Annotated in this window: 50 protein-coding genes and 1 riboswitch (2 of these 51 only partly in view); of the genes, 34 read left to right on the forward strand and 16 right to left on the reverse strand. The window is 55.8% G+C overall.

What is annotated here, in order from left to right:
- The 4 genes in view from ABSH60_RS11240 to ABSH60_RS11255 are tightly spaced (at most 15 nt apart) and all read left to right on the forward strand, a layout consistent with a single transcriptional unit that may run on beyond the window.
- Positions 1-320, forward strand: the end of a protein-coding gene (locus ABSH60_RS11240; RefSeq protein WP_056776006.1) for an ABC transporter permease. It extends 466 nt beyond the left edge of the window; 320 of the gene's 786 nt are visible here — the last part of the coding sequence; the start codon falls outside the window, past its left edge; its stop codon occupies positions 318-320.
- Position 321: 1 nt separating this feature from the next.
- Complete coding sequence (locus ABSH60_RS11245; protein WP_056776008.1) at positions 322-1,314, forward strand: ABC transporter ATP-binding protein; 993 nt, start codon at positions 322-324, stop codon at positions 1,312-1,314.
- Complete coding sequence (locus ABSH60_RS11250) at positions 1,311-1,967, forward strand: HAD family phosphatase (protein WP_136375665.1); 657 nt, start codon at positions 1,311-1,313, stop codon at positions 1,965-1,967. Before ABSH60_RS11245 ends, ABSH60_RS11250 begins: the two co-directional genes overlap by 4 nt.
- Before the next feature lie 15 nt (positions 1,968-1,982).
- On the forward strand, positions 1,983-3,635 hold the full coding sequence (locus ABSH60_RS11255; RefSeq protein WP_056776013.1) for a Na/Pi cotransporter family protein: 1,653 nt from the start codon (positions 1,983-1,985) through the stop codon (positions 3,633-3,635).
- A 75-nt stretch (positions 3,636-3,710) separates the two neighbouring features.
- Here ABSH60_RS11255 and panS read toward each other — a convergent pair whose 3' ends face one another.
- Complete coding sequence (gene panS / locus ABSH60_RS11260) at positions 3,711-4,628, reverse strand: ketopantoate/pantoate/pantothenate transporter PanS (RefSeq protein ID WP_390973973.1); 918 nt, start codon at positions 4,626-4,628, stop codon at positions 3,711-3,713.
- A 90-nt stretch (positions 4,629-4,718) separates the two neighbouring features.
- Positions 4,719-6,110, reverse strand: a complete 1,392-nt coding sequence (lysC, locus tag ABSH60_RS11265) for a lysine-sensitive aspartokinase 3 (protein WP_056776018.1) — start codon at positions 6,108-6,110, stop codon at positions 4,719-4,721.
- Positions 6,111-6,216: 106 nt separating this feature from the next.
- A riboswitch (Lysine riboswitch) is annotated at positions 6,217-6,408 on the reverse strand.
- A 260-nt stretch (positions 6,409-6,668) separates the two neighbouring features.
- On the opposite strand from lysC, the gene pgi reads away from it, so the two are divergent.
- The 4 genes from pgi (at position 6,669) to ubiA (ending at position 10,409) form a co-directional block, all read left to right on the forward strand.
- Positions 6,669-8,318 carry a glucose-6-phosphate isomerase gene (pgi, locus tag ABSH60_RS11270; RefSeq protein ID WP_390973975.1) on the forward strand — a complete coding sequence of 550 codons (1,650 nt, stop codon included), beginning with the start codon at positions 6,669-6,671 and terminating at the stop codon, positions 8,316-8,318.
- A 145-nt stretch (positions 8,319-8,463) separates the two neighbouring features.
- Positions 8,464-8,871: a phosphate-starvation-inducible protein PsiE gene (gene psiE, locus ABSH60_RS11275; protein ID WP_056776022.1), complete on the forward strand. Its 408-nt coding sequence runs from the start codon at positions 8,464-8,466 to the stop codon at positions 8,869-8,871.
- A gap of 90 nt (positions 8,872-8,961) precedes the next feature.
- Positions 8,962-9,501: a chorismate lyase gene (gene ubiC, locus ABSH60_RS11280; RefSeq protein ID WP_056776024.1), complete on the forward strand. Its 540-nt coding sequence runs from the start codon at positions 8,962-8,964 to the stop codon at positions 9,499-9,501.
- A gap of 41 nt (positions 9,502-9,542) precedes the next feature.
- A complete protein-coding gene (gene ubiA, locus ABSH60_RS11285) occupies positions 9,543-10,409 on the forward strand; it encodes a 4-hydroxybenzoate octaprenyltransferase (protein ID WP_221298181.1) in 867 nt (288 codons plus the stop codon).
- A 95-nt stretch (positions 10,410-10,504) separates the two neighbouring features.
- On the opposite strand, the gene plsB is transcribed toward ubiA, so the two are convergent.
- A complete protein-coding gene (gene plsB, locus ABSH60_RS11290; RefSeq protein WP_056776028.1) occupies positions 10,505-12,985 on the reverse strand; it encodes a glycerol-3-phosphate 1-O-acyltransferase PlsB in 2,481 nt (826 codons plus the stop codon).
- A 140-nt stretch (positions 12,986-13,125) separates the two neighbouring features.
- Here plsB and ABSH60_RS11295 point away from each other — a divergent pair, with 140 nt between their 5' ends.
- From ABSH60_RS11295 to ABSH60_RS11310, 4 genes are all read left to right on the forward strand, one after another.
- Positions 13,126-13,494 carry a diacylglycerol kinase gene (locus ABSH60_RS11295; protein ID WP_056776031.1) on the forward strand — a complete coding sequence of 123 codons (369 nt, stop codon included), beginning with the start codon at positions 13,126-13,128 and terminating at the stop codon, positions 13,492-13,494.
- Between the two features lie 119 nt (positions 13,495-13,613).
- A complete protein-coding gene (lexA, locus tag ABSH60_RS11300) occupies positions 13,614-14,222 on the forward strand; it encodes a transcriptional repressor LexA (RefSeq protein ID WP_056776034.1) in 609 nt (202 codons plus the stop codon).
- 265 nt (positions 14,223-14,487) lie between these two features.
- Positions 14,488-15,852, forward strand: a complete 1,365-nt coding sequence (gene dinF, locus ABSH60_RS11305) for an MATE family efflux transporter DinF (RefSeq protein WP_390973979.1) — start codon at positions 14,488-14,490, stop codon at positions 15,850-15,852.
- Positions 15,853-16,043: 191 nt separating this feature from the next.
- A complete protein-coding gene (locus ABSH60_RS11310; protein ID WP_056776037.1) occupies positions 16,044-16,253 on the forward strand; it encodes a CsbD family protein in 210 nt (69 codons plus the stop codon).
- 190 nt (positions 16,254-16,443) lie between these two features.
- On the opposite strand, the gene zur is transcribed toward ABSH60_RS11310, so the two are convergent.
- Together zur and ABSH60_RS11320 are read right to left on the reverse strand one after the other, a co-directional pair.
- Positions 16,444-16,953, reverse strand: a complete 510-nt coding sequence (gene zur / locus ABSH60_RS11315; RefSeq protein ID WP_056776039.1) for a zinc uptake transcriptional repressor Zur — start codon at positions 16,951-16,953, stop codon at positions 16,444-16,446.
- A gap of 99 nt (positions 16,954-17,052) precedes the next feature.
- Positions 17,053-18,240: an ROK family protein gene (locus ABSH60_RS11320; RefSeq protein WP_390973982.1), complete on the reverse strand. Its 1,188-nt coding sequence runs from the start codon at positions 18,238-18,240 to the stop codon at positions 17,053-17,055.
- 109 nt (positions 18,241-18,349) lie between these two features.
- Between ABSH60_RS11320 and ABSH60_RS11325 the strand changes: the two genes are divergently transcribed.
- From ABSH60_RS11325 to pspG, 5 genes are all read left to right on the forward strand, one after another.
- Positions 18,350-21,604 (forward strand): DUF5107 domain-containing protein, encoded by a 3,255-nt coding sequence (locus ABSH60_RS11325; protein ID WP_390973984.1) that lies wholly within the window; start codon positions 18,350-18,352, stop codon positions 21,602-21,604.
- An 18-nt stretch (positions 21,605-21,622) separates the two neighbouring features.
- Positions 21,623-22,522: an aldose 1-epimerase gene (locus tag ABSH60_RS11330; RefSeq protein ID WP_390973986.1), complete on the forward strand. Its 900-nt coding sequence runs from the start codon at positions 21,623-21,625 to the stop codon at positions 22,520-22,522.
- Between the two features lie 9 nt (positions 22,523-22,531).
- Positions 22,532-23,971, forward strand: coding sequence for a sugar porter family MFS transporter (locus ABSH60_RS11335; RefSeq protein ID WP_390973988.1), 1,440 nt, complete (start codon positions 22,532-22,534; stop codon positions 23,969-23,971).
- Positions 23,972-24,101: 130 nt separating this feature from the next.
- A complete protein-coding gene (gene dusA / locus ABSH60_RS11340) occupies positions 24,102-25,112 on the forward strand; it encodes a tRNA dihydrouridine(20/20a) synthase DusA (RefSeq protein WP_056776049.1) in 1,011 nt (336 codons plus the stop codon).
- A 191-nt stretch (positions 25,113-25,303) separates the two neighbouring features.
- Positions 25,304-25,540 (forward strand): envelope stress response protein PspG, encoded by a 237-nt coding sequence (gene pspG / locus ABSH60_RS11345; protein WP_056776051.1) that lies wholly within the window; start codon positions 25,304-25,306, stop codon positions 25,538-25,540.
- 379 nt (positions 25,541-25,919) lie between these two features.
- Here pspG and ABSH60_RS11350 read toward each other — a convergent pair whose 3' ends face one another.
- Positions 25,920-26,903, reverse strand: coding sequence for a quinone oxidoreductase (locus ABSH60_RS11350; RefSeq protein WP_056776054.1), 984 nt, complete (start codon positions 26,901-26,903; stop codon positions 25,920-25,922).
- 193 nt (positions 26,904-27,096) lie between these two features.
- On the opposite strand from ABSH60_RS11350, the gene dnaB reads away from it, so the two are divergent.
- Positions 27,097-28,503: a replicative DNA helicase gene (dnaB, locus tag ABSH60_RS11355; RefSeq protein ID WP_056776056.1), complete on the forward strand. Its 1,407-nt coding sequence runs from the start codon at positions 27,097-27,099 to the stop codon at positions 28,501-28,503.
- 106 nt (positions 28,504-28,609) lie between these two features.
- Positions 28,610-29,689 carry an alanine racemase gene (alr, locus tag ABSH60_RS11360; RefSeq protein ID WP_056776058.1) on the forward strand — a complete coding sequence of 360 codons (1,080 nt, stop codon included), beginning with the start codon at positions 28,610-28,612 and terminating at the stop codon, positions 29,687-29,689.
- Positions 29,690-29,692: 3 nt separating this feature from the next.
- Here the strand turns inward: alr and ABSH60_RS11365 are convergent, their stop codons facing one another.
- On the reverse strand, positions 29,693-30,472 hold the full coding sequence (locus ABSH60_RS11365) for a transporter substrate-binding domain-containing protein (protein WP_390973991.1): 780 nt from the start codon (positions 30,470-30,472) through the stop codon (positions 29,693-29,695).
- A gap of 144 nt (positions 30,473-30,616) precedes the next feature.
- Between ABSH60_RS11365 and ABSH60_RS11370 the strand changes: the two genes are divergently transcribed.
- The 3 genes from ABSH60_RS11370 (at position 30,617) to ABSH60_RS11380 (ending at position 33,421) form a co-directional block, all read left to right on the forward strand.
- Positions 30,617-31,081 carry an Lrp/AsnC ligand binding domain-containing protein gene (locus ABSH60_RS11370; protein WP_390973993.1) on the forward strand — a complete coding sequence of 155 codons (465 nt, stop codon included), beginning with the start codon at positions 30,617-30,619 and terminating at the stop codon, positions 31,079-31,081.
- A gap of 245 nt (positions 31,082-31,326) precedes the next feature.
- Positions 31,327-31,959, forward strand: a complete 633-nt coding sequence (locus ABSH60_RS11375) for a YitT family protein (RefSeq protein ID WP_056776065.1) — start codon at positions 31,327-31,329, stop codon at positions 31,957-31,959.
- Between the two features lie 268 nt (positions 31,960-32,227).
- Positions 32,228-33,421, forward strand: a complete 1,194-nt coding sequence (locus tag ABSH60_RS11380) for an amino acid aminotransferase (RefSeq protein ID WP_056776067.1) — start codon at positions 32,228-32,230, stop codon at positions 33,419-33,421.
- Positions 33,422-33,466: 45 nt separating this feature from the next.
- Here the strand turns inward: ABSH60_RS11380 and ABSH60_RS11385 are convergent, their stop codons facing one another.
- Positions 33,467-34,252 (reverse strand): DeoR family transcriptional regulator, encoded by a 786-nt coding sequence (locus ABSH60_RS11385; protein ID WP_390973996.1) that lies wholly within the window; start codon positions 34,250-34,252, stop codon positions 33,467-33,469.
- A 35-nt stretch (positions 34,253-34,287) separates the two neighbouring features.
- Positions 34,288-35,184 carry a PfkB family carbohydrate kinase gene (locus ABSH60_RS11390; RefSeq protein ID WP_390973998.1) on the reverse strand — a complete coding sequence of 299 codons (897 nt, stop codon included), beginning with the start codon at positions 35,182-35,184 and terminating at the stop codon, positions 34,288-34,290.
- Between the two features lie 171 nt (positions 35,185-35,355).
- On the opposite strand from ABSH60_RS11390, the gene yihU reads away from it, so the two are divergent.
- The 7 genes from yihU to ABSH60_RS11425 all read left to right on the forward strand — a co-directional run bounded on the left by yihU (position 35,356) and on the right by ABSH60_RS11425 (position 43,843).
- Complete coding sequence (gene yihU / locus ABSH60_RS11395) at positions 35,356-36,252, forward strand: sulfolactaldehyde 3-reductase (protein WP_390974000.1); 897 nt, start codon at positions 35,356-35,358, stop codon at positions 36,250-36,252.
- A gap of 22 nt (positions 36,253-36,274) precedes the next feature.
- Positions 36,275-37,150: a sulfofructosephosphate aldolase gene (gene yihT / locus ABSH60_RS11400; protein ID WP_390974002.1), complete on the forward strand. Its 876-nt coding sequence runs from the start codon at positions 36,275-36,277 to the stop codon at positions 37,148-37,150.
- A 15-nt stretch (positions 37,151-37,165) separates the two neighbouring features.
- Positions 37,166-38,407, forward strand: a complete 1,242-nt coding sequence (yihS, locus tag ABSH60_RS11405) for a sulfoquinovose isomerase (RefSeq protein ID WP_390975743.1) — start codon at positions 37,166-37,168, stop codon at positions 38,405-38,407.
- Positions 38,408-38,470: 63 nt separating this feature from the next.
- Positions 38,471-40,507: an alpha-glucosidase gene (locus ABSH60_RS11410; protein ID WP_390974004.1), complete on the forward strand. Its 2,037-nt coding sequence runs from the start codon at positions 38,471-38,473 to the stop codon at positions 40,505-40,507.
- Between the two features lie 57 nt (positions 40,508-40,564).
- On the forward strand, positions 40,565-41,950 hold the full coding sequence (locus ABSH60_RS11415) for a glycoside-pentoside-hexuronide (GPH):cation symporter (RefSeq protein ID WP_390974006.1): 1,386 nt from the start codon (positions 40,565-40,567) through the stop codon (positions 41,948-41,950).
- 46 nt (positions 41,951-41,996) lie between these two features.
- Entirely contained in the window at positions 41,997-43,412 is a 1,416-nt protein-coding gene (locus ABSH60_RS11420; protein WP_056776083.1) for an MFS transporter, read from the forward strand.
- A gap of 77 nt (positions 43,413-43,489) precedes the next feature.
- Positions 43,490-43,843, forward strand: coding sequence for an MmcQ/YjbR family DNA-binding protein (locus tag ABSH60_RS11425; RefSeq protein WP_390974008.1), 354 nt, complete (start codon positions 43,490-43,492; stop codon positions 43,841-43,843).
- Positions 43,844-43,845: 2 nt separating this feature from the next.
- On the opposite strand, the gene ABSH60_RS11430 is transcribed toward ABSH60_RS11425, so the two are convergent.
- Positions 43,846-44,757 carry a pyridoxamine 5'-phosphate oxidase family protein gene (locus tag ABSH60_RS11430; protein WP_390974010.1) on the reverse strand — a complete coding sequence of 304 codons (912 nt, stop codon included), beginning with the start codon at positions 44,755-44,757 and terminating at the stop codon, positions 43,846-43,848.
- Positions 44,758-44,762: 5 nt separating this feature from the next.
- Positions 44,763-45,383 carry a glutathione S-transferase N-terminal domain-containing protein gene (locus ABSH60_RS11435; RefSeq protein WP_390974012.1) on the reverse strand — a complete coding sequence of 207 codons (621 nt, stop codon included), beginning with the start codon at positions 45,381-45,383 and terminating at the stop codon, positions 44,763-44,765.
- A 99-nt stretch (positions 45,384-45,482) separates the two neighbouring features.
- Here ABSH60_RS11435 and ABSH60_RS11440 point away from each other — a divergent pair, with 99 nt between their 5' ends.
- Positions 45,483-46,400, forward strand: a complete 918-nt coding sequence (locus tag ABSH60_RS11440; RefSeq protein WP_056776092.1) for a LysR family transcriptional regulator — start codon at positions 45,483-45,485, stop codon at positions 46,398-46,400.
- Positions 46,401-46,514: 114 nt separating this feature from the next.
- Positions 46,515-47,696, forward strand: a complete 1,182-nt coding sequence (locus tag ABSH60_RS11445; protein ID WP_390975745.1) for an alpha/beta hydrolase-fold protein — start codon at positions 46,515-46,517, stop codon at positions 47,694-47,696.
- Positions 47,697-47,744: 48 nt separating this feature from the next.
- Here ABSH60_RS11445 and uvrA read toward each other — a convergent pair whose 3' ends face one another.
- Positions 47,745-50,600: an excinuclease ABC subunit UvrA gene (gene uvrA / locus ABSH60_RS11450; protein ID WP_183848333.1), complete on the reverse strand. Its 2,856-nt coding sequence runs from the start codon at positions 50,598-50,600 to the stop codon at positions 47,745-47,747.
- A 326-nt stretch (positions 50,601-50,926) separates the two neighbouring features.
- Here uvrA and ABSH60_RS11455 point away from each other — a divergent pair, with 326 nt between their 5' ends.
- Complete coding sequence (locus ABSH60_RS11455) at positions 50,927-51,478, forward strand: single-stranded DNA-binding protein (protein ID WP_056776099.1); 552 nt, start codon at positions 50,927-50,929, stop codon at positions 51,476-51,478.
- An 86-nt stretch (positions 51,479-51,564) separates the two neighbouring features.
- Here ABSH60_RS11455 and ABSH60_RS11460 read toward each other — a convergent pair whose 3' ends face one another.
- Positions 51,565-52,977 carry an amidohydrolase gene (locus tag ABSH60_RS11460; RefSeq protein ID WP_390974015.1) on the reverse strand — a complete coding sequence of 471 codons (1,413 nt, stop codon included), beginning with the start codon at positions 52,975-52,977 and terminating at the stop codon, positions 51,565-51,567.
- A 112-nt stretch (positions 52,978-53,089) separates the two neighbouring features.
- The gene (locus tag ABSH60_RS11465) at positions 53,090-53,944 is read right to left on the reverse strand and encodes a LysR family transcriptional regulator (protein WP_056776103.1); all 855 of its coding nucleotides are present in this window, start codon (positions 53,942-53,944) and stop codon (positions 53,090-53,092) included.
- Positions 53,945-54,201: 257 nt separating this feature from the next.
- Here ABSH60_RS11465 and hpxO point away from each other — a divergent pair, with 257 nt between their 5' ends.
- Positions 54,202-55,359, forward strand: coding sequence for an FAD-dependent urate hydroxylase HpxO (gene hpxO, locus ABSH60_RS11470; RefSeq protein ID WP_217204498.1), 1,158 nt, complete (start codon positions 54,202-54,204; stop codon positions 55,357-55,359).
- Between the two features lie 126 nt (positions 55,360-55,485).
- The gene (locus ABSH60_RS11475; RefSeq protein WP_390974018.1) at positions 55,486-57,060 is read left to right on the forward strand and encodes a hypothetical protein; all 1,575 of its coding nucleotides are present in this window, start codon (positions 55,486-55,488) and stop codon (positions 57,058-57,060) included.
- A gap of 51 nt (positions 57,061-57,111) precedes the next feature.
- Here ABSH60_RS11475 and ABSH60_RS11480 read toward each other — a convergent pair whose 3' ends face one another.
- Positions 57,112-57,600, reverse strand: a complete 489-nt coding sequence (locus ABSH60_RS11480; protein ID WP_390974020.1) for a hypothetical protein — start codon at positions 57,598-57,600, stop codon at positions 57,112-57,114.
- 56 nt (positions 57,601-57,656) lie between these two features.
- Positions 57,657-57,671, reverse strand: the 3' portion of a protein-coding gene (locus ABSH60_RS11485) for a LysR substrate-binding domain-containing protein (protein ID WP_390974022.1). 888 nt of this gene lie beyond the right edge of the window; only the last 15 of its 903 coding nucleotides appear in the window; the start codon falls outside the window, past its right edge; its stop codon occupies positions 57,657-57,659.

Below are 57,671 nucleotides of genomic sequence, written 5' to 3' on the forward strand. Positions count from 1 at the left end.
TGCAGGCCATCAATCTGCGTGACCTGATGGACGCCGCGCATTTGCTGGGAGCCAGCACCTGGAAAGCGGCGCTGCTGGTGGTTTTACCGAACTTACGCAAAGGCGGGATGATCGCAGTCCTGCTCTCATTCTCCTTCCTGATTGGTGAATTCGTGTTCGCCAACCTGCTGGCAGGCAGCCGTTATGAAACGGTGCAGGTCTATCTTTACAACATGCGTAATGGCAGCGGCCATTTCACCAGCGCGCTGGTCATCTCCTATTTTATGGTCGTCCTGATGTTTACCTGGGTGGCGAACATGCTGAACAAAGGAAAGAGCTGATATGTCATATTTGCAGGTCACTCAACTCAACAAATCGTATGGCCCGACGCAGATTTTTCACAACATTGATTTCTCTGCCGAAGAGGGGGAATTTGTGACCCTCCTCGGGCCGAGCGGTTGCGGGAAATCAACGCTGCTGCGCTGTCTGGCCGGCCTGACCTCCGTCGACAGCGGAAAAATTCTGATCCAGGGGCAGGATATTGTGCCATTGCCGCCACAACAGCGCGGCATCGGCATGGTCTTCCAGAGCTATGCGTTGTTTCCCAATATGAGTGTCGAGGCTAACGTGTCTTTTGGCCTGAAAATGCAGAAACTGCCCGCTGCTGAAGTGCATCGTCGCGTCGGCGAGGTGCTGGAACTGGTGGAAATGAGCGATTATGCCAAACGTTATCCGCATCAGCTTTCCGGCGGGCAGTGTCAGCGTGTGGCGCTGGCGCGATCGCTGGTGACGCAGCCGCGTCTGTTGCTGCTCGATGAGCCGCTGTCGGCGCTCGATGCCCGTATCCGTAAGCATTTGCGTGAACAAATCCGCCGTATACAGCGTGAAATGAACCTTACCGCGATCTTTGTCACCCATGATCAGGAAGAAGCGCTGACCATGTCAGACCGGATTGTGCTCATGAACAAAGGACAAATCGTCCAAAATGCCGATGCCGAAACCTTGTATACTGAACCTGTCGATGCGTTCGCCGCAGGTTTTATCGGCAGCTACAATCTGCTGAGCCCTGAACAGGCGATGGCGCTGACCGGCATGACCTACACTGGCCGCGTCGCCATTCGTCCTGAATCGGTCACAATGTGCGAACTGATTGAAGGGATACCGGCAAAAATCCTCAGCCACAGCCTGCTCGGTAACGTTGTGCGCTATCGCGTTTTAGCGCACGGCGTGGAGCTTTCTGTGGATGTTTTAAACCGTTCTGTGGCCTCACTTCGCGCCGACGGCAGCGATATTGGTCTACAGTTAGATCTTGTTACGTTACGGGAAGTTGCATGAAACTGGCGCTGTTTGATCTCGATGAAACCCTGATTAGCGGCGACTGTTCCAGCCTGTGGTCAGCGTATATGGTGGCACAGGGCTGGGTGGCCGATAAACAGGCTTTCCTGCAACAAGATGCCGCCCTGATGCAACAATATGCGGTGGGGAAGATGGATATGCAGGAGTACATGCGATGTACCCTGATGCCGCTGACCGGTCGCAGTGAACATGACGTGGCGGCGATGGTTGGCCGGTACGTAGAAGAAATTATCGCACCGCGCATTTATGCGCAGGCGCGTGAGTGTCTGGCCACTCACCGCGCACAGGGCGACCGGACGGTGATTATCTCCGCGTCCGGTGAGCATCTGGTGCGACCGATCGCCCGTTTCCTCGGTGTTGAGGAAACGCTGGCGATCGGTGTAGACATTCAGCATGGCCGCTTTACCGGGGCCACGCGGGGAACGATGACCTATCGCGAGGGCAAGGTTTCGCGATTGTTGGAACTCATCAATCAGGACGCATCCCTGCTGCAACAAGCCAGTTTTTATTCGGATTCTCATAACGATCTGCCGTTACTGACCAAAGTGGGTCAGCCGCATGCAGTGAATCCGGACGCCATCCTGCTCCAGCACGCCCGGCAGGCAGGATGGCCGGTCTATGCCTGGCGTTAATGGAGCTGTTTTTTCGTGTTAACCCTTCTTCATCTGTTATCTGCTGTCTCGCTGCTGGTGTGGGGGACGCACATCGTCCGTACCGGCATCATGCGTGTTTTCGGCGCCAATTTGCGCCGTGTGCTGAGCAGTAGCGTAGAAAAAAAACCGCTGGCCTTCGTGGCCGGTATTGGTGTGACCGCGCTGGTGCAAAGCAGTAATGCCACCGCGCTGCTGGTGACGTCCTTTGTTTCTCAGGGGCTGGTTGCGCTGGCACCTGCGCTGGTGATCATTCTCGGTGCGGATGTCGGTACCGCCGTGATGGCGCGTATCCTGACGTTCGATCTCTCCTGGCTTTCTCCGCTGTTTATCTTCGTCGGCGTGGCGTTTTTCCTCAGCCGTAAACAAACCCGTGCCGGCCAGATGGGGCGCGTCGGTATTGGCCTCGGGCTGATTTTACTGGCGCTTGAACTGATTGTTTCCGCGGCGACGCCGATCATGCAGGCGTCGGGCGTCAAAGTGCTGTTCTCCTCGCTGACCGGTGATGTGCTGCTCGATGCCCTGACCGGCGCGGTTTTTGCCATCATCAGTTACTCGAGTCTGGCAGCTGTTCTTCTGACCGCCACGCTGACGGCGACCGGGGTCATTTCCCTGAAAGTGTCATTGTGCCTGGTGATCGGTGCCAACCTTGGCAGCGGTTTACTGGCGATGATCAACGCCAGCAAAATGAATGCGGCGGGCCGCCGCGTGGCGCTCGGCAGCACCCTGTTTAAACTGATTGGTCTGGTGATTGTGCTGCCGTTTGTCGGGCCGCTCTCGACGCAACTGGCGCGGCTGGGCATCCCGGACGAAGAGCTGGTGATCTATTTCCACATGTTCTACAACCTGATCCGCTGTCTGGCGATGGTGCCACTGACCGCGCCGATGGCCAGAGTGTGCGAGATGATGATTGCTGATGTGCCGGAAGACGATCCGCGCCTGCGTCCGCGCCATCTGGACGTCAGTGCGATTGATACCCCCACGCTGGCGCTGGCCAATGCCGCCCGCGAAACCCTGCGCATGGGCGACGTGGTGGAACACATGCTGATCCTCAACCGGGAAGTTATGCACGGCAAACTGGCACAGGATCGCGAAGTGCGCCGTCTCGATGACGATGTGGACGTGCTGTACACCGCCATCAAACTTTATCTGGCGCAAATCAACAAAGAAGGGCTGGGCGAAGAGGATTCACGCCGCTGGGCTGAAATCATCGAAATGGCGCTCAACCTGGAGCAGGCGGGCGATATTATCGAGCGCATGACCGGCGATATTACGGCGAAATCTCATGCCACGCGCCGCGCATTTTCCCCTGAAGGGCTGGTGGAACTGGACGCGCTGCACGAAAAACTGCTGGATAACCTGCGTCTTAGCCTCGGGGTGTTCCTGTCGAATGACCTGACCAGCGCCCGTCGTCTGCGCCGTTCTAAACATCGTTTCCGTATTCTTGACCGCCGTTATGCGCACGCGCACGTTGACCGCCTGCATCAGCATAACGTGCAGAGTATCGAAACCAGTTCGCTGCACCTTGGCCTGCTGGGCGACATGAAGCGTCTGAATTCGTTGTTCTGTGCGGTCGCGTATAACGTGCTGGATCAGGACGAGCAGGAAGATGAACAGCGTGAACCGAATGATGATATGAAGCGGGTTTAATATCCGCTTTCATGAGTAAAAAAACGGGCGCTGAGGAAGGCGCCCGTTTTTTGTTGCTCTGTTAAGCGTCTGAAATCAGTCTTTTTTGACCGGTTTACCCGACCAGTAACCGGCCAGCAACGAGCCGGAAAGATTGTGCCAGACCGAGAACAGGGCGCCTGGCAACGCGGCCAGCGGGGAGAAGTACATTTTCCCGAGCGTCGCGGCCAAACCCGAGTTCTGCATACCGACTTCCATCGCCAGCGTGCGGCAGGTGGTTTCGTCAAAGCCAAACAGTTTCCCGCCCCAGTACCCGCTCAGCAGACCGATACCGTTGTGCAGAATCACCGCCACAATCACCACTAAACCTACGGAACCGATAAAGCCCTGACTTCCGGCCACTACGGCGCTGATGATGGCGATGATACACACCATGGAAAACAGCGGCAGCAGCGGTTCGATGCGTTTCACGATTTTCGTGAACAGATGATGAATGATAAGGCCAGCCAAAATCGGGATAACCACGATCTGCAAAATGCTCAGCAACATGCCTTCCACATCCACTTTGATGTGCGTATCCACATATAAGCGCGTCAGCAGCGGCGTGGCGAAAACGCCGACCAGCGTGGAAACCGCAGAAATGGTCACGGAAAGCGCGACGTCACCTTTCGCCAGATAAATCATTACGTTGGATGCCGTGCCGCTGGCAACGCTGCCTACCAGAATCATGCCGGCAGATAAATCCGCAGGCATGTGTAACAGTTTTGCCAGTACCCAGGCCGCCAGCGGCATGATCAGATAATGCAGGAAGGTGGCGGCGGCTACCGGGCCGGGGCGGGAAAGGACGCGTTTGAAATCCCCGAATTCAAGGGTGACGCCCATCGCGAACATAATCAGCATCAGCAGGGTAGACACATGGGGGCCGATGGGCGTGAAGGTGGTCGGCGAAAAATAGGCCGCGACGGATAACAGCACGGCCCACAGCGGAAACAGGCGGGTGATTATGGCTAACATTGAGGATGATCCTTGTCTTTGTTGTTTTGCAAAAGTACTGACAAAAAAAAGACCGGGCACAAGGCCCGGTCTTCTCAGATACCGCGCCCGTTATTGTTCGAATAGGTTGCGGTGCAGAGTTTTAACGACCTGATCGGCATCGCTGCCCGGCACCAGGAAGCACAGGTTATAGCTGCTCGCGCCGTAACAAATCATGCGGATATTGAACGGATCCAATACACCGAACACTTCTTTGCCCACGCCGCAGGCCTGCGACAGTTTGTTGCCGATAATGGCGATCAGCGCCAGATTCTCTTCCACTTCAACACGACACAGTGACGACAGTTCCGTCAGCAACGACGTGGTCAGCAGGCTGGCATCGGAAGACGTCGAGCCGGTGGTGTCGAGGGTCAGCGCCACGCTGACCTCAGAGGTGGTGATCAAATCAACGGAAATATTGTGGCGCGCCAGAATACCAAACACGTCGGCGAGGAAACCGCGTGAATGCAACATGCTCAGGCTGTGCAGTGTCACCAGCGTCTGCCGGCGACGCAGGGCAATCGCTCGGAACAGCGGCGGGTTATCGGAGGTATCACACACCAGAGTGCCGCCACCCGAAGGATCTTTGCTGGAGCCGACAAACACCGGAATGCCGCGACGTACCGCAGGCAGCAAGGTGGCCGGGTGCAGAACTTTGGCGCCGAAGGTCGCCATTTCGGCCGCTTCTTCAAACGCAATACGATCTATACGTTTTGCCGCCGGGACCAGACGCGGGTCAGTGGTGTAAATACCCGGTACGTCAGTCCAGATATCGACGCGCACAGCCCCCAGCGCTTCGCCCAGCAATGCGGCGGTGTAATCGCTGCCGCCACGGCCCAGCGTGGTGGTGCGGCCTTTGCCTTCCGAGCCGATAAAGCCCTGGGTGATCACCAGCGCATTCTGTAAACGTGGCTGCAATTGCTGAAGGGTCAGGTCGGTGAGCGCCTGCGTGTCCGGCTCTGCGCGGCCGAAATGGTCGCTGGTGCGCATGACTTTACGCACATCAAACCATTCCACGGGCACATTGCGCTGGCGTACGATTTCAACAAACAGCAGGGTGGACATCAGTTCGCCGTGGCTGACCAGTTCGTCGGTCAGCGCGGTGGACGTCGCGAGGCTCGCCGCCTCTGACAGCATCGCAATATTTTCCAGCATGCGGCCAATTTCTTCGCGAATAACCGTGGGGTTATCGAGACGATCAATAATGGCATTCTGGATACGGCGGATTTCATCAAGCAGGAACACGCGGCGTTCGGTTTCTTTACCGACGGCCAGCTCGACTAATAAATTGGTGACGCCCGCAGAGGCGGAGAGAACGACCAGACGAACTTCAGGGCGCGCAAGAACGATGTCTGCGCTGCGGTTCATCGCGTCGAAATCCGCCACGCTGGTACCGCCGAATTTGGCGACGATGACGCTGCCAAAAGGCTGTGGGTTGGCGTTGCGGGATGCTGCGTAATTCATGTAAAACCTCATGTCCGGGCCATCAACATCGTGACAGCCAGCTAATCCATAAGAATTGGCACAAGGGGAGAGCGGGAAACGGGGGCAGACGTAGAGATACTACGATACACCCAGAAGCGCCCCACCATGCCAATACCCTTTTTCGGGTATGTCGGTGACAACCCAGAGGATTCAGCCCCTGTGGTCGATCGTCTGCCTGCCGTCAGCATCTGACCTCGGCGCCGCTCCCCCTGATGCACCTTCGCAGGATTTCGGCTCCTCCGGTACACTGCCTGGGCGACGCGCCTCTTCTGGCTCACGCATACCCCGGCGACGTGAATGATTTCGGGGATAAGCTATGCGTAAGTTAGGTGCTTAGGAATAACGGGTTATGGCGCGTCTGTCAACGGTCTGACGGCTTAGCGCGCCACATTTTGAGCGATTGTCATCTAATATTGTTCTCAGTCATTGTGAATCCACAGATCTGGCCTATCGCAAGAAAAGGCATCTCATCTCGGGAAGTTCAGGATACAATCGGGACAGTTACCTCATATTTATTCTCAGCCTAAGAGCATTGCTATGAAAAATATCAATCCAACTCAGACCGCTGCCTGGCAAGCCCTGCAGCAGCATTTCGACACGATGAAAGATGTGCAGATTAGCCATCTGTTTGCTGAAGATGGTGATCGTTTCTCGAAGTTCTCTGCCACTTTTGAAGACCAGATGTTGGTCGATTTCTCTAAAAACCGCATCACTTCAGAAACTCTGGATAAGCTGCAAGCCCTGGCCAAAGAGACTGATCTTCAGGGTGCAATCAAATCGATGTTCTCTGGCGAGAAGATCAACCGCACCGAAGACCGCGCTGTTCTGCACGTTGCCCTGCGTAACCGCAGCAACACGCCGATTGTGGTCGATGGCAAAGATGTCATGCCGGAAGTGAACGCCGTGCTGGCGAAGATCAAAGGCTTCACCGAGCGCGTAATCGGTGGCGACTGGAAAGGCTATACCGGTAAAGCGATCACTGACATCGTGAACATCGGTATCGGTGGTTCTGACCTCGGCCCGTTCATGGTGACCGAAGCGCTGCGCCCTTACAAAAACCATCTGAATATGCATTTCGTCTCCAACGTTGACGGCACGCACATCGCCGAAACGCTGAAAGACCTGTCGCCGGAAACCACGCTGTTCCTGGTGGCGTCAAAAACCTTCACCACGCAAGAAACCATGACCAACGCCCACAGCGCGCGTGATTGGTTCCTGAAAACGGCGGGCGATGATAAACACGTGGCGAAACACTTCGCGGCGCTGTCTACCAACGGCAAAGCTGTGGGTGAGTTTGGTATCGACACCGACAACATGTTCGAATTCTGGGACTGGGTCGGCGGCCGTTACTCTCTGTGGTCTGCAATCGGCCTGTCTATCGCGTTGTCCGTAGGTTTCGAAAACTTCGAACAACTGCTGAGCGGTGCTCACGCGATGGATAACCACTTCGCCAATACCCCTGCAGAGAAAAACCTGCCGGTTCTGCTGGCGCTGATCGGTATCTGGTACAACGATTTCTACGGCACTGAAACCGAAGCCATCCTGCCATACGACCAGTACATGCACCGTTTTGCGGCGTACTTCCAACAAGGCAACATGGAATCCAACGGTAAATTCGTTGACCGTAACGGCAACCCGGTAGATTACCAGACAGGCCCTATCATCTGGGGTGAGCCGGGTACCAATGGTCAGCACGCGTTCTATCAGCTGATCCACCAGGGTACCAAAATCATTCCTTGTGACTTCATCGCGCCGGCTGTCAGCCATAACGCGCTGAGCGATCATCACGCGAAACTGCTGTCTAACTTCTTTGCTCAGACAGAAGCGCTGGCATTCGGTAAATCTCTGGATGTGGTTGAGAAAGAATTCGCCGACCAGGGTAGAAAACCGGAAGACGTTAAACACGTCGCGCCGTTTAAAGTGTTCGAAGGTAACCGTCCGACCAACTCCATCCTGCTGCGTGAAATCACGCCATACAGCCTGGGTGCGTTGATCGCGATGTACGAGCACAAAATCTTTACTCAGGGCGCTATCCTGAACATCTACACCTTCGACCAATGGGGCGTAGAACTGGGCAAACAGCTGGCAAACCGTATTCTGCCAGAGCTGGAAGGCGACAAAGACGTGACAGGCCATGACAGTTCAACGAATGGTCTGATCAACCGCTTCAAAAACTGGCGTGCATAAGTCTTTAGCAAAGTCGTAAATCGCTAAAGTCCGCCAAAATAAAAGGGTTAGCCGTAACAGGCTGACCCTTTTTTAATGCCGCTTTTACTGTGCGGACTCTGTGGTATTCTGCGGGTATTAATAACAAAAGTGGGATGTAGATCACATGGCAGGATCAAAACGTGCAACGATGATATCGGTCATCATGCAGCGAATTTTGAACGTTTTCTTATTAGGGCTGGCGGCGATCCTGATGATTTTTATCGGGCGCGAAACCTATCATCTGGCAATGGTACTGTTCGTGAATAACGATCAGTCATCGTCATATCTTCTGATAGAGGGGATTGTCATTTACTTCCTCTATTTCGAGTTTATCGCGCTGATTATCAAGTATTTTTCATCGGGCTATCACTTCCCGTTGCGCTATTTTATTTATATCGGCATCACGGCAATTATTCGCCTGATTATTGTTGACCACAAAAGTCCTTATGACACGCTGGTTTACGCCTGCGCGATTTTGGTTCTGGTTGTGACGCTGTTCCTGGCCAACAGTGAGCGTCTGCGCCGCGAGTAAAATGATGCGATTACTGCCTCGCATTCATGCGTTAGAATACGAGGCAGATAATTCATTGGAGGTATGAATACCTCCATTACGGAGCCGTTGATGTCTGATTCCCATTCCCCTGCACAACCCCCGATTCACTGGTTTAACGACCCGACAGATGTCCCTGCGGATGTTGCTGACTGGCTGATGGAAATGGGATCCATGACCCGTCGCTTTGAAAAACAGGGTGTTACTGTCACCGTTAAACCTCAAAATGAGTGTTTTGTGACCCGCGCAGAGCTTGGCGAAAGTGAAGCGCAGCAACTCCCGGAAAGCGCCCGTTACTGGGTTCGGGAAATTGTGCTGTTCGGTGATGCCGAGCCGTGGTTGCTCGGACGCACCGTGATCCCCGAAGAGACACTGACCGGGCCGGATTTGGCGCTGGTTGATCTCGGCACCGTGCCGCTTGGCCGCTACCTGTTTAGCGGCAATAATCTGACCCGCGATTACATTCATCTCGGGCAGTTACAGAGTGAGCGGGGCGATCTGTGGGCGCGCCGCTCGCGTCTGCGCCTTTCTGATAAACCGCTGCTGCTGACGGAAATCTTCCTGCCAGATTCGCCGGTTCACCGCCCAGAGGGCAAAGTGAGCGGGACATGACCCAAACTAATCAACAAGGAGAACAGAGAGTGTCCGCAAGTATGCCGCAGGGTACCTGGCGTGATTATTGCCGTCTGATGCGTATTGATAAGCCCATCGGTTCGCTGTTGCTGCTGTGGCCGACGTTGTGGGCGCTGTGGCTGGCCGGTGGCGGCATGCCTTCGGTTAAAATTCTCGTGGTGTTTGTGCTTGGGGTCTTCTTCATGCGCGCCGCCGGCTGTGTGGTGAATGATTACGCCGATCGCAAAATCGACGGCCACGTCAAACGCACTGCCAACCGCCCGCTGCCGAGCGGGACGATCAGCAGTACGCAGGCCAAAATGTTGTTTGTCGGGCTGGTGCTGGTCTCTTTCCTGCTGGTTCTGCTGCTCAACCGCATGACGATATTGTTATCTCTGGCCGGGCTGGCGCTGGCGTGGGTGTATCCGTTCATGAAGCGTGTCAGCCATTTACCGCAGTTTGTATTGGGTGCGGCGTTTGGCTGGGCGATCCCGATGGGGTACGCCGCCGTCAGTGAGACGCTGCCGCTGAGCTGCTGGTTATTATTCCTGGCGAATATCTGCTGGACGGTGGCCTACGACACGCAATATGCGATGGTTGATCGCGATGATGATGTGAAGATCGGTGTGAAATCCACGGCAATTCTGTTTGGTCGTTTTGACACGCTGATTATCGGATTGCTGCAACTGGCGACGCTGGTTCTGATGGCCGTTGTCGGGCATCTTTCACAGCTTGGCGCGCCATTCTACTGGTCGCTGCTGCTGGCCGCTGCGCTGTTTGTCCATCAGCAAAAGTTGATTGCCAAACGTGAGCGTGACGCCTGTTTTCTGGCCTTCCGCCAGAATAACTACGTGGGCCTGGTGCTGTTCCTCGGTATTCTGATGAGCCTGCAGGCGTTCACTTTCTAAGTTTTCAGCCAGCAGAGCGCGCATAAAAAAACGCCCGGACTTTTACAGAGTCCGGGCGTTTTGTTTTCTGCCATTCATCGCGTTACTACGGGCGATCAGTGGTCAGTGTCGCGCACATCCATCTTAGGCTCAGCCGGAGGTTCCGTTGGCTGTGGCAGCTCTGAAGGCATACCGGCGCTCTCGATCGTGAGTTTGATATCCGGCGTCATCAGGTCACTCAGCATGATGTAAATCTCACGCGTTTGTTCCTGAATCGCATCCCCGCTGTCGCTGATATAGCCTTCTGCGCGCAGAGTGCCGACCAGCGTCGAGAAGACGGCTTTATCGAAGAACTCAGGGGCATTGATGCCGTGCAGCACCGACAGGCGCTGAGCCATAATTCGGCTCTCTTTTTCCAGCGCACCACGGTTGATGCTTGGATTCGTGGTGAGCAGCGAGAAGGTGATCGCATAACGTTGCAGCGTTTCACGGACACCCGCAGCCAGCAGTTGCAGGGTGCGGATACGCGCCGGGTTCAGCGATAACTCATCATCTTCCAGATGAATAATCTGCTGACGTGCCAGCTCAAGCGTCAGTACATCCAGCACCTGCGGCAGTTCGGCTTTGTCGAAATGCATAAACAGTTCAGCTTTCAGCATCGGATAAATCAGCTCAACCTGACGCAGTAATTCCGCGCGGCTAACCTGACGATGGTGCATCACAATGCTCGAAATCAGCGACGGCAACACCAGCATATGATGGATGTTGTTGCGGTAATACGTCATCAGCACGGCCTGTTCACGCGGCAGAACGATGATGTCGCCAATGTTATCTTTTTCGACCTGGAACTTATTCATGTTCAGCGCGTGATCGAGCAACTGATTAGCGGTCAGATCAGGCACGGTCGAATCCGCGTTATACGGCACATTGCGCAGCAATTGCAGATAACAGTCGATCTGTTCGGTCAGTTGTTCGCGGGTCAGTGAGCGCTGACGCGATGCCAGCAGCGCGGTACAACACAGGTTCATGGCGTTAGCCGCCGCTGAATTGTTGATGCGCACCATAATCTGCTCCGCCAGATCCTGCACCGTTGGCGTCAGCCAGCTCGGACGTTGCGCTTCAATAGGGTCTATCGCTTCACGCCAGGTTGGTACGTTCTGGTTGAGATAAGTGGTCAGATGCAGCGGCTCGCCGAAGTTCACATAACCCTGGCCGAGGTTGCGCAATTTACGCAGGCCATTGAGCATCTGGGTCAGGCTCTCTTTTTCTTTCGTCGCGCCGCGCAACTCTTTGGCGTAAGTGCCCACTTCCATCACGTGCTCGTAACCGATGTAAATCGGCACTAACGTAATCGGACGTGAACCGCCGCGCAGCATGGCCTGAATGGTCATTGCCAGCGTACCTGTTTTTGGCTCCAGCAGGCGTCCGGTGCGTGAACGGCCCCCTTCGACAAAGTATTCCACCGAGTAACCCCGGCTAAACAGTTCGCCCAGATATTCACGGAAAACGGTCGAATACAGTTTGTTGCCTTTAAAGGTACGGCGAATGAAGAACGCGCCCAGACGGCGGAAAATCGGGCCGGCTGGCCAGAAATTCAGGTTGATACCGGCAGCAATGTGCGGCGGCACCAGCCCCTGGTGATAAAGCACGTAAGACAACAGCAGGTAATCCATGTGGCTGCGGTGGCAGGGCACATACACGATTTCCTGTCCGTCTTGCGCTAACTGGCGGACGCGCTCGGCATTGTTGACGTTGATGCCCTTATACAGGCGGTTCCACGTCCAGCTCAGCACGCGGTCAGAAAGGCGCACGGCTTCATAAGAGAAGTTTGCGGCAATTTCTTCCATCAGTGCGATAGCGTTTTGCTGGGCTTTTTCGTGAGAAATTTTCTTGCTGCGCGCTTCGTCTTCAATCGCTTTTTCGATGGCTTTAGAGGCCAGCAGCTTATTGAACAAATCCTGACGGGCAGGAAGACGAGGACCGACGGCCGCCAGACGCAGACGGGAGAAGTGCATACGCGCTACGCGGGCCAGTTTCTGGGCGATGGTTTTATCCGTCCCGTGCTCGGTCGCCATGTAGCGCAACGAAACGGTATTGGAGAAACGGACAAAGCTGTCGCGGCCCAGCCACAATACGGCGAAGAATTTCTGGATCCCGTTCAGCACGCGCAGATGCGGCGTGTCCTGACCTTCACGGCCTGGTGCCCGGCCGAACATCACCGACACCGGCAACATCTGAATGTCTAATTCCGGGTTATTGCGGTGCAGGTCCAGATAGTCATGGAACAGCTTTACGGATTCCTGCTTCGGCGTGTAATACGAGAACACGCGCGGGCCTTCCGCGATAAACACGTGGCTTGGCAGCAGCGTTCCGTCGATATCCAGCGGGATCAGGGGATCGGGCAAATTCTGGGCGAGACACTGCGCACGCAGGGTCAGCAAATCTGCTTTGGAGTTATAAGGTAATACGTACAGGATCGGGCGCGTCGGGTCTAAGTGCAACTCGGTAACCGGATCTGTAGGTATGACTTTGCTCTTTACCAGCATCGAAAGCGGTAAATTCAATAATGTGTAATAAAGTCTACGCCAACCTGACATAAAAACGTGAAGCCTCTTGTTAGCCATTTCGCCGCAAGGATACCAGAAAGCTCAAATGAGATCTGTGGTGATGAGATACCATTAAACCGCTAAAATGCATCAAACACCCGAAGGACAACCCCTCAAGGATCAGTAACAGAATGGCGAACCAAGTCACTGGATTTACCCGAATTTATAAAGCAGCCGGTTACTCATGGAAAGGGCTGAAAGCGGCGTGGCAGAATGAAGCTGCCTTTCGTCAGGAAGCCAGCGCTGCTATCCCGTTAATTTTTCTCTCTTTCTGGTTCGATGTCAGCAGTATTGAACGCATCTTACTGATCGGCTCAGTGGTGCTGGTTTGCGTGGTCGAACTGCTCAACAGCGCCGTGGAATGTGCGATTGACCGCATCGGACCTGAGTTCCACGTTCTTTCTGGCCGTGCAAAAGATATTGGCTCGGCTGCCGTGCTACTGACCATCATATTGGCGATTTTTGTCTGGGTCAGCATCTTTTGGCCGCGATGGTTCTGATTTGGAATCTGTCTTCCAGTAATCGTGCTTATGCACTGTTTTTATTCAATCTTAGGTTTTCATTGCCCGTTTAGCTGTATATACTCACAGCTAGACTGTATAAACAACCAGGGGGCGGAATGAAAGCTTTAACGACCAGACAACAAGAGGTCTATGACCTGATTCGCGATCATATCTCCACCACGGGTATGCCACCAACCCGCGCGGAGATTGCCGCTCGTCTTGGGTTCCGTTCCCCGAATGCTGCGGAAGAACATCTGAAAGCGCTGGCACGTAAAGGCGTGATCGAGATTGTTTCCGGCGCGTCACGCGGTATTCGTCTGCTGATGGAAGAAGAAGAAGGTTTACCGCTGATCGGCCGCGTTGCCGCCGGTGAACCTCTGCTCGCTCAGCAACATATCGAAGGGCATTATCAGGTTGATCCGGCGATGTTTAAGCCGAGCGCCGATTTCCTGCTGCGTGTCAGCGGTATGTCGATGCGTGATATCGGTATCCTCGACGGCGATTTACTGGCTGTTCATAAAACGCAGGACGTGCGTAATGGTCAGGTTGTCGTAGCCCGTATTGATGATGAAGTCACCGTGAAACGCCTGAAAAAACAGGGCAGCGTGGTGCAGTTATTGCCGGAAAACAGCGAGTTCCAGCCTATCGTAGTAGATTTACGTGAGCAGAATTTCAGTATTGAAGGGTTGGCCGTAGGCGTCATTCGCAACGGCGACTGGATTTAACCTTCGTACTTCGGGCTATCTCTGCGTTGGCTGCCTTCGCGAACCCCGGTCACATACTTGTGTATGCTTCCGACGTTCGCTCAGTTGCCGCCTTGATGAAACTCGAATGACTGGGTCAAACTGTTGATCCAAAGGGTCATGTTTTTGATTTGCGGGTCGTGAGCCGCCTCTGACATACCGCTAAGCTTTAACGTTTCATCTCGTCGCCCCTCTCGGGGCGATGTCATTTACAGGCATATCCCGAACCTCCGGCATGAGATTCTCTATGCAACAACATTCCCTTCTGCAAAAGCTAAAACACACCTTTTTAAGCCCGACCGATAAAGCCCTCTGGATGCTCGCGCTACCGATGATTTTTTCCAATATCACCGTGCCGTTGCTGGGGTTAGTGGATACGGCAGTGATCGGTCATCTCGACAGCCCTGATTATCTTGGCGGCGTTGCAGTCGGTTCGATGGTCACCACCTTCCTGTTTATGATGCTGCTCTTTCTGCGCATGAGTACCACCGGCATGACCGCTCAGGCGCTCGGTGCGCAAGACAACCTGTTGCTGGCCCGCGCGTTCGTACAACCCTTTCTGCTGGCCGTGCTCGCCGGTGTGGTGATCTTGCTTTTCCGCCATCCCCTTATGGAAGGTGCTTTTCACATCGTCGGCGGGAGCCAGTCTGTGCTTGAACAGGCGCGGCTTTTTCTGGAGATCCGCTGGTACAGCGCCCCCGCGTCTCTGGCAAATCTGGTGATTTTGGGTTGGCTGCTTGGTATCCAGTACGTGCGCGGGCCGGTAATGCTGCTGATTGCCGGTAATCTGCTGAACATCGTGTTGGATCTTTGGCTGGTGATAGGGCTTGGCTGGAATGTCCGTGGTGCCGCCACGGCCACGGCCTGCTCAGAATATTTCACGCTGTTTATCGGATTGTTTTTGGTCTGGCGCGTGATGCAGCGCCGGGGCATCAGTCCTGCGCTGTTAACCTCTGCCTGGCGCGGTGATCTGCGGCGGCTGTTAAGTCTTAACCGCGACATTATGCTGCGCTCACTGCTTCTTCAACTGTGCTTTGCCTCACTGACCATTCTGGGTGCGCGTCTGGGCAGCCATATTGTGGCGGTCAATGCCGTGTTGATGAATCTTCTGACCTTCACCGCTTTTGCGCTCGACGGTTTTGCTTACGCCATTGAAGCCCATTCAGGTGAGGCGTTTGGCGCCCGCAATCGCGAAAAATTGCTCAATGTCTGGCGTGCCGCATGCCGTCAGGCCGGGCTGGTCGCTCTGGCATTTGCACTGATATACGCGCTGACCGGTGAACAGATTATCAATGCGCTGACGTCGTTACCGGAGCTGCGCCAGCTGGCCGATCGTTATCTTGGCTGGCAGATTGTTCTGCCGCTGGTGGCGGTGTGGTGTTATCTGCTCGACGGGATGTTTATCGGCGCCACGCGCGGAAGGGATATGCGTAACAGTATGGCGGTTGCTGCGCTGGGGTACGGGCTGACGCTGTTCACCTTGCCGATATTGGGTAACCACGCGCTTTGGCTGGCGCTGACGGTGTTCCTCGGATTACGTGGTATTTCTCTGGGCTGGATATGGCACCGCTACTGGCAGCGCGACAGCTGGTTTTCATCGTCAGTTCACTGAATTAGCGGGCTTTTCAAACGGTGGGTAATCGCGGGTTGCCGTTATATCGTGCTTTGGAATAATCCTAATAATGGTTTTTATCCCTCCGATGGCAGGATAAATCGAAATTCTCTACTAACCTTTAAAGTGTTAAGCCCGAGCTGCAGCGGTAATCCGCAGCTCCACAACCCTAAGGTAACAGGAGATATTTTATGAATAAGGACCAAGCCGACGGTAACTGGAAGCAGTTTAAAGGCAAAGTAAAAGAAAAATGGGGCAAGCTGACCGATGATGACCTGACTGTCGTTGAAGGTAAACGCGATCAGCTGGTAGGGAAGATTCAGGAGCGTTACGGCTATCAGAAAGATCAGGCCGAAAAAGAGCTCAAAGATTGGGAATCAAGCAACAAATATCACTGGTAAAGCGCGACTCCCCCTCGCGTGTCAGTGACGTATCCTGAGATTTAGCTGCTCCTACCCGGAACGCTTCAGGATACGGGTACACGGATGTACCCAACTGCTTCACTGTATAAACTTGTGCAAAACGTCCATTACCCGAACATTTCACCCGCTAATGACCTTCCGCTATAAACTCCGCTTTAAACCCGACCCGTCAGCGTTTCTTCACCACAATTGAATGATCGTGATCGCAGTGATCGTGGCTTTCGCAGGTTTCAACGACTTTGCAGTCGCCGCACAAGCCATGCGCTTCGACCACGGAATGACGAAGTTCAAAACCCGAATCCAGTGCCAGTTTCGCTAAGCGTTCTTCGATGCCGTCAGTGGTTTTTTCTGTTACCAGCCCGCAGCGGTCGCAGATAAACAGCGCAGAGGTGTGGCTCGGCTCTTCGAAATGGTGGCACAGCACATAACTGTTGGCTGACTCGACCCGATGAATAAAGCCCTGTTCCAGCAGGAAATCCAGCGCCCGGTAAACGGTGGGCGGTTTAGCCTGTGGCTCGCTGACACGCAACAGATCCAGTAAATCATAGGCGCTGATCGCACCGGGTTGTTGCGCCATCAGACGCAGTACTTCCAGCCGCTGCGGGGTAAGGCGAACATTGCGCTGCTGGCAAAGTTCTTCAGCTTGTGAAAGTAATTTTTCCGGATTATTCAGGGTCATAGCAACGTTCTCTGAGCGCAGATGGGGGTCGATAAGCCACATCATGCGGCCATCATTGATTTTATCATGCTTCGGCCAAATCGACGAATTATGCGCCGTTCAGCCCGCCATCGCGTCCAGTGCCTTTTCCACATACAGATAGCCAATGCCCATAATTTGCTGCTCCCGGCTCAGCGTGCCCGGTGCAATATGCGTCGCCTGAGTTTTGACATGATCGGTACGGTCAAAAGGATTGAGGCCGCTTTGTGCGCAGACGGTTTTCAGCCAGGCATCGCCAAAACCGCAACTGCGACCATAAAGATAAATGTGATTGATATTCAGAATGTTGAGGAAGTTATACAGGCTCAATCCCAGTGCGCGGGCGCCTTCCATCACCTGTTCGCAAATGGCGCTTTCGCCCTGATGATAGCGGTCGATCAGTTCCTGCGTTGAGGGCGTGCGGGTGAAAGAGTCCGCTGGCTCGAGCAGACGTGCTTTTTTCTTTAATGCCGACAATGACGCCAGTGTTTCGAGGCAACCATACCGCCCGCAGGCGCAACGGTCGCCGTGAGGATCAACGATGGTGTGCCCAATCTGTCCGCTGCCAAACAGATTGCCGCGATAGATCTTGTCGTTGATTACGAAAGAGGAACCAATGCCGTAATCGACATTGATCACGCAAAAATCCTGATGATTATTAGTATGTTGCCATTTCTCCGCCAGCGCCAGCATGATGCAATCGTTATCCATCAGGATGTCGGTTTGCAGCTTTTCTTCCAGCAGATATTTAATCTCAATTTCACCGGTCCAGGGCGCCTGCGGCATCCGCTGTGACACGCCGGTGGTCGGATTGACCTGACCGTGGATAGCCAGCGCCAGCCGGATTTTCAGGCCGGGATAGTTTTTCCGGTAATGATGAAAGCAGGCTTCGATTTGTGCCAGCAGCGCATCCGGCGTTTTGACTGAAATTTCCATCATCTGATATCCACTCAGCGGCAAAACCAGCCTGCTGACCAGAATACTTTCGATGCGGTAAGGCGTGATATTCAGGCACAGCACGGCGCTGCCGTCGGTGGCTATCTGATAACTGCCGCCACCCAACCCGCGCGTGTGTAAATTCACCGGACTGTGGATGATCAATTCGTCACGTTGCAGATCGTCGAGGATCTTGCTGACCGCCGGGATCGACAGACGGGAAAGCCTGGCCAGCGTGGATTTACTGGCATTTTTCTCACGGTACAGCAGCGTCATCAGCACCTGTTTATTGAACTGGCGCAGCCGCAGATTATTCAACCCGACCTCGGACATTTACTCAACCCCGTTTACTGAATTGCGTGACCGTAGCAAATTCCCCGCCCCGGTACGCTGCGTAGAATCCCGGAATTGATATTTCAGACTGGCGTACTGAGGGGAAATCATGAGCACAGCAGTAAAAGTCTGGCAGGAAGCGGTCGAACTCCCGACCTGGCTGACAGGAAAGCAGGACACGCACCCGATGTTTCTGGCGCACCGGGTTTATCAGGGCTCTTCCGGTGCGGTCTATCCGTACGGCGTGACGGATACGCTGACCGGTGAAAAGGTCATGAAAACCTATCAGGCGCTGTATCTGGAAAATGATTATCTAAAAATCATGCTGTTACCGGAGCTGGGTGGCCGCGTTCACCGCGCCTGGGACAAAATCAAACAGCGTGATTTTGTCTACTACAACGACGTCGTGAAACCCGCACTGGTCGGCTTACTCGGGCCGTGGATTTCAGGCGGTATCGAATTTAACTGGCCGCAGCATCACCGTCCGACCACTTTTATGCCGGTGGATTTCACCGTACAGGCGCACGATAACGGCGCTCAAACCGTTTGGATGGGCGAAGTGGAACCGATGCGCGGCCTGCAGGTGATGACCGGTTTTACCCTCTTTCCCGATAAAGCGCTGCTGGAAATCAGTGCCAAAATTTACAACGGCAACCCGACGCCACGCCATTTCCTGTGGTGGGCCAATCCCGCAGTCACCGGCGGAGACGGTCATCAGAGCGTATTTCCGCCCGATGTCACCGCCGTTTTCGACCACGGTAAACGCGATGTGTCTTCCTTCCCGATCGCCACCGGCACCTACTACAAAGTGGATTATTCGGCGGGCGTGGATATCTCGCGCTACAAAAACATTCCTGTCCCGACGTCCTACATGGCCGATAAGTCTGACTATGACTTCGTCGGCGCGTATGACCACGATCAGCAGGGCGGATTGCTGCATATCGCCGACCATCACGTATCGCCGGGCAAAAAGCAGTGGACCTGGGGCAACTGCGATTTCGGCCGCGCGTGGGATCGCAACCTGACGGATAACAACGGGCCTTACATCGAGCTGATGACCGGCGTATTCACCGATAATCAGCCGGATTTCACCTGGCTGGATGCTTACGAGGAGAAGTGTTTCGTTCAGAACTTCCTGCCTTACAGCGACCTTGGCACGGTGCAGAATGCCTCTGAGCAGGCGGTGATCAAACTTGAACGTCACGGGCAAACACTGGCGTGGGGCATTTACGCCGTCAGCCCGTTAACTGCCGTGCGAATTGAGATTGCTTCTGAGGATGGCACGCAAATTCTGCTGGAAAAGGACATCACTTTGCAGCCGGGCGACGTGCTTCAGGGCGAACTGAGCGGGGCATTTCCGTCGCGCCTGCGGCTGCGTTTGCACGATGAGCAAGGGCATGAACTGTTGTCCTATCTGGAGCATCAGGCCAGCGAGACGCCGTTACCGTCGCCTGCCAGCGCGCCATTGCCCGCGCAGGACATCACTTCTGCCGACGAAGCCTGGTTTATCGGCCAGCATCTTGAGCAATACAACCACGCCAGCCAGGGAGCGGTGAATTATTACCGGCGCGGGGTGGAACTGGATCCACTGGATTACCGCTGCAATCTGGCGCTGGCTACGCTCAGCTACAATCAGGCGAATTTCAGTCAGGCGCTGACGTTAGCTGATGCGGCGCTGAGCCGGGCGCACCGGCTGAATAAGAATCCGCAATGCGGTCTGGCGAGCCTCGTCCGTGCGAATGCCCTTGAGCAAACCGGTGATGTTGACGCGGCTTTTGACAGTTATTACCGAGCAGTCTGGAGCGGGAACGCCAAATCCGGGGGCTTCTTCGGGCTGGCGCGGATTGCCACCCGCCGCGGGCAGTACCCGCAGGCACTGAATTTTTGCGAGCAGGGGCTGGCGACGCAGGCCAACCATTACGGTCTGATAGGCCTGAAAGCCACCTTGCTGTGCATGATGAATCAGGATGCCCGGACCTATATCGAAGAACATTTACAACGCTATCCGCTGCATTACCTGCTGCACTTCCTGCGTTATCACCTAACTCCGGATGCGCAATCAGCCGCGCAGTTGCGGGATGTCACCGGGCTGCGTGGCGAAAATGCTATGAATATTGCTGATCAGCTGACCGCTTGCGGGCTGGACGCGATGGCGCTCGACGCGCTGAACGTCCTCAACAGTCAGGAAACACTGCCGCTCTACTTGCAGGCTTCCCTGCAAAAAGAAGGGCGCGAGGCATTGTGTCTGGCGGCGCGAAAGGCTTTTCCGCAGCATGTCCGTTTCCCGCAATGGCTGACGGAAGTGCGTATGCTTGCGGCTTTCCCTGATGACGCTTTTGCCCTGCACTTGCTGGCCTCTTTCCATTACAGCAAAGGCAATACACAAACGGCAGTGGCCTGCTGGCAGCGTTGTCTGGAACTGGAACCTGACTTTGCGGATGCCTGGCGCGGGCTGGGGATTGATGCGTGGAATCAGAAGCAGGACGCCGCCCAAGCACGCCGCTGTCTGGAAGAGGCGTGCCGGCTACAGCCGCAGGATGCGCGGCTGTTATTTGAATCTGATCTGCTTAATCGTCTGACCGGCGTAGCGCCGCAAATCCGTCTGGCGCGGCTCGAGAAAGTGCTGCCCGTCGCCACGCAGCGCGACGACCTGACCGCTGAACTGCTCAGTTTATATCACCAGTGCGGTCAGCTACAGGCGGCAAGGGCGCTGCTGGCCGACCGGAAATTTCATCCGTGGGAAGGCGGTGAAGGGCGCATCACCGGCCAGTATCTGCTGAACAAACAGTTGCTGGCGTTTGATTATCTCAACAGCGTAGATGTGGTTGCCGCACAGGCGCTTTTACTGTCCGCGCTGGAATACCCGCAAAACCTCAGCGAAGGGCGGCTGGTCGGGCAAACGGATAACGATATCTGCTTCTGGCTGGGCATTTGCGCGCAAAAGCTTCAGCAGCATAAACAGGCGCAGGCATGGTTTGAGCGTGCCGCCGCGGGCGATAAAGGGATTGGCGAGCGGCGTTATTACAACGATCAGCCGGTGGATTATGTGTTCTATCAGGGCATGGCGCTGCGCAAACTTAACGATGTGGTGCAAAGCCGTCAGGTCTTCCGGCAAATGCTGGAATGGGCGGAAAGCGCGGCGGATCAGCCTGTCCACGCCGATTTCTTCGCGGTGTCCTTACCGGATTTAGTGGTGCTGACCAGCGATCGCCAGAAAGAACATCGCATTCACTGTCTTCTGGTGAAAGCGCTGGCGCTGCGCGGTCTGGAAGACGAAGCCTTTGCTGATGTGTTGCAGCAAATCTTCGCGCTGGATCCTGCCTGTGGCAAAGCGCATCTCTTCTCGCAGTTGCCGGATTGCTGAGTGAAGGAGAAGAGAAAAATGCCGCTGTATTCTCTGGAGAATCATCACCTTGCAATGACCGTGTCGCCCTCGGGCGGCACCCTCTTGCAACTGCTGGCAAAGCGGACGGACGGCAATGTCCATCTGCTGCGCCCGTCAGTGTTGAGTGAGGAAACACCCGCCGCAGAGTCGGCGTGTTTTCCGCTTCTGCCTTTTGGTAACCGCCTGAAAGGCAATGCTTTTGATTTTGAAGGCCGTCATTACACGCTGCCGCCCAACACCGGGGACGCGCACTATCTGCATGGCGATGGCTGGCTGGGAAACTGGCAATGCATTTTCCAGAGTGAGGACGCGCTGACGCTGGCCTTTACGCATCACAGCGACAGTTACTGCTACCGTGCGGAGCAGCATTTTTCTTTGCAGGACAGCAGGCTGGATATGCGTCTGCGCATCACGAATCAGGGGGCAGATCCGTTGCCTTTCGGGCTGGGATGGCATCCGTTTTTCCCGCTCAGCGAAACCACACTTTTACAGGCTAACGCGTCCGGTTACTGGCAGGAGGACGCGCAGTGGCTGGCGGGCAAGCATCATCATGAACTGCCCGCCGGTCTGGATTTCTGCACGCCAAAGCCGCTTCCCCGCCGCTGGGTGAATAATGGTTTTTCCGGCTGGGATGGCAAGGCAGAGATTGTCTGGCCTGAATCCGGCCATCAGCTTCGGCTGACGACATCTCCGGAATGCCCGGTATTTTTCCTGTTTATCTCCGACAGCCGTTTCGACCCCGGCTATCAGCACGACTTCTTCTGCTTTGAACCCATGACCCATGCGGCAAATGATCATCATCTGCCACAGGGTGGCTCGCTGCGGGTGTTATCGCCCGGCGAATCTCTGACACAGCACATGTCGCTGCACAGCGCGACAATTAACATCCCGGAATGAGGAATGCTTATGTCTGATTCAAAAGCTTTAAATATGCCCTACGTGTGGATGATTTGTCTGGTGGCTGCCTGCGGCGGCTTACTGTTTGGCTATGACTGGGTGGTGATCGGCGGAGCCAAACCTTTCTACGAGGCGTATTTTGGCATCACCGACGCGGCAATGTCCGGCTGGGCGATGAGCTCCGCGCTGCTGGGCTGCGTGCTGGGCGCGGCGGGTTCTGGCACGCTTTCCGACCGCTACGGACGCCGCCTGCCTCTGATTATCGCCGCCGTGCTTTTCACCGCCTCGGGTGTCGGTACGGCGCTGGCTGACAGCTTTAACAGCTTTGTTTTCTGGCGGATCGTCGGTGGCGTCGGCATTGGTCTGGCGTCCGCACTGGCACCGGTTTACATCGCTGAAATCAGTCCGGCAGAAAAACGCGGACGCTTTGTGGCGGTGAATCAGCTGACGATTGTGCTCGGTGTGCTGGCCGCCCAGCTTATCAATCTGATGATTGCCGAACCGGTCGCCTCAGCCGCCGTGCAGGCGGATATTTTACAAAGCTGGAACGGTCAGACCGGCTGGCGCTACATGTTTGGTGCCGAAGCTATCCCGGCCGCCATCTTCCTGGCCCTGATGTTTGTGGTGCCGGAATCCCCACGCTGGCTGGCGAAAGCTAACCGCTATCCTCAGGCAGAAAAAGTGCTGCAACGTATCGGTTCAGTGGAATACGCCCGCGAGACGCTGGCGGATATCCGCCGTTCGCTGGGCTCGGAAAACCAGAAAGTGCCGTTTTCCGCGCTGTGGGAACCACGCGTCAGGCCTGTGGTGCTGATGGGCATTGTGCTGGCGGTTTTCCAGCAATGGTGCGGGATCAACGTAATATTCAACTATGCGCAGGAGATTTTTGCCTCTGCCGGATTTGATATCAACGATACCCTGAAATCCATCGTTGCCACCGGCCTCATCAACCTGATCTTTACCCTGCTGGCATTGCCGCTGGTGGACAGAATTGGTCGCCGTCGCCTGATGCAGCTGGGTTCTGCGGGGCTGACGGTGATTTATATTTTGATCGGGCTGTCCTACTCGTTTGGTGTCACGGGCCTGCCGGTGTTGCTGCTGGTGCTGGTGGCGATCGCCATTTATGCCATGACGCTGGCGCCGGTGACCTGGGTACTGCTGTCTGAAATTTTCCCTAACCGGGTGCGCGGTAACGCGATGGCGGTGGGCACGCTGGCATTGTGGATCGCCTGTTTCCTGCTGACCTACACCTTCCCGTTGATGAACGCGGCGCTGGGGGCGGCGGGCAGTTTCTTCATCTACGCCGTGATCTGTCTGGCTGGCTGGATTTTCATTCAGTGCAAAGTGCCGGAAACCCGCGGGGTGACGCTCGAAGTGCTGGAACAGCGCCTCAGCCGTACCGATGCCGAGCGGAAAGCCGAAAAAGCGGTAGCCTCAGAAAGCCACTAAACCCCGCAAGATGCCGAATCTTTGTTCTGTGGTATAATCAGCGATTACCTTCCCTCTGGCCGCCGCGCCGGAGGGAGTGCCGCAAACTCCTTCAGCGAATGTCAGGTCGATGTCAGAAACTCAACACGCAATGCCCCAAACTACTCCGTTTTCCGCCCAGCGTTTTTCCGTTGCGCCGATGCTCGACTGGACCGATCGTCACTGCCGCCATTTTCACCGGCTGATGACCGGCCAGACGCTGCTGTACACCGAAATGGTCACCACCGGCGCGATTATTCACGGTAAAGGGGATTATCTCGGGTTTGGCGACGCTGAACATCCGGTGTCGTTGCAGCTTGGCGGCAGCAATCCGGCTGATCTGGCGCATTGTGCGAAACTGGCGGAAGAGCGCGGTTATGACGAGATTAACCTGAACGTTGGTTGCCCGTCGGATCGCGTACAAAACGGTATGTTTGGTGCCTGTCTGATGGGGCAGGCGTCGCTGGTCGCCGACTGCATTAAAGCCATGCGTGACGTGGTTTCTATTCCGGTCACGGTCAAAACCCGCATTGGCATTGACGATCAGGACAGCTACGAATTCCTGTGTGATTTCATCCGTCAGGTATCAGAAAACGGTGGCTGCGATACGTTCATTATCCATGCGCGCAAAGCCTGGCTTTCCGGCCTCAGCCCGAAAGAAAACCGTGAAATCCCGCCGCTGGATTACCCGCGTGTGTATCAGCTCAAGCGTGATTTCCCGCATCTGACGATGGCGGTAAACGGCGGCATCAAAACCCTTGAAGAAGCCAAAACGCACCTGCAATTTATGGATGGCGTGATGGTCGGTCGCGAGGCTTACCAGAATCCGGGCATGTTGCTGAACGTCGATCGCGAGCTGTTCGGCTCTGATGCACCGCTGAAAACCGGGCCGGACATCATCCGTGCGCTGTATCCGTATATCGACGCGGAGCTGAGTAAAGGCACCTATCTCGGCCACATTACCCGCCACATTCTTGGCTTGTTCCAGGGCGTGCCGGGTGCGCGTCAGTTCCGTCGCCATCTCAGCGAGAATGCGCATAAAGCAGGCGCGGGTATTGATGTGGTGGAACAGGCGTTGCAGATGGTGGCTCATCAGCAGCAGGAAGTCGCGGCGCAGGCCTGAAAACGGGTGAGTAAAATCACTATCTGTTAGTCAAAATCACTATCTTTCCGCAGGCCGTCCGCGCCTGCGGGATATTCTCTTCCTTATATTTCAATGCATTATCTTTCATAGCCTGTTGGCACGTTTCTTGTAATAGTGATCAGGGTTTTGACAACAGGTCTTAACACCCTTCGCTTATTAAGGAGCACCCGATGCTGGAAATTCTCTTTGTGCTTGGCTTTTTCTTTGTGCTGATGGTGACCGGCGTGTCTTTGCTGGGGATGGCTGCCGCACTGATTGTCGCGTTTGCGCTGATGATGCTCGGCGGGTTCCTGGCGATTGTTATTAAAATGTTGCCATGGTTGGTTTTGGCCGTGGTCGCGGTCTGGATTTACCGGGCATTTTTCCGTGCGGATGAGCCAAAATACCGCCGCCGTCGCTTACCCTGATAACAATTTCTAATTAGTCGTTATTGTAACCGCATGAAATCATGATGATTGCTGGCTGTGTTTTGAGCGCAAAAAAATGTAACTGTTGCATCAATAACTTTTGCTTATGTGCTAGCGATCACAAGCTGGATCAGAAAGTGCGGTCAAAAGTTATAAATCATATTTTTTAACATGGGTGACTGTTAGGATGACATTCATACGTGGTCAGCAGGCCATAAGCTGAATTCATCAAGTCCGATGAGGTACACAATAGTCGCTTAAGTGACACCACCCTTCGGATTTACCTGGCAGTACCCTACGGCAGTACCCGTCTGACATCAGAGGTCGTCTGGATCAGACAGTAAGAAAGGCTTCCATATTCTGGAAGCCTTTTTTGCATTTAAGGGATCAGTAAGCTCGATCCTTGTGTCACCCGGCTCTCCAGCGTTTCATGCGCGCGTTGGGCTTCGGAGAGCGGGAATTTTTGCGCGTCGCTGACGTCCACTTTTATCGCGCCGCTGGCGATCAGTGAAAACAGCTCGCTGCTGGCTTCGGCCAGTTCTTCACGGTTAGTCACGTAGCCATTCAGGGAAGGGCGCGTGACGAACAGTGAACCTTTCTGATTGAGGATCGCCAGATCCACGCCTTTTACCGGGCCGGAGGCGTTGCCGAAACTCACCAGCAAACCGCGGCGTTTCAGGCTGTTCAGTGATTTCTCAAAGGTATCTTTGCCAACGGAATCGTAAACTACCCCGACTTTTTCGCCGTCAGTCAGTTCTGCCACGCGGGTGGCGATATCTTCTTTCTGATAATTAATCGTTGCCCAGGCACCGGCCTGTTTCGCGCGTTCCGCTTTCTCGTCAGACCCCACGGTACCGATCAACTTCACGCCTAACGCTTTTGCCCACTGGCAGGCAATCAGCCCAACGCCACCGGCTGCGGCGTGGAACAGAATGGTTTCCCCGGCCTGCACTTCGTGGGTTTTGCGCAGTAAATAATACACCGTCAGCCCTTTCAAAAAGGACGCTGCCGCCTGCTCGAAACTGATGGCTTCCGGCAGCAGGGCGATTTTTTCCTGCGGCACGTTATGGAATTCGCTGTATGCGCCCAGCGCAGACTGCGCGTACACCACGCGATCGCCCGGCTGGATGCCGGTCACGCCGCTGCCCACTTTGCTGACCACGCCAGCGGCTTCGGTGCCTAATCCGGCCGGGAAACTGGCCGGCGGATACAGGCCGCTGCGCACATAGGTATCAATATAATTAATGCCGATGGCTTTGTTTTCGACCTGCACTTCACCTGCCTGCGGGTCTTGTGGCTGATAATCAACATATTGCAGAACGTCGGGTGTACCTGTTTCAGAAAACTGGATGCGCTTTGCCATGCTTTTCCCTCGTGATGGAGTCTGATTTCAACCCTAGGCTAAATGCCGGGGACAATCCAGATTTTAGGCACAGCGGGTTAATACCCTTTTGAAATGAGACATGACAACCTATACTAACGCGCTAGTCTGGCTTTGGTTTTTCACAGGCCCGACGCTCACAAAACAGGCGCTTAGAGCAGGAAGTAACCCACAGATGGCAGCAAAAAAACCGACCTATCAACAGAACGAAACCCGCGATCGCCAGATGGAAGGCCTCAAGCTTCCGCCGCATTCGCTGGAAGCAGAGCAATCCGTTCTGGGCGGGCTGATGCTGGACAACGAACGCTGGGATAACGTCGCCGAGCGCGTGGTCAGCAATGATTTCTTCAGCAGGCCGCACCGTCTGATTTTTACCGAAATGCAGCGTTTGCTGGAAATGAGCAAACCGATCGACCTGATTACGCTGTCTGAATCTCTTGAGCAAAAAGGGGATCTGGACTCGGTCGGCGGTTTCGCCTATCTGGCAGAACTCTCAAAAAATACCCCAAGTGCGGCCAACATCGGCGCTTATGCGGATATCGTGCGCGAACGTGCCGTTGTGCGCGAAATGATTTCCGTCGCCAATGAAATTGCCGATGCCGGTTACGATCCGCAGGGCCGCAGCAGCGAAGACCTGCTGGATTTAGCCGAATCCCGCGTATTCCAGATTGCCGAAAGCCGCGCCAGTAAAGACGAAGGCCCGAAAAGCATCGACCGCATTCTGGAAAGCACCGTTTCCCGTATCGAAGAACTGTTCCAGCGCCCGCACGACGGCGTGACCGGTGTGTCTACCGGCTATGCGGATCTCGATAAGAAAACCGCCGGTCTGCAAAAATCGGATCTGATTATCGTGGCGGCGCGTCCGTCGATGGGTAAAACCACGTTTGCGATGAACCTCGCCGAAAACGCCGCGATGATGCAGGATAAACCGGTGTTAATCTTCAGTCTTGAGATGCCCGGCGACCAGATCATGATGCGTATGCTGGCGTCGCTTTCCCGCGTCGACCAGACCAAAATCCGTACCGGTCAGCTTGATGACGAAGACTGGGCGCGTATTTCCAGCACCATGGGCATTCTGCTCGAAAAACGTAACATGTATATCGATGACTCCTCCGGCCTGACGCCTACCGAAGTCCGTTCGCGTGCGCGACGTATTTTCCGTGAGCACGGCGGCCTGAGCCTGATCATGATCGACTATCTCCAGCTGATGCGCGTTCCGGCACTGTCCGATAACCGTACGCTGGAAATCGCCGAAATCTCCCGCTCGCTCAAAGCGCTGGCGAAAGAGTTGCAGGTGCCGGTGGTGGCGCTGTCGCAGCTGAACCGAAGCCTGGAGCAGCGCGCCGATAAACGCCCGGTCAACTCCGACTTGCGTGAATCCGGCTCCATCGAGCAGGACGCCGACTTGATCATGTTCATCTACCGTGACGAGGTTTATCACGATAACAGTGAAGAGAAAGGCATTGCGCAAATCATCCTCGGTAAACAACGTAACGGCCCGATCGGTACCGTCCGCCTGACCTTTAACGGCCAGTGGTCGCGCTTCGACAATTACGGTGGACCGCAATACGACGAGGATTAACCTCCCGGTTTTGAATTTATCCCTCCCCGTTCACATGGGGAGGTCAGGTGGGTTTGGTTCTCCACCCGGCTATCAAAAAATCTCAATTTCATGCAAAGGACTCAAAATGAAAGCGGCTACGGCTGTCATTGATCGCCGCGCTATGCGACACAATCTGCAACGGGTACGTCATCTGGCACCACAAAGTCGCCTGGTTGCGGTAGTGAAAGCAAACGCTTATGGGCACGGTCTGCTGGAGACGGTGCACAGCTTGCAGGACGCCGATTTTTACGGCGTCTCCCGGCTCAGTGAAGCGTTATCGCTGCGTAAGGCCGGGATTGTGAAACCCATTCTGCTGCTCGAAGGTTTCTTTTCCGCCAGCGAATTGCCGCTTCTGGTGGAGCATCAGTTGCATACCGCCGTACACAGTCACGAACAGATCGAGGCGCTGGAAAACGCGCAACTGACCGCGCCCCTCAACGTCTGGCTGAAAATTGACACCGGTATGCACCGTCTGGGCGTTCAGCCGGCGCAGGCCGATGCGTGTTATCAGCGTCTGGCTGCCTGTCAGAACGTGGTTCAGCCGGTGAATATGATGAGCCATTTTTGCCGCGCCGATGAGCAGCAAAGCGATGCCACACCGAAACAGATGCGCTGTTTCACGGACGTTACCGCAGGCAAACCGGGGCTGAAATCCATCGCGGCCTCCGGTGGGATCTTGCTGTGGCCGCAGTCGCATCTGGATTTGGTGCGTCCGGGTATTATCCTTTACGGCGTGTCGCCCATGGAAACCGGTGACGCCAGTGATTTTGGTTTACAGCCGGTGATGACGCTCACGTCGAGCCTGATCGCCGTGCGTGAACATGCCGCCGGTGAGCCGGTGGGTTACGGCAGCACCTGGGTCAGCGAGCGTGACACCCGCCTTGGCGTGGTGGCGATGGGGTATGGCGACGGTTATCCGCGCAGCGCACCCAACGGCACGCCGGTGCTGGTGAATGGCCGCATTGTGCCGATTGCCGGACGTGTCTCGATGGATATGATCACCGTCGATTTAGGGCCGCAAGCCACGGACAACGTCGGTGATGAGGTGATTTTCTGGGGCAAAGCGTTACCGGCGGAGCGCGTTGCTGCGGCCACCGGCATCAGTGCTTACGAGCTTATCACTCAGTTGAGCGAACGCGTTACCCGCCAGTACATCGGTGATTAAGACTTACTTCTTCACCGCCAGCCACTGGCTGACAACCTTCTGATAGTCGCCGGTGGCTTTACTCAGGTGCAGCCACTGGTCGATATACATCTTCCAGCTCACATCATCACGCGGCAACATGTAGGCTTTCTCGCCATATTGCAGCGGCTTCTTCGGATTCACCGCACACAGTTTCGGATAGCGTTTTTGCTGGTACAACGCTTCGGATGCATCGGTGATCATCACGTCCGCTTTCTTATCCACCAGCTTCTGGAAGATGGTCACGTTGTCGCTGAGTGTCAGCGAGCCTTTTGGCAGATGGCTGTGAACAAAGGCTTCATTGGTGCCGCCCGCCGGTTCGATCAGGCGAACCGAAGGCGTATTCAGCTGGGCGACCGTCTGATATTTACGCACGTCTTCACAACGCACCAGCGGAATTTTGCCATCCTGATCCAGCACGTTGGCGAACCAGGCTTTCTGCTGGCGCTTGAGCGTGACCGAAATCCCGCCCATGGCGATATCACAATGCCCGGCGGTCATCTCATCCATCAGTGATTTCCAGGTGACCGGCACCCAGTTCACTTTCACGTCCAGACTGGCCGCCAGCGATTCCGCCATGGCGATATCAATGCCTTCGTACTGGCCGTTTTCCTTCAAAAAGGTATAGGGTTTATAGTCGCCGGTGGTGCAGACATTCAGCGAGCCTTTCTGAATAACGCGCTCAAGATGTGAGGATGTGGCGTCTGCCATTGCCAGCGTGGGGAAAAGGGCGAGCAGGGCGAGAGGGGTGAAGATCTTTTTCATTATTCTGTCCTTGCGATGAAATCATTCTGTTTGCAATTAATCTGCGCAAGTATAAGAAAAAACAGCCGATAAGTATTTACGTGGGTATAGTCTTTGCAACTGAAATTCATCACAGACAAAAAATATAATGACAGGAAAGGTGCCATGTACAGCATTGATGATTACGACCTGAAAATTTTGACATTATTACAAGCCAACGGAAGACTGACCAATCAGGAACTCAGCGAGCTGGTGGGATTATCTGCCTCGCAATGCTCACGCCGCCGTATCGGCCTGGAACAGGCGCAGATGATCCTCGGGTATCACGCCCGGCTTGCACCGGAAGCGGTGGGGCTTGGGATGATAGGCCTTATCGAAGTGCGGTTAATCAATCACTTGCCCGCGCAGGTCGAGGCATTTCACAGCATGCTGGGCGACGTGGACGCCATTATCGATGCCTACAAAACCACCGGAGATGCCGACTATTTACTGAAAGTCGCGGTGAAAGATTTAGCCGGTTTAAGCACGTTGATAAGCCAGATCCTTTCTGTGCATAAAAGTGTCGCCCATGTAAAAACGTCAGTTGTGCTTAACCGCCTAAAAGAAAACGGCTTATTAACCTTAGGGTGAAATTCGCAAATGGTTATTTTCCCCGCACTGTTATGGTGATTTATTTTGGTGCATCTTCACTTTCGTGGTGCATAATTATTAATTAAAATGCGCAATTTGTGCATGTAAAGAATAATTAACGCCACTAAAAATCTTATTTTCGATTTTTAATGCAAATTCCGTGCGTGAATATTGCCTTGTTCGCGTATCTCCTTAATTATCGCTAAAACGACTTTAGTGATTATTCTTTGGGGAAATGGGTATTTATGGCAAGTCTCGACAGTTTAGAAAAGCCGGTGGAACAACCAGGCTCCACGCACACCGTGACAGAAGACGTGCTGGCGATAGTGATCGGCACGCTGATGGTGTCGTTTGGCGTGGTGATGCTGCGCCAGGTTGGCGCGCTGACCGGCGGCACGGCAGGCATGGCGTTTCTGGCGCACTACCTGACGCAAGTGTCATTCGGCACGGCCTTCTTTATCATCAACCTTCCTTTCTACTATCTGTCTTTTCGCCGCATGGGCTTGCAGTTCACCCTGAAAACTTTCGCCGCCGTGGCGATGGTTTCGGTCTTCTCCGATCTCCATCCGCTGTTTGTTCATTTCGATCATCTGCAACCTTTCTACGCCACGCTGTTTGGCAACGTGATCATGGGCATCGGCTTCATTGTGCTGTTTCGCCACAAAGCCAGCCTCGGCGGCATGAACATTCTGGCGCTGTTTCTGCAGGACAAATACGGCATCCGCGCCGGTAAACTGCAAATGGGCGTGGACTGCTGCATCGTGCTCGCTTCGCTGTTTGTCGTCAGCTATGAAATGCTGATTGCCTCGGTGCTGGGCGCGGTGATCGTCAATCTGATCATTGCGATGAACCACCGTCCGGGGCGTTACAGCGTCTGACCACATTGAGACAAACAGGGCGCAGGGTTCTGAGGGCTGCGCCATGTTGAGATGCTCCGGTCGCTGAGGTGTCAGTATGATCCTGGTCTATGTGAGCCCAACAGCATCTCAGACGAACGGGCGGTTTTATATGCGGGGCGTGCCTGAAAAATGCCAACATAGTTGTCATTTTCTTTAACGAACTTTGATAGTCTGTGAAACAGTGTTGATCCGCCGCTCCGGCCGTGAGATCGCCGCGCTACTTAACCAAACCAAGGAGATCTATACCGTGTTCCAACATGTCGATGCCTATGCCGGTGACCCGATTTTGTCGCTGATGGAAAGCTTCAAGACCGATCCAAGACAAGACAAGGTGAACCTGAGCATCGGTCTTTATTACGACGAGCAGGGTATTATTCCGCAACTGGCGGCGGTGGAAAATGCAGAGAATCAGCTGAACGCCGGGCCGCAGGCCGCGTCAGTGTATCTGCCAATGGAAGGTCTGACCGCGTACCGCGCAGGCATTCAGGAACTGTTGTTTGGTGCCGGACATCCGGCGTTGAAACAGCAGCGTATCGCGACGATTCAGACCGTCGGCGGTTCCGGTGCACTGAAAGTCGGCGCTGATTTCCTGAAGTTTTACTTCCCGAATTCTGAAGTGTTTGTGAGCGACCCGACCTGGGAAAACCACGTGGCCATTTTTGCCGGCGCGGGTTTTAAAGTTCACACCTACCCGTACTATGATCCGCAGACGCTGGGCGTGAATTTCACCGCGATGATCGAACGTCTGAACACCTTGCCTGCGCAAAGCATCGTGCTGCTGCATCCGTGCTGCCACAACCCGACCGGTTCTGACCTGACGCCGGCGCAGTGGGATCAGGTGATTGAAGTCACCAAACAGCGCGAGCTGATCCCGTTCCTCGACATCGCCTATCAGGGCTTTGGTGCGGGCATCGACGACGACGCTTACGCCATCCGCGCGATGGCCTCTGCGGGCGTAAACTGCTTCGTCAGTAACTCCTTCTCGAAAATTTTCTCCCTGTACGGCGAGCGCGTGGGCGGGTTATCCGTGGTGTGTGAAGACAGCGACGCCGCAGGCCGTGTACTGGGCCAGCTGAAAGCAACCGTGCGCCGTAACTACTCCAGCCCGCCGAATTTCGGTGCAAAAGTGGTGGCGAAAGTGCTGAGTGACAGCGCGCTGAACGCCCAGTGGAAAGCCGAAGTGGAGAAGATGCGGACCCGTATTCTGGAAATGCGCCACACGCTGGTCGATACCCTGAAAACGGCGCTGCCGGGCCGTAACTTTGATTACCTGCTGCAACAGCGCGGGATGTTCAGTTATACCGGTTTCAGCGAAGCGCAGGTGGTGCGTCTGCGCGAAGAGTTTGGTGTGTATCTGATCGCCAGTGGCCGCGTCTGCATGGCTGGCCTGAATCACCATAACGTGAAACAGGTCGCTGAAGCCTTCGCTGCCGTACAATAATTCCCGTCATACTTCGAAAAGGCCGACAGAGATGTCGGCCTTTTTTTATTCCGCAGAACTGACGTTAATCACTTCCACCTGATGATTTTTCAACACTTTTAGCAGCCCGGCACCCGGAAGTTCATCGGTAAACAGCGCCGTGGCCTGCGAGACATTGCCTATTTCTACCGCGGCCGAGGCGTGATATTTGGTGTGATCCGCCGCCAGCAAGATATGCCGGGAATGCGCCATCATAGTTTTCACCACGCTGGCCTCGTTGACATCAAACTCCAGCAATGCGCCGTCACTCTCAATCGCGCCGACGCTGGTGACCAGATAATCCGCCCGGAAACCGGCGACAAACGCCGTGGCGGACGGGCCAATAATCCCGCCATTGTGCGGACGCAGCGTGCCGCCCGGAACCATCACCTCAAAGCGCGGATTTTTATACAGAATATGCGCGACCCGCAGACAGTTGGTGATAATGCGCAAATGGCTGTGGTTGAGCAGGGCGTGCGCCACCTGCTCGACGGTCGTGCCGATGGTAATAAACACCGTGGAACCGTCGGGAATGTAATCGGCAATCGCTTCGGCGATGGCTTTCTTTTCTTCCGTCCAGGAAATTTCCCGCTGCTCAAAGGCGGTATTGACCACGCTCGACGCCCGGCCCGCGCCCCCATGATGGCGGCTCACTAATCCCTGCTCGCTGAGTTTGCGGATATCGCGACGGATGGTTTGCGTCGAGACGTCCAGCAGCGCTGCCAGCTCTTCAATATTCATGTAACCGCGTTCAGCAATCAGTGCTAACAGCTGATCGTGGCGCGGGTTACCGGTCAGTTCAGTAAGACTCATAGCCATACCCCTAAAATGAGCGTCTGAGTCGTATTCTATACAGAAAGTGACATAAAAGACCGGGTTTGATCACAGTCGGGAATACCGGCCCGCCCGCCTGGCTGCGTACATTTCAGCGCCGCGACGCCGCTGGCAAACCGCACAGCCTCCGCCGCAGGCCGGTGTTGCGCGAGGCTTATCGCCAGCGCGCCATGAAACACATCTCCCGCACCGGTGGTATCCACGACGTCTACGCGAAATCCTGGCTGATGATGCAGCCTGTTGTTTTCCCACCAGAAGCATCCGTCTGCGCCATGGGTGACATACACCTGTCCGTTTGTGAGCGTTTTTGCATGCCTGAGCCCGCTTTCTGCATCACTGCTGCCCGTCAGCCGCTGTAAACCCGGTGCGGAGAAAGCCGCATGGTCGCTCAATGCCACCAGCGCCGAAATATCCTGCGGCGTGACATCGGCATCCAGTACCGTCATCACACCGGCGTTGCGCGCCAGAGTAAACGCCTGCCTGGTGCCTTCATGCCAGCGCACATCCGCCAGCACCACATCCCACTGCGAAAAATCGATATCGTTCAGCCATTCACCGCCTTGCGGCAGATCCGGGCTGGGATAGTTGATGATGATGCGTTCGCCGCGCGCATCCACCAGAACGGCAGATTGCGATGACCTGGCCTGTTTAACGCGCAGGGCATAACGGGTATTTACCCCCAGAGATTCAAGCTCTTCGAGCAGCCGGTGGCCGGTGTCTTCATCCCCCACGCGGCCAATAAAATCCACCTGTGCACCCAGTTTTGCCGCCGCTACCGCCGCCGTGGCAGCCGGACCGCCGCCTACTTCGGCATAGGTTTGAGCGACATATTTCCCCCCTTCCGACGGTAAATTCTCCACGCAGTAAATGCGATCCATCACGGCAATTCCGACACAAGCAATACGAATCATGGCTATTCCTTAAGCATTTTTGGTGGATTTATTTTAATTAAGCCAATTGTTAAAAAAGTGATGGCTGTCAATTTTTTGACTTGAAATTACAAATACGATCAAAAAAAGACAAATAACAACATCGCCGATAATCAAAAAATGACACCCGCTGTCATTGAAAAGGAGACGTGCATGGCAACTATCGCATTTATTGGTCTGGGGCAGATGGGGTCACCGATGGCCAGCAATCTGATCAAGAAAGGGCACAGCTTGCGGGTATTTGATCTGAACCCGCAGGCGACGCAAGTGCTGGTTAAGCAGGGGGCTAGCGGCTGTCGCAGCGCCGCGCAGGCGGCAGAGGACGCCGAATTCGTGATCACCATGCTGCCCAACGGCGATCTGGTGCGCGAGGCTTTATTTGCGAAAGGCGGGGTTTGCGAAACTTTATCGCCGTCTGCGCTGGTGATCGACATGTCCACCATTCATCCGTTGCACACCGACAGCCTGATCGGCGAGATGCGTCTGAAAGGCTTCAGCATGATGGATGTGCCGGTGGGCAGAACGTCCGATCACGCCATTGCCGGCACCTTGCTGCTGCTGGCGGGCGGCACGCCGGAACAGGTTGAACGCGCCACGCCGGTGCTGATGGCGATGGGGTCGGAGCTTATCAATGCGGGCGGTCCGGGCAAAGGCATCCGCGTCAAACTGATCAACAACTACATGAGTATTGCGCTGAATGCGCTCTCCGCCGAAGCCGCCGTGCTGTGCGAAGCGCTGGATCTCTCCTTCGATGTTGCCCTGCAGGTGATGAGCGGCACACCCGCCGGCAAAGGCCATTTCACCACCACATGGCCGAATAAAGTCCTGAAAGGTGACCTGTCACCGGCCTTCATGATTGACCTCGCCCACAAAGATTTGGGGATCGCGCTCGACGTGGCAAACCAGCTTCACGTGCCGATGCCGCTCGGTGCCGCTTCCCGCGAAGTGTACAACCAGGCGCGTGCCGCAGGGCGCGGTCGTCAGGACTGGACCGCCATTCTCGAGCAGGTACGCACCAGCGCCGGACTCACTCAAAAATCCACACAGTAATGATTTAACAAAGGAAAGATGAATGAATAACTACACCCTCAGAGACATCGCCCGGCCTTCCGGTGGTTTTGCCATGCTGGCTGTCGATCAGCGGGAAGCGATGCGCTCAATGTTCGTGACGGCAGGCGCGAAGCCGCCGGTGGCCGATCAGACCCTGACTGATTTCAAAGTGAATGCCGCCAAAATCTTATCGCCTTTCGCGTCGGCCATTCTGGTCGATCAGCAGTTTTGTTACCGGCAGGTGGTCGAACAACGGGCCGTCGCGCAGAGCTGCGCCACCATCGTCGCCGCCGACGCATTTATTCCCGGCAACGGCATTCCTGTGGACAGCGTGGAGATCGACCGGCAGGTGGATGCGCAGGCTGTGCGCGATAACGGCGGCAAAGCCCTGAAGTTACTGGTGCTGTGGCGCAGCGATGAAGATCCGCAACAGCGTCTGGACATGGTGAAAGACTTCAATCATCTGTGCCACGCCCATGGCCTGCTGAGCATTATCGAACCGGTGGTCAGGCCGCCGCGTCGTGGCGATCACTTTGACCGCGAACAGGCGATTATCGATGCCGCAAAAGAACTCGGCGACAGTGGAGCCGATCTCTACAAAGTGGAAATGCCACTGCACGGCAACGGCCCACAGGCGGCACTGCTCGCCGCCTCCCGCAAGCTGAATGAACAGATCAGCATGCCGTGGGTGATCCTCTCATCGGGCGTTGATGAAAAGCTGTTCCCGCGCGCGGTCAGCGTGGCGATGACGGCTGGCGCATCCGGTTTTCTCGCCGGGCGCGCGGTGTGGTCATCGGTTGTGGGGTTGCCGGATACCGGGCTCATGCTGCGTGACATCTCCGCGCCTAAGCTGCAACGCCTTGGCGAGATTGTTGATGAAATGATGGCCCGCCGCTAACCAGAGGACTGAATGATGAAATGGTTTAATACGTTGAGCCACAATCGCTGGCTGGAGCAGGAAACCGACCGGATCTTTGATTTCGGCAAACAGGCGGCCGTGCCCACCGGCTTTGGCTGGCTGGGAAATAACGGGCAAGTCCGGGCAGATATGGGCACGCATTTGTGGATCACCGCCCGCATGTTGCACGTCTATTCGGTTGCCGCGGGCATGGGGCGTCCCGGCGCGTATTCGCTGGTGGATCACGGTATCCGCGCCCTCAACGGTGCGCTGGCAGATAAAGAATATGGCGGCTGGTACGCCTGCGTAAATGATGAAGGCGTGGCAGACGCGTCGAAGCAGGGATATCAGCATTTCTTCGTGTTACTGGGCGCGGCCAGCGCGGTCACTACCGGCCACCCCGACGCCAGAAAATTACTCGATCAGGCCATCGGTGTGATTGAAAAATACTTCTGGAGTGAAGACGAACAGATGTGTCTCGAGTCGTGGGATGAAGCTTTCACTCAGACGGAAGATTACCGTGGCGGCAATGCCAACATGCACGCCGTCGAGGCCTTCCTGATTGTTTACGACGTCACCCACGATCGCAAATGGCTGGATCGCGCGCTGAGAATTGCTTCGGTGATCATTCATGACGTCGCCAGAAAGGGCGAGTACCGCGTCAACGAGCACTTTGATGCGCAGTGGAATCCGATCCGGGATTACAACCAGGATAATCCCGCGCACCGTTTCCGCGCCTATGGCGGCACGCCGGGCCATTGGATCGAATGGGGGCGTCTGATGCTGCATCTTCATGCCGCGCTGGAAGCCCGCTTTGAAACGCCTCCGGGCTGGTTGCTGGAAGATGCCAAAGGGTTGTTCCACGCGACCCTTCGTGATGCCTGGGCGCCGGACGGCGCCGACGGCTTTGTCTATTCCGTCGGCTGGGACGGCCAACCGATTGTACGTGAACGGGTTCGCTGGCCGATCGTCGAAGCGATGGGCACCGCCTATGCGCTGTATTGCGTCACCGGCGATACGCAATATGAATCCTGGTATCAGACATGGTGGGAATACTGCATCACTTATTTAATCGACTATGAGAACGGTTCGTGGTGGCAGGAGCTGGATACCGATAATCGCGTCACCACCAAAGTCTGGGACGGCAAACAGGATATATATCATCTGCTCCACTGTCTGGTTATTCCACGGCTGCCACTTGCGCCGGGGCTGGCTCCCGCCGTGGCCGCAGGTTTGCTGGACATTAATGCAAAATAAAAACAGCGAAAAATATAAATTCCTGAACGCATTGATGACATAAAAAAATAGACGGAGTTCACCATGAGTACCCTACAAAATACCCTTTCTCATCTTGAATTAACGGCGGGTAATAATGAATTTTCGCTGGTATATCAACACCGGCTTATTCTGCGTCATACGCCAGATGCACCCTGCTTATGGATTGGCGGCGGAGAAGCCGATATTGAAATGTTTCGCGGCAATTTCAGTATTAAAGATCGTCTGAACGAGAAAATCGCCCTGCGCGATGTGACGGTGACTCCTCAGTCAGACGGCTGGCTGTTCCATTTCAGCCGCACAAACATGCTCACTGCGACGCTTCACGTCACCTGCGATGAGCGTGGCCGTTTGCGGATATCGCTGCAAAACCAGGACCGGGCGCACAACCGCATCTGGCTGCGGCTGGCGGCGCAGGCGGAAGATCATATCTACGGCTGTGGCGAGCAGTTCTCCTACTTCGACTTGCGCGGAAAGCCTTTCCCGCTGTGGACCAGCGAGCAGGGCGTCGGGCGCAACAAACAGACTTACGTCACCTGGCAGGCGGACTGCAAAGAGAATGCCGGGGGCGATTATTACTGGACCTTCTTCCCGCAACCGACGTTCGTCAGCACGCAAAAATACTATTGCCACGTCGAAAACAGTTGCTACATGAATTTCGATTTCAGCGCGCCCGAATATCACGAGCTGGCGATGTGGGAAGACAACGCGACGCTGATTTTTGAGTGTGCGGACACTTACATCAGCCTGCTGGAAAAACTCACGGCGCTGCTGGGGCGACAGCCTGAATTACCGGACTGGGTGTTTGATGGTGTGACGCTGGGCATTCAGGGCGGCACCGACGTCTGCCAGCAAAAACTCGATGCCATGCGCGACGGCGGCGTGAAGGTCAACGGCATCTGGGCGCAGGACTGGTCCGGGATCCGTATGACGTCCTTTGGTAAGCGCGTGATGTGGAACTGGAAATGGAGCCGCGAATTGTACCCGCAACTCGACGAGCGTATTAGCCGGTGGAAAGAAGAGGGCGTGCAATTTCTGTCGTACATCAATCCGTATGTCGCCAGCGATCGTGACCTGTGCGCAGAAGCCTCGGCAAAGGGCTATCTCACCAAAGATGCCAGCGGTGCGGATTACCACGTCGAGTTCGGTGAGTTTTACGCCGGTGTGGTCGATCTGACCCATCCGGCGGCCTATGACTGGTTTAAGAACATCATCAAAAAGAACCTGATTGAACTGGGCTGTGGTGGCTGGATGGCCGATTTTGGCGAATATCTGCCGACCGATACCTTCCTGCACAACGGCGTCAGCGCAGAAATCATGCACAACGCCTGGCCCGCACTGTGGGCGAAGTGTAACTACGAGGCGCTGCAGGAAACCGGCAAGCTCGGCGAAATCCTGTTCTTCATGCGCGCCGGCTACACCCACAGCCAGAAATACTCGGTGATGATGTGGGCGGGCGATCAGAACGTGGACTGGAGTCTGGACGATGGGCTGGCGTCCGTCGTGCCTGCCGCACTCTCTCTGGGGATGAGCGGTCACGGCTTACATCACAGCGACATCGGCGGTTATACCACCCTGTTCGGAATGAAACGCAGCAAAGAGCTGTTGCTGCGCTGGTGCGATTTCAGCGCCTTCACGCCGATGATGCGCACCCACGAAGGCAACCGTCCGGGAGATAACTGGCAGTTTGACGGCGATGCCGACACCATTGCGCATTTTGCACGCATGACGGACGTCTTCACCCGCATGAAACCTTACATCAAACAGGCCGTGGCGCAGAACGCCCAGCGCGGCCTGCCGGTGATGCGTCCGTTGTTCCTGCATTACGAAGACGATGCGCACACCTATTCGCTGAAATACCAGTATCTGTTTGGCCGCGATCTGCTGGTGGCACCGGTGTATGAGGAAGGGCGTCGCGAGTGGTCGCTGTATCTGCCGCAGGACACCTGGATCAACCTGTGGACCGGGGAAACCTGCCACGGCGGCGAGAAAACCGTCGATGCTCCGCTGGGCAAACCGCCGGTATTTTACCGTGCCGACAGCGAGTGGGCAGCGCTGTTCAGTGGTTTCCGGCATATCTGATAAGGCTCACCCGCCGGTGCGCTGTGATCAGGTACCGGCGGCACAAGGAGAAGCATAATGAGTCAGACCCGCACTGCTGATCCCGCCACCCTGCGCTTACCGTTCAAAGAAAAACTGGCGTACGGGATGGGGGATTTAGGCTCCAATATCCTGCTGGATATCGGCACGCTGTACTTACTGAAATTCTATACCGATGTGCTGGAATTACCGGGCACCTACGGCGGCATCATCTTTCTGATTGCCAAATTCTTCACGGCTTTCACCGATATGGGCACCGGCATCATGCTGGATTCCCGGCGTAATATCGGCCCGAAAGGCAAGTTCCGCCCGTTTGTGTTGTACGCCGCGTTCCCGGTCACCTTACTGGCGGTGGCCAATTTCGTCGGCACGCCGTTTGAGATCACCGGTAAAACGGTGGTGGCGACGGTGCTCTTCATGCTGTACGGGCTGTTCTTCAGCATGATGAATTGCTCGTACGGCGCGATGGTGCCTGCCATCACAAAAAATCCGGACGAGCGCGCCTCACTGGCGGCGTGGCGGCAGGGCGGTGCAACGCTGGGCCTGCTGTTGTGTACGGTGGGGTTTGTACCGGTGATGAATCTGCTGGAAGGCAATTCGCAGCGCAGTTATATCTTCGCCGCCACGCTGTTTTCACTGGTGGGATTACTGTTTATGTGGCTGTGCTATGCCGGGGTAAAAGAGCGGTATGTCGAGGCGCAGCCCGCCAGTTCAGCGCAAAAGCCGGGGCTGCTGGCGTCTTTTCGCGCCATCGCCGGTAACCGTCCGCTGTTCATTCTTTGCATCGCCAATCTCTGCACGCTGGGAGCGTTCAACGTCAAACTGGCGATTCAGGTGTATTACACGCAGTACGTGCTCAATGACCCTATCCTGCTCTCCTATATGGGTTTTTTCAGTATGGGATGCATTTTCATCGGCGTGTTTATGATGCCCGGCGCGGTGCGGCGGTTCGGCAAGAAAAAAGTCTATATCGGCGGGCTGGCGCTGTGGATTATTGGCGACGTTCTCAACTACTTCTTTGGCGGCGGGTCGGTCAGTTTTGTGGCGTTCTCCTGCCTGGCATTCTTTGGCTCGGCGTTTGTGAACAGCCTCAACTGGGCGCTGGTATCCGACACCGTGGAATACGGCGAATGGCGCACCGGCGTGCGCTCGGAAGGCACGGTTTACACCGGTTTCACCTTCTTTCGCAAAGTGTCGCAGGCGCTGGCCGGGTTCTTCCCAGGCTGGATGCTGACGCAGATCGGTTATGTGCCTAACGTGGTGCAGTCGGCGGGGACCCGCGAAGGGCTGCGCCAGCTGATCTTCATCTATCCCTGTGCGCTGGCGGCGATCACCATTGTGGCGATGGGCTGCTTCTATAACCTCAACGAAAAAATGTACGTGCGCATCGTTGCTGAAATAGAAAACCGAAAACGTCAGGCGTAATTCACTCAACAGAATGGCGCGCCTGCGGGCGCAATGAGGATCGATTATGACGCATTTACACTCCGATGATCCGCTGACGCTGCGTGAGAAGTGCGCCTACGGAATGGGCGATTTTGGCTCAAACCTGATGTTGTGCATCGGCACCTTGTATCTGTTGAAGTTTTACACCGATGAACTGGGGATGCCGGCGTTCTATGGCGGGGTGATCTTTTTAGTCGCGAAGTTCTTCACCGCCTTTACTGACATGCTGACCGGCGTGTTGCTCGATTCACGCCGTCGCCCCGGCGCCAGAGGAAAGTTCAGGCCATTCATTCTCTATGCGTCGGTGCCGGTCGGGCTGGTGGCGACGGCGCAGTTCATGGCGAATGATTTCAGTCTGCCGGTGAAAACGGCGCTCGCCACCGTGCTGTTTATGTTGTTCGGCCTGTTCTACAGCCTGATGAATTGTTCCTACGGCGCGATGGTTCCGGCCATGACCAAAAAATCCCATGAACGCGCGCAGCTTGCCGCGTGGCGTCAGGGCGGGGCAACGCTGGGTTTACTGTTGTGTACGGTCGGATTTATGCCTGTGCAGGCGTTGTTCAGCCAGTCGCCTTCGCTGGGATACCTTATCGCCGCGCTGATCTTCGCCACCTGCGGCGTGTTTTGCATGTGGTGGTGTTACAGCGGCGTAAAAGAGCGCTACGTGACGATCACGCCGGAAGGGCATCAGCCCAGCATTCTGCGATCCTTTCGCGCCATCTTCCACAACCCGCCGTTGCTGGTACTGTGCATCGCCAATTTGTGCACGCTGGCCGCCTTCAACATCAAACTGGCGATCCAGGTCTATTACACCCAGTACGTTCTCAACGATATCGGTTTGCTGTCGTGGATGGGTTTTTTCAGCATGGGCTGCATTCTGTTCGGGGTGCTTCTGGTCCCCGGCGCGGTGAAGCGGTTTGGCAAAAAACAGGTTTACATGGGCGGGTTAGGGCTGTGGGCGGCGGGAGATGTGATGAATTTCCTGTGGGGCACCAGTTCACTCTCTTTCGTGTTGTTTTCCTGCATGGCCTTTTTTGGCACCGCCTTCGTCAACAGCCTCAACTGGGCGCTGGTGCCGGATACGGTGGATTACGGCGAATGGAAAACCGGCATCCGCGCCGAAGGGTCGGTGTACACCGGCTATACTTTCTCCCGCAAAATTTCTGCTGCGCTCGCCGGTTTCCTGCCGGGGATCATGCTGACGCACATCGGTTACATCCCTCATGCGGTGCAAAGCAGCCAGACGTTGCTGGGGTTGCGCACGCTGATATTTCTCTGGCCCTGTGCACTGGCTATCAGTGCGGCGATCATTATGGGCGTATTTTACACACTCAATGAAGCGCGCTTTGCCAAAATCATTCAGGAAATCAGTGCGCGCAAAAAGGGGGAGATGCCCGAACCTGCTATTGAAACAGAAAAGACGTCAGTGCTGAGCCTGTAACGCGTTCAGGTTTGCTATGGTTAACCGAGGGCATTTTTATCCCCCCCAGCCATCACGTTACAAGGAGACACCTAAACATGACCAGTTCGGAACTGCTGACATACTGCATGGCAAAGCCCGGTGCAGAACAAAGCGTCGAAAATCAGCGCGGTGCAAATCAGGTAAAAGTGGGCGAGGCGATGTTTGCCATGGTGTGTGAAATTGACGGGCGCGAAGCGATTTCGCTGAAAACCAGCCCGGAACTGGCCGAACAGCTGCGCACCCGACACCCGGAAATCGTGCCGGGCGATCATCTTAATAAATCCCACTGGAACACGGTCTATCTCGACGGTTCGCTGCCGGATTCGCAATTCTATTATCTGATTGACGGCTCCTACCAGCTGGTCGTCTCCGGTTTGCCGGAAGCCGTTCGCCACGAGTTAGGCATCTGACTTCAGGGTGCAGCGGCGGGCCATAATCCGCTTTTCAGCGTGGTGGGTGCGTACTCCACCGCGTGAGCGCGCCAGGGCAACGCGGCGCGAAAACGCCACAAACGGGTAATATCCAGCGTCCAGTAGCGTTCTGCGCCCGCCGGGCCGGGGATCTCCTGCGGCTGCCAGTGGATCTGCGTGGTGCCCTGAACATGCAAAATATCGCCGTTATCGAAATCCATAAACAGCAGCGCGGCGCGGGGTTCGGACAGTAAATTTCCCAGCGTGTTCATGTACTTGTTACCCCGAAAATCCGGCACCCACAGCCGGTTACCCACCAGATGCGCAAATCCCGGCTGACCGCCGCGGTGCGAGACATCCGCGCCGTCGTGCCCGTGGCTGGCGATGAAAAAAGTATCAGCACGCGCTATCAGCGCGCGGGCGTCGGCATCCGCTTGCGTCATCTCTTCCCGTGCGGGCAGCGGCAGAGTGACCGGCACATCGGTCAGCGTGCGGATCTGAATATACTGCGGGCAGTTACCAAAACTCTGATCGACCAGGATCTCGATCCGATTTTTATCCATGCGCCCGATCCTGCCATTCACCCGATTGCGCCGCCGGTTGGAAAAGTCGATCCCCAGCGCGCCGATCTGTTTTCCCGGCTGTAATGCCGCCAGCGCCGGATCGTCCGTGCGTCGCGGCGCATTCACCCGCAAATGTCCGTTATCCGGCGTGCGGATAAAACCGGCCGGTCCGCTCAGCAGCGTCGCCACCGGCCAGCCGTTGTCATCCAGCGTTGAGATAAACAGATAAGGCAGCGCCGCGAAAAACAGCTGGTGCTGCTCCGGCATTGCCTCGCGGATCCCATGCGCGACGACGTCAAAACCGGCCAGCTGTTGCGCCTGAAGTTCGCCGGTATGGAACGGGCTTTTCATGGCGCTTACTCCGCCTGAACAGGCAGCGGCAGGGCGGGCAGCGGCGTGAAGCCGGGCAGGCTTTCCACCCGTTGCAGCCAGCGTTGGATCGCCGGGTAACCGGTCAATGAAACGCCGCCTTCCGGTGCCGTCGCCACATAGCTGTAACAGGCCAGATCGGCGATGGTGGCGCGATCTGTCGCCAGAAACTCACGATGTTGCAGATGATCTTCCAGCTGCGGCAGGAATTTCGCCGTCACTTTCAGCGCGCTTTCATACACTTCCGGCGCGGAAAACTGCTTCACCATCCGGGCCGACGCCGGGCCGTAACGCACTTCACCGGCGGCATGGGATAACCATTTCTGCACTTCTGCCGCTTTCAGCGGATCTTCCGGCAGCCAGTGGCTGTCCGGCGCGTAACGTTTCACCAGATACACCAGAATCGCATTGCTGTCGGTGAGCACCACTTCGCCGTCGGTCAGAACGGGGATTTGTCGAAGCGGATTCAGCCGGGCAAATTCTTCGGTCTGGCGCACGTCGGCACCGGCTTCAGTGGCCTCAAACGGCAGATTGAGCATAGTCAGCAACAACGTCACGCGGTGGCAGTGGCCGGAAAGCGGGGTGCTGTAAAGTTGAATGGCGGGCATAAGTGTCTCCTCTGTGGCAGTGAGTCCAGATTACTCTTGCATTAAATGAATGAGATCCACGAAGATTGAAATTGAGTGTTTCACTTTGTGGAAGAATCTATGGATCGTTTAGACGAAATGGCGATTTTTGTCGCCGTTCTTCAGTATGGCAGCCTGGCGGAAGCCGCCCGTAAACTTCACCGTTCACCTCCGGCGATCACCCGCGCCATTGCCTCGCTGGAACACCGCTTCGGCGCGAGGCTGGTGGAGCGCACCACCCGCAGCCTGGCACCGACCGAGGCGGGCGCACGGCTGGCAGAAAAGGCGAGGCTGCTGCTCAGCCAGTATCAGGACGCCGTGCAGGATACCGCTGAAACTCAGCTCAGCGGCCTGCTGCGCATCACCGCGCCGGTGCAGTTTGGCCGCAAACATGTCGCGCCGCTGGTGATGGAATTTCTGGCGCAGAACCCGGACATGCAGATCGAAATGATGCTCAACGACCGTAATCTCGATCTGATCGACGAAGGATTAGACCTGGCGGTACGCATCGGCCATCAGGACGATTCCGGCAAAGTGGCGCGCAAAGTCGCTGAAGTCACCCGCGTGCTGGTCGCCAGCCCGGCGTATCTGGCGCAGCATGGCGAACCGCAGCATCCCTCGGAACTGGCCGGCCATCAGACCGTCATGGGCACCTTGCGGACCCCACTGCGCGAATGGCGTTTCGGGCCGCACGAGGATGAACTGCGCGTCCGGCTTTCGCCGCGTTTGCTGCTCAACGACGTCGAGTCGCAGCTGCTGGCGGTGCGCAGCGGTCAGGGGATTGCCCGGCTATTGTCGTATCAGGTGAGGGATGATGTGCTGGCGGGCAACATGGTGCGGCTGTTAACCGATTTCGAACCGCTGCCGTTGCCGGTACAACTGGTGGCGCAGCAGGTACAGCAGATGCCGCGCAAAGTGCGGACATTCTGGGATTTCGCCTGTCAGCGGCTGAGTGTGCTGCCGCAACTTCATGCGCTGAACGCATCTTCGGAACAGTGACCCAGGTCACGCTCGTGTGCGGTAAAAATAACCTACTCTGAGAGTTGTGCAAAAACAGTGAGTTACTTCAGGACAGGTTGTCCGCTTGCTCACACCAACCAGAAGGAAAGGATGATGACCCGTAACCGGCTGAATCTTGCCACGCTTTTGATACTGGTGCTCAGTGCGCCGCTTCCCCTGACTGCGTTCGCGCAGAGTTTGCCACAGGATCCTGACCCGGCCACGCCGGCGAAAACTTACATCAGCGCCGTGAACCCCGATCGCACTATCACTTACCGGCTGTATGCCCCGACGGCGCAGCATGTGGACGTGGTAACCGGTTCAACGCCGGTCACGTATATTCCGCATCAGATGAGCAAAGACGACAAAGGCGTGTGGAGCTGGACGTCTGAGGCGCAAAAACCTGATCTCTATGAGTATTTCTTCAACGTCGATGGCCTGCGGATTGCCGATCCCGGCAGCGCAATGCCGAAACCGCAGCGTCAGGTCAATACCAGCCTGATCCTGGTGCCGGGCAGCATTCTGGATGTTAAAAACGTGCCGCACGGCGAAGTCCGCACGCTGACCTATCATTCCGCCGCGCTCAATTCCGAACGTCAGGTCGCCGTCTGGACGCCGCCGGGTTACACCGATGCGTCACAGCCGCTGCCGGTGCTCTATTTCTACCACGGCTTTGGTGATACCGGCCGTTCGGCGCTGGATCAGGGGCGTATCCCGCAAATCATGGATAACCTGCTGGCGGAGAAAAAAATCGCGCCGATGTTAGTGGTCATTCCGGATACCGAAACCGACGCCAAAGGGGTGGTGCCGGAAGATTACGTCACCAAAGATCGCCGCAAAGAGTTTTATCCGCGTAACGCAGCGGCAGCAGATAAAGAGCTGACCGGCGACATTATCCCGCTGATTGCCAAAACCTTCCGCGTCCGCGATGACGCCGCCGGGCGCGCTCTGGCTGGCCTTTCACAAGGCGGTTATCAGACCCTGGTCAGCGGCATGACTCACCTGGATCAGTTCGGCTGGCTGGCGACCTTCAGCGGTGTGAGCACCACCACGGTGCCGAATGAAAACGTGGCGAAACGCTTCGCCGAACCGGAAAAAATCAACGCACAGCTGAAAAACTTCACGGTTGTGGTCGGTGAAAAAGACGTGGTGACAGGCAAAGACATTGCCGGGCTGAAATCGGAACTGGAGGAGAAAAAGATTAAATTTGATTACCACGAATACCCGAATCTCGGCCACGAAATGGACGTCTGGCGTCCGGCCTATGCGGAGTTTGTACAGAAGATATTTAAGTAGGGTTTCAGGAGTAACGCCTCCCCTGTGAAGGGGAGGCGCTGGTTGACGTTAAGCGCTTTTCTTCGCCTGCTGGCTGTGGCGTTCCAGCAACGGTTTCAGGAAGCGTGCGGTATGCGATTCTTTGCATTCCGCCACGGTTTCCGGCGTACCCGCCACCAGAATCTGACCGCCGCCTGCACCACCTTCCGGCCCGAGATCGACAATCCAGTCTGCGGTTTTAATCACGTCCAGATTGTGCTCAATCACCACGATGGTATTGCCCTGATCGCGCAACTGATGCAGCACTTCCAGTAACTGCTGAATATCAGCAAAGTGCAGGCCGGTGGTCGGTTCATCGAGAATATACAACGTCTGACCTGTGCCGCGTTTTGAGAGCTCACGCGCCAGTTTCACACGCTGCGCTTCACCGCCGGACAGCGTGGTCGCTGACTGGCCGAGGCAGATATAAGTCAGACCGACGTCGATCAGCGTCTGCAATTTACGCGCAAGGGCAGGCACGGCATCAAAGAATTCACGGGCTTCTTCGATGGTCATTTCCAGCACTTCGTGGATGCTCTTGCCTTTGTATTTCACTTCCAGCGTTTCGCGGTTATAGCGTTTACCACGGCACTGATCGCAGGGTACATAGATGTCCGGCAGGAAGTGCATCTCCACTTTGATCACGCCGTCGCCCTGACAGGCTTCGCAGCGGCCGCCTTTCACGTTGAAACTGAAACGCCCCGGCGTATAGCCGCGCGAACGCGATTCCGGCACACCGGCAAACAGTTCACGAACCGGCGTAAAGATGCCGGTGTACGTCGCGGGGTTCGAGCGTGGCGTACGGCCAATCGGGCTCTGGTCGATATCGATGACTTTATCGAAATGCCCCAGGCCTTCAATTTCACGGTAAGGCGCGGCTTCAGCAAGCGTTGCGCCGTTCAGTTCGCGCTGTGCCAGCGGGAACAGCGTGTCGTTGATAAGCGTCGATTTACCCGAGCCGGAGACGCCGGTGATGCAGGTAAACAGGCCTACCGGCAGCGTCAGCGTCACATCTTTCAGGTTGTTGCCTTTGGCACCGGAAAGTTTCAGTACTTTGGCGGCGTCCGCCGGCACGCGCTGCGCCGGTACGGAGATTTCGCGTTTACCGCTGAGGAACTGACCGGTCAGGGAATCTTCCTGCGCCATGATGTCCTCGGCTGTCCCCTCGGCGACAACGCGGCCGCCGTGGACACCCGCACCCGGACCGATATCAATGATATGGTCGGCGGCGCGGATCGCGTCTTCATCATGCTCTACCACAATCACGGTATTCCCGAGATCGCGCAGGTGGATCAGGGTTTCCAGCAGACGTTCGTTGTCGCGCTGATGCAGGCCAATAGAAGGCTCATCCAGCACATACATCACGCCCACCAGACCGGCGCCGATCTGGCTCGCCAGACGAATACGCTGAGCTTCACCGCCGGACAACGTTTCCGCAGAACGGGACAGCGAAAGATAATTCAGGCCGACGTTCACCAGGAATTTCAGGCGATCGCCAATCTCTTTCAGCACTTTCTCGGCGATCTGCGCACGCTGGCCGCTGAGTTTCATATTGCGGAAGAAATCCATCGCATGACCGATGCTGAAATCAGAGATTTGCGGCAAGGTCGTTTCTTCCACAAACACGTTACGCGCTTCTTCCCGCAGGCGGGTGCCTTTACAGGATGCGCACGAACGGTTGCTGATGTATTTCGACAGCTCTTCACGCACCGCGCTGGATTCCGTTTCTTTATAACGGCGCTCCATGTTGTGCAGCACGCCTTCAAACGGATGACGACGAATCGACGTGTCACCGCGATCGTTAATGTATTTGAATTCAATGGTCGTTTTGCCGGAACCATGCAGAATGGCGTGTTGCACATCGCTGCTCAGGTCGTTGTACGGCGCTTCCACATCAAAATCATAATGCTCGCCGAGAGAGCGCAGCATCTGGAAGTAATAGAAGTTACGGCGATCCCAGCCACGGATAGCGCCGCCTGCCAGTGAAAGCTCAGGGTTTTGCACCACGCGGTCCGGATCGAAGAACTGCTGTACGCCCAGGCCGTCACAGGTCTGGCAGGCACCGGCCGGGTTGTTGAACGAGAACATGCGCGGTTCGAGCTCGCTCATGCTGTAGCCACAAATCGGGCAGGCAAAGTTCGCCGAGAACAGCATTTCTTCCGCTTTCGGGTCATCCATGTCGGCGACCACGGCGGTACCGCCGGAAAGCTCAAGCGCGGTTTCAAACGATTCCGCCAGACGCTGCTGTAAATCCTCACGGACTTTGAAACGGTCAACCACGACTTCGATGGTGTGCTTTTTCTGCAATTCCAGCTTCGGCGGATCGGACAGATCGCAGACCTCGCCGTCGATACGCGCACGGATGTAACCCTGCGACGCCAGGTTTTCCAGCGTTTTAGTGTGCTCGCCTTTGCGATCTTTAATGATCGTGGCGAGCAGCATCAGGCGCTGACCTTCCGGCTGTGCGAGGACGTTATCCACCATCTGGCTGACGGTCTGGGCTGACAGCGTCACATTATGATCCGGGCAGCGCGGCTCACCCACGCGGGCAAACAGCAGGCGCAGATAATCGTGAATTTCCGTGATGGTCCCGACGGTAGAACGCGGGTTATGCGATGTGGATTTTTGCTCAATCGAAATCGCCGGAGACAGACCTTCAATATGGTCGACGTCCGGTTTTTCCATTAAGGATAAAAATTGACGAGCATAGGCTGACAGCGACTCAACGTAACGACGCTGGCCTTCGGCGTACAGCGTATCGAACGCCAGAGAGGACTTGCCTGAACCCGATAAGCCGGTGACAACAATCAGTTTGTCGCGCGGGATAATCAGGTTGATATTCTTGAGATTATGGGTACGTGCGCCCCGAACTTCGATCTTATCCATTCATCATTCCCGGATTAACGTGATAGCTCACCGTGCCGGTGACCTGCGGAAAATGGAGCATCGCGCCGGTCAGCGAGTCAGGCACAGAGAAGAACGTAACGCGCAATTATGACACAAATCACAGTCTATGCCACCCCGAAACCTGAATGTATATCCAGTACTCGATGTAACAGCGGAACGTTTGCTGAACAATCTGGAAAGAATGCCGCATCCTCAGACATCCATGGTACGAAGGTATCGTTTTATGGTTATAATGCTGCAAAGTGTGACCTTCCACACCTCGGATTGTGGTTTCAGCCACGACATACATCATCAGGAGAATCCACATGGCCAGCAGAGGCGTAAACAAAGTAATACTCGTCGGTAATCTCGGACAAGATCCGGAAATCCGCTACATGCCAAACGGCGGCGCAGTGGCCAACATGACACTGGCGACCTCCGAAAGCTGGCGTGACAAAGCCACCGGCGAACAGAAAGAAAAAACCGAATGGCACCGCGTTGTGTTGTTCGGCAAACTGGCGGAAGTTGCCGGTGAATACCTGAAGAAAGGTTCTCAGGTTTACATCGAAGGTGCACTGCAAACCCGTAAATGGACCGATCAGGCTGGCGTTGAAAAATACACCACCGAAGTTGTCGTTAACGTGGGCGGCACCATGCAGATGCTCGGCGGCCGTACCGGCGGCGGCGCACCAGCAGGCGGCGGCCAGGCAGCAGGCGGCCAGTCAGGCGGTCAGCAAGGCGGTTGGGGTCAGCCTCAGCAGCCACAAGGCGGCAACCAGTTCAGCGGCGGCCAGCAGGCTCGTCCGGCTGCGCAAAACAACGCGCCAGCACAGAACAACGAACCGCCAATGGATTTCGACGACGATATCCCGTTCTGATACCTGCCTTCGGGCATCCATGTCAGAAATGAAAAAAGCCCCGAAAGGGGCTTTTTGTTGTCCGGCATTCAGGAATCTTTCATCCTTCAAACTTTCCCCACCGCACCAAACACTAATCTGCCCTGATGGAACGTCGCTTTCACCTCGGACACTCTGGCTACCGCTTCGGCGGAGCAGCTGGCGTCGACCAGGATCATTTCGGCGTTATCGTTCACCGCGGGCCACTGGCGGTTGCCGCTGTCGTCGAGCGGCAGGACGTTGCCGGTGGCGATGGCGAGGGAGCGCGTCAGGCCGAATTCGTCGGAGTTGCCGTAGAGCTGGGCGTACAGGCTGGCTTTTTCCAGCATGCTGCCGGTGCCGAACGGCGACCAGTGGTCGATCACGCTGTCGGTGCCGGTCATCACGAATACGCCGTTCTGGCTGAGCTGCGGCAGGGGCATGTTCAGTTTGCCGAGCGGAATGGTGGAAGCGACGGTGAACTGCTGCCCGGAAAGCCCGGCGATCACGCCTTCCATTTCCGCACCCTGCATCATCGCCAGCGCGAAACCGTGGCTGAGCGTCACTTTGCCTTTCAGTTGCGGGTTTTTTTCCACGGTCTGAATCATGTATTTCACCGCCGCAATCCCGGCAGGCGTAGTTTCATGCAGATGAATATCCACGCCTTTGTTTGTATCCAGCGCAATCTGGAACATCGCATCGAGGGATTTTTCCATCGCGCCGTCTACATTCGTCGGGTCCAGCCCGCCGACGTACTGCACGCCCATTTGCATCGCTTCGCGCATCAGCCCGTCGACTTTCGAGTGCAGTAAACCGTGCTGCGGAAATGCCACAATTTCACAACTGAAATCCTGCTGATGTTTTTCCAGCGCGATTTTCAGATGCTCGAGGCTTTTCAGGCCGCTCACCGGGTCGATATTGCAGTGGCTGCGCGCCACGGTGGTGCCTTTGGAATGCAGCAGGCCGATGATTGCCTCTGCGTGTTCCACCGAGGTCGGCAACAGTTGCGGGATCAGCACCTGTTCGCGGGCAATCATGTCCATGATGGTTTTGCCTTTACGCGGGCGCGGCGCTTCCCACTTGCCGCCGTAGAAGGTCTTGTCGAGGTGAATATGCATGTCGCGCGTGGCGGGCAGCAGGAGTAATCCCCGGGCATCAAAGGCAGGTAAGGTGCTGGCCGGTGCATCTTTCGCAGGCTGGATCGCCACGATTTTGCCGTTGTTGATGTCCAGATTGTACAGGCCGGTTTTGGTGGCAATGACTGTCTCGCCTTCGCGCTCAAAACCCTCTTCCAGCCGCACATTGCGCAGCTGATAGTGCGGCGCAGTAATCGCGTTGATCTGGCTGGCATCGTCACATTTTTCATCCATCGCGCCTGCTTTAAATGGCGCTGCTGATGCGATACCGGAGGCCATGCCTGCGGTCAGCAGTGCGCCGGTCGCGGTGATTTTGGCGCTATGAGAGAGAAAGTGTCTGCGGCTTTGTTGCTGAGGATTTTGCACGTCGAATTCCTTAATCATGATGCGGGAGGATGCTGTTTCCCTTTCACCCTAAAAGATATCGCCGGTTCCGGCTGCGATTTTTCCCACTGCCAGCCAGTGGGAAACCTAATGGCTAACTGAGCTGACAAAAATCCTTTAATTTTCCGGCCAGTGCGATTTGCGCAGGCGTGGCATCGGGGCGGTAAAACAGCGCCAGTTCGACGTTATCTACTTGCGGTAATCCGCTTTCGGTGCCCAAAACCCGGTGCGCCGGCAGGCGGCAACTGGCGGGCAATAAGGTGACGCCCAGTCCGGCGGCGCTGGCGGCCACCAGCGCGGCGAGGCTGGCGCTGCTGTAACTGATGCGCCAGCTGCGCCCGAGGGCATCCAGCGCCTGACACAGTTCTTCGCGATACAGCGCATTGAGCGGAAACAGCACCAGCGGCACCGGATTGCGCTCAAAGGCCGGATACTCGGCGCTGTCGAGCCACAGCATCGGCTCGGGGCGTGAGGCATTGGCTTTTTCGCCGGTCAGCTGTTTCACCAGAATGATGTCCAGCATGTCCTGCTGCCAGGCGCGGCGCAGTTCGTGGCTCAGGCCGCTGGTAACGTCGAGGCGGATATGCGGATGGGCGCGGCAAAACTGCGCCAGCAGGGAGGTGGTCGCTGCCGCAAAATCTTCCGGTACGCCGAGGCGCACCACGCCGTCCGGCCACTGGTCGCTCAGCGCATCGTGTGCTTCACCGTTGAGCGCGATGATCCGCCGGGCATAGCCGAGCAGGCGTTCGCCCTCTTCGGTGAGCTGAACCTGATGGGAAGTGCGTTCCAGCAGCGGTTTCGCTAACGCCTCTTCCAGGCGGCGGATTTGCTGGCTGACCGTCGATTGCGACAAATGAACGCGGTCGGCGGCGCGGGTAAAACTGCCGGTTTCACACACGGCGACAAAGCTGAGTAACTGCTGCGGGCTGAACATGGGATAGCGATTCATTTCATCACTACTTATGGTTGTGGTATTTGAAATTTGAATACCGGGGAGAGTATCAACCTTCACGCCGCCGCACCAGACTGACTCATTGCGCGGCGGTTTCGTGCCTCCTGCTCCAAAAGGACGCCTTGTTTTAGGGCATCACTCCCGCACTCCGGCAGTTTCTGATTTCACTTAAGATTGTATACAAGGCTTCGGCGGCAAATTGTCTTTCTGGTACAGAAATTGCTTTTTCCTTGTGAGACTTCAAGGAGAACAACATGAAAGCGATCGTGATTGGTGGCGGTATTGGCGGTGCGTGTGCGGCGATTGCGCTGAAGCGTTTTGGGATCGAGACGGCGGTCTTTGAGGCGGTGAAAGAGATCAAACCGGTCGGCGCGGCGATTTCCATCTGGCCCAACGGCGTAAAGTGCCTGAACTATCTCGGCATGAAAGACGCGCTGCGCGAGCTTGGCGGTAACATGCGTTTTATGGCCTACAAAGAATATCAGCAAGGCCAGACCATGACGCGATTCAGTATGGATCCGCTGATTCAGAGCGTTGGCGAGCAGCCTTATCCGGTGGCGCGCGCGGAACTTCAGGCGATGTTGCTCGACACTTATGGCCGCGATCGGGTGCAGTTTGGCAAGCGCGTGACGCACGTTGAGGAATCCGCCGACAGCGTCACCGCCTGGTTTGATGACGGCACCTCTGCCACCGGCGATTTACTGATCGCCGCCGACGGCACCCATTCCATTATCCGCCAGCATGTTTTGGGCTACGCCACAGAGCGCCGCTACGCTGGTTACGTTAACTGGAACGGTCTGGTGGAAATCGACGAAAGCATCGCCCCTGCCGATCAGTGGACGACGTTTGTCGGCGAAGGCAAACGCGTTTCCCTGATGCCGGTGAGCGGCAACCGTTTCTACTTCTTCTTTGACGTGCCGCTGCCGAAAGGTTTACCGCAGGATCGCACCACCGTACGCGATGATTTGCAGGGCTATTTTGCAGGCTGGGCGGAACCGGTGCAGAAGCTGATCCGCCAGATTGACCCGCAGACGACTAACCGCGTCGAAATCCACGACATCGACCCGTTTATGCAACTGGTGAAAGGGCGAATTGCGCTGCTCGGCGATTCCGGCCACAGCACCACGCCGGATATCGGGCAGGGCGGTTGCGCGGCGATGGAAGACGCCGTGGTACTGGCGAATATGTTGCAAACCAATTCGTTAGGCATTGAAGATGCGCTGCTGCGTTATCAGGAAAAACGCGCGTACCGCGTGAAAGATCTGGTGCTGAAAGCCCGCAAACGCTGCGACGTGACCCACGGCAAAGAGATGGCCGTCACCGAACAATGGTACGAAGATCTGAAAACCGAAACCGGCGAGCGCATTCTCTCCGGCATGTGCGAAACCATTCTGGGCGGCCCGCTGGAATAACCTGTAATGCGCAGGAAATAAGTTTTTACAACTCCTTAAAGTTTCCTGTGTTTTTGCCGAAAATAACATCAGAAGGATCAAGGTATCCACTGGCGCTATGACGCAAAAACATAGGGACTCATCAGGATGACAGTTATCTCTGCGACAGGTAATCAGGCGCTTAATACGCTGCTTACCGCCACCAAAACGACGGCCACGGTTTCTCCGGCGGCCAGTCAGCAGCAAGCGACAACGGCGCAATCCGCCGCGGTAATGATCGGCCAGACCGACGCCATGTCGCCGGTCTACAACATCACCAAACCGGCACTGGTCTGGGAACGTTCTTCCAGCGACCTGATGTCTTCAAAGCTCGCCTCGAATTTCAGCAACGCCGGTAATGCGGCACGTTTTTCGGGACTCGGTGCCGCCCTGCTTGAACGCTTTACCACCGACAGCGGCAGTTATTCGCAATCGGTGATGAAGCAGACTTCCGCTCAGTCCGCCAGTTCTGCGGGTAACGTTGCCGCCCAAACCCAGCTCCACACCAAAGCCGACAATCAGATCAGCCTGAGTATCAAAACCGCCAGCGGCGCGCTGGTGGAGATCACGCTCGGCAGTGATGATGACGGGCTGGGTGTGCAGGTGAATGTCAGCAAAGGCACGTTGAGCGATGCCGACCGCAAGGCGCTGGCGAACATGGCGGAAGGTTTTCAGAAAGCGATTGATGGCCTGACGGCGCAGCCGCCGAAGCTCGATCTGAGCGGACTGACAAAGTTTGATACCTCGGTGCTGACGTCGGTGGATTTGCACGCCAGTCTGGGTACTGAAAACACCCGGACGCTGGATTTTCATGCTGACGCCGGTACCCGCTCGGTGAAATCCACCGGGATCGACGGCACCGTGAATATCAGCGTGGACATGAGCAAGCGCGCCCTGTTGGGTACGGAAAATCAGCAGACGCAGGCGCTGAACCAGTATCTGAAACAGTTCGACAATGCGGGGAGCCGGGGTAACGCGGACGATGCGCTGATGACCATGTTCAGGGATGCGTTTACGGCGCTGAACTCGAATTATGGCGAGAGCGCGACCACGCATAAAAGCAGCGCCAGAGAACCGGTGTATTTCTCGCTGACCCGGACCGATAAAAACATGGTATCTGGTCTGGCAGATTTCACGGCCTCTGTCTCGCAGACGCCGGTGGATAAAACCAACCCGATGCGCCCGGACGAGGTGGACACCTTCTCGTATCAGGTGTCGCAGTCGAGCAGCATTACCGGTACCGGCACGCAGGATCGGCATATCTCGCAGAAGCAGCAGTCACATCTGGTCGCCAGCTACCACAAAGCGCTGACGTCGGGTTTACAGCTCAACCTGACGACCGACAGAAACTCGCAGAATTATCTGTATTATCAGATTGATGACAAGGCCGAGAGCACCACCAATATTCAGTATCAGAAGGGGGCTCTGGTGAGTGCGTCGGTGGATCAGCGCGCCAGTACTTCCACGCATATCCAAAAATATGTGAAGGGATGGCTGGAGTCAGACACCACCACGCCGGTGCACACCTCGAAAACCACTGATCTGCTCGGCAAGCTGCAATCAGACTGGGAGAGCAACCATCCGCGCCTCTCCTTTGAAGATTATCTGCGTCAGCAAAACCAGCCAGATCTCAGCAGCCTGGTGCTGCTGGAGTCTGATCCGGGCGCGCTGAAAAACCGATGAACACTGGCCTGACGGCCTTTTCAACAGCCCCGTGAGGGGCTGTTACTGTTATCACAACATCTCAAACTTCGCCCCTTTCAGCACGATATCCGCAAATTGCAGATGATGCATAAACTCGCGCAAAATCAGCAGAGTGGCGGCGAAATCATTGCCATCGGGTATGCCCTCGAACTGCGCAGGACGTCCGTTGATCACCAATGCCAGCCGGTCGAACGTGCGCTCCACGGCCTCGAGAGACAGCGTCATCACTTCATTTTCAGCCACGCCTGCAATGCGTGCCAGTGCGCGAATATCGTTATCGGTACTGAACAATTGTGCGCCCGGCGGGATATCGTGGCGGATGCGGATGATTTCATCCTCGACCACCATAATGGCGTTTTCCATTTCATCCGGCGTTGGCGGCGTATGACGAAAATAGCCGACGGAAGTCAGCTGTGAGCCCAGTGTCAGCGGCAATATTTTCTCGTCGATATCGTCATGCCGGACGGTAACCCGCGTTTCTTCGCGGCCAATATGCAGCAATACAGCAGGTTGGGTCATCGGCGTCTCCTGATTTTTAGCCTTTCAACGTAGCGGGTTCAGACCTGAGAAATCTACTATGTCAGATGCGG

It is taken from the genome of Rahnella sp. R3(2024) (assembly GCF_042920125.1).
Taxonomy (GTDB): Bacteria; Pseudomonadota; Gammaproteobacteria; order Enterobacterales; family Enterobacteriaceae; genus Rahnella; species Rahnella rivi.

Excerpts from the sequence above, each read along its gene's own strand:
- ABSH60_RS11245 (WP_056776008.1), top strand. The coding sequence starts at position 322 with ATGTCATATTTGCAGGTCACTCAACTCAACAAATCGTATGGCCCGACG.
- ABSH60_RS11250 (WP_136375665.1), top strand. The coding sequence starts at position 1,311 with ATGAAACTGGCGCTGTTTGATCTCGATGAAACCCTGATTAGCGGCGAC.
- panS (WP_390973973.1), bottom strand. The coding sequence starts at position 4,628 with ATGTTAGCCATAATCACCCGCCTGTTTCCGCTGTGGGCCGTGCTGTTA.
- lysC (WP_056776018.1), bottom strand. The coding sequence starts at position 6,110 with ATGAATTACGCAGCATCCCGCAACGCCAACCCACAGCCTTTTGGCAGC.
- pgi (WP_390973975.1), top strand. The coding sequence starts at position 6,669 with ATGAAAAATATCAATCCAACTCAGACCGCTGCCTGGCAAGCCCTGCAG.
- psiE (WP_056776022.1), top strand. The coding sequence starts at position 8,464 with ATGGCAGGATCAAAACGTGCAACGATGATATCGGTCATCATGCAGCGA.
- ubiC (WP_056776024.1), top strand. The coding sequence starts at position 8,962 with ATGTCTGATTCCCATTCCCCTGCACAACCCCCGATTCACTGGTTTAAC.
- ubiA (WP_221298181.1), top strand. The coding sequence starts at position 9,543 with ATGCCGCAGGGTACCTGGCGTGATTATTGCCGTCTGATGCGTATTGAT.
- plsB (WP_056776028.1), bottom strand. The coding sequence starts at position 12,985 with ATGTCAGGTTGGCGTAGACTTTATTACACATTATTGAATTTACCGCTT.
- ABSH60_RS11295 (WP_056776031.1), top strand. The coding sequence starts at position 13,126 with ATGGCGAACCAAGTCACTGGATTTACCCGAATTTATAAAGCAGCCGGT.
- lexA (WP_056776034.1), top strand. The coding sequence starts at position 13,614 with ATGAAAGCTTTAACGACCAGACAACAAGAGGTCTATGACCTGATTCGC.
- dinF (WP_390973979.1), top strand. The coding sequence starts at position 14,488 with ATGCAACAACATTCCCTTCTGCAAAAGCTAAAACACACCTTTTTAAGC.
- ABSH60_RS11310 (WP_056776037.1), top strand. The coding sequence starts at position 16,044 with ATGAATAAGGACCAAGCCGACGGTAACTGGAAGCAGTTTAAAGGCAAA.
- zur (WP_056776039.1), bottom strand. The coding sequence starts at position 16,953 with ATGACCCTGAATAATCCGGAAAAATTACTTTCACAAGCTGAAGAACTT.
- ABSH60_RS11320 (WP_390973982.1), bottom strand. The coding sequence starts at position 18,240 with ATGTCCGAGGTCGGGTTGAATAATCTGCGGCTGCGCCAGTTCAATAAA.
- ABSH60_RS11325 (WP_390973984.1), top strand. The coding sequence starts at position 18,350 with ATGAGCACAGCAGTAAAAGTCTGGCAGGAAGCGGTCGAACTCCCGACC.
- ABSH60_RS11330 (WP_390973986.1), top strand. The coding sequence starts at position 21,623 with ATGCCGCTGTATTCTCTGGAGAATCATCACCTTGCAATGACCGTGTCG.
- ABSH60_RS11335 (WP_390973988.1), top strand. The coding sequence starts at position 22,532 with ATGTCTGATTCAAAAGCTTTAAATATGCCCTACGTGTGGATGATTTGT.
- dusA (WP_056776049.1), top strand. The coding sequence starts at position 24,102 with ATGCCCCAAACTACTCCGTTTTCCGCCCAGCGTTTTTCCGTTGCGCCG.
- pspG (WP_056776051.1), top strand. The coding sequence starts at position 25,304 with ATGCTGGAAATTCTCTTTGTGCTTGGCTTTTTCTTTGTGCTGATGGTG.
- ABSH60_RS11350 (WP_056776054.1), bottom strand. The coding sequence starts at position 26,903 with ATGGCAAAGCGCATCCAGTTTTCTGAAACAGGTACACCCGACGTTCTG.
- dnaB (WP_056776056.1), top strand. The coding sequence starts at position 27,097 with ATGGCAGCAAAAAAACCGACCTATCAACAGAACGAAACCCGCGATCGC.
- alr (WP_056776058.1), top strand. The coding sequence starts at position 28,610 with ATGAAAGCGGCTACGGCTGTCATTGATCGCCGCGCTATGCGACACAAT.
- ABSH60_RS11365 (WP_390973991.1), bottom strand. The coding sequence starts at position 30,472 with ATGAAAAAGATCTTCACCCCTCTCGCCCTGCTCGCCCTTTTCCCCACG.
- ABSH60_RS11370 (WP_390973993.1), top strand. The coding sequence starts at position 30,617 with ATGTACAGCATTGATGATTACGACCTGAAAATTTTGACATTATTACAA.
- ABSH60_RS11375 (WP_056776065.1), top strand. The coding sequence starts at position 31,327 with ATGGCAAGTCTCGACAGTTTAGAAAAGCCGGTGGAACAACCAGGCTCC.
- ABSH60_RS11385 (WP_390973996.1), bottom strand. The coding sequence starts at position 34,252 with ATGAGTCTTACTGAACTGACCGGTAACCCGCGCCACGATCAGCTGTTA.
- ABSH60_RS11390 (WP_390973998.1), bottom strand. The coding sequence starts at position 35,184 with ATGATTCGTATTGCTTGTGTCGGAATTGCCGTGATGGATCGCATTTAC.
- yihU (WP_390974000.1), top strand. The coding sequence starts at position 35,356 with ATGGCAACTATCGCATTTATTGGTCTGGGGCAGATGGGGTCACCGATG.
- yihT (WP_390974002.1), top strand. The coding sequence starts at position 36,275 with ATGAATAACTACACCCTCAGAGACATCGCCCGGCCTTCCGGTGGTTTT.
- yihS (WP_390975743.1), top strand. The coding sequence starts at position 37,166 with ATGAAATGGTTTAATACGTTGAGCCACAATCGCTGGCTGGAGCAGGAA.
- ABSH60_RS11410 (WP_390974004.1), top strand. The coding sequence starts at position 38,471 with ATGAGTACCCTACAAAATACCCTTTCTCATCTTGAATTAACGGCGGGT.
- ABSH60_RS11415 (WP_390974006.1), top strand. The coding sequence starts at position 40,565 with ATGAGTCAGACCCGCACTGCTGATCCCGCCACCCTGCGCTTACCGTTC.
- ABSH60_RS11420 (WP_056776083.1), top strand. The coding sequence starts at position 41,997 with ATGACGCATTTACACTCCGATGATCCGCTGACGCTGCGTGAGAAGTGC.
- ABSH60_RS11425 (WP_390974008.1), top strand. The coding sequence starts at position 43,490 with ATGACCAGTTCGGAACTGCTGACATACTGCATGGCAAAGCCCGGTGCA.
- ABSH60_RS11430 (WP_390974010.1), bottom strand. The coding sequence starts at position 44,757 with ATGAAAAGCCCGTTCCATACCGGCGAACTTCAGGCGCAACAGCTGGCC.
- ABSH60_RS11435 (WP_390974012.1), bottom strand. The coding sequence starts at position 45,383 with ATGCCCGCCATTCAACTTTACAGCACCCCGCTTTCCGGCCACTGCCAC.
- ABSH60_RS11440 (WP_056776092.1), top strand. The coding sequence starts at position 45,483 with ATGGATCGTTTAGACGAAATGGCGATTTTTGTCGCCGTTCTTCAGTAT.
- ABSH60_RS11445 (WP_390975745.1), top strand. The coding sequence starts at position 46,515 with ATGACCCGTAACCGGCTGAATCTTGCCACGCTTTTGATACTGGTGCTC.
- uvrA (WP_183848333.1), bottom strand. The coding sequence starts at position 50,600 with ATGGATAAGATCGAAGTTCGGGGCGCACGTACCCATAATCTCAAGAAT.
- ABSH60_RS11455 (WP_056776099.1), top strand. The coding sequence starts at position 50,927 with ATGGCCAGCAGAGGCGTAAACAAAGTAATACTCGTCGGTAATCTCGGA.
- ABSH60_RS11465 (WP_056776103.1), bottom strand. The coding sequence starts at position 53,944 with ATGAATCGCTATCCCATGTTCAGCCCGCAGCAGTTACTCAGCTTTGTC.
- hpxO (WP_217204498.1), top strand. The coding sequence starts at position 54,202 with ATGAAAGCGATCGTGATTGGTGGCGGTATTGGCGGTGCGTGTGCGGCG.
- ABSH60_RS11475 (WP_390974018.1), top strand. The coding sequence starts at position 55,486 with ATGACAGTTATCTCTGCGACAGGTAATCAGGCGCTTAATACGCTGCTT.
- ABSH60_RS11480 (WP_390974020.1), bottom strand. The coding sequence starts at position 57,600 with ATGACCCAACCTGCTGTATTGCTGCATATTGGCCGCGAAGAAACGCGG.